52 protein-coding genes and 7 pseudogenes are annotated in these 56,224 nt (G+C 67.9%); 37 read left to right on the top strand and 22 right to left on the bottom strand.

Annotated elements, in window-relative coordinates; translation table 11 throughout:
* The first annotated feature begins 253 nt into the window (after positions 1–253).
* Together OG379_RS39880 and OG379_RS39875 are read left to right on the top strand one after the other, a co-directional pair.
* Positions 254–1,039: a class I SAM-dependent methyltransferase gene (locus tag OG379_RS39880; protein WP_331735664.1), complete on the top strand. Its 786-nt coding sequence runs from the start codon at positions 254–256 to the stop codon at positions 1,037–1,039.
* A 37-nt stretch (positions 1,040–1,076) separates the two neighbouring features.
* Positions 1,077–1,378: pseudogene (locus OG379_RS39875) on the top strand (helix-turn-helix domain-containing protein); the annotation flags it as partial.
* Between the two features lie 114 nt (positions 1,379–1,492).
* On the opposite strand, the gene OG379_RS39870 reads toward OG379_RS39875, so the two are convergent.
* Genes OG379_RS39870 through OG379_RS39850 form a run of 5 tightly spaced genes read right to left on the bottom strand, consistent with a single transcriptional unit; the run spans position 1,493 to position 10,435 of the window.
* Positions 1,493–2,347, bottom strand: a complete 855-nt coding sequence (locus OG379_RS39870) for a 3'-5' exonuclease (RefSeq protein WP_331735004.1) — start codon at positions 2,345–2,347, stop codon at positions 1,493–1,495.
* Positions 2,344–3,474, bottom strand: a complete 1,131-nt coding sequence (locus OG379_RS39865; protein WP_331735002.1) for a hypothetical protein — start codon at positions 3,472–3,474, stop codon at positions 2,344–2,346. Before OG379_RS39865 ends, OG379_RS39870 begins: the two co-directional genes overlap by 4 nt.
* On the bottom strand, positions 3,471–8,045 hold the full coding sequence (locus OG379_RS39860; RefSeq protein ID WP_331734999.1) for a hypothetical protein: 4,575 nt from the start codon (positions 8,043–8,045) through the stop codon (positions 3,471–3,473). Before OG379_RS39860 ends, OG379_RS39865 begins: the two co-directional genes overlap by 4 nt.
* Before the next feature lie 3 nt (positions 8,046–8,048).
* Positions 8,049–8,798, bottom strand: a complete 750-nt coding sequence (locus OG379_RS39855) for a hypothetical protein (RefSeq protein ID WP_331734996.1) — start codon at positions 8,796–8,798, stop codon at positions 8,049–8,051.
* Positions 8,795–10,435, bottom strand: a complete 1,641-nt coding sequence (locus OG379_RS39850) for a hypothetical protein (RefSeq protein WP_331734993.1) — start codon at positions 10,433–10,435, stop codon at positions 8,795–8,797. The genes OG379_RS39855 and OG379_RS39850 overlap by 4 nt, the downstream gene beginning before the upstream one ends.
* Positions 10,436–10,963: 528 nt before the next feature.
* Between OG379_RS39850 and OG379_RS39845 the strand changes: the two genes are divergently transcribed.
* From OG379_RS39845 to OG379_RS39825, 5 genes are all read left to right on the top strand, one after another.
* The gene (locus tag OG379_RS39845) at positions 10,964–12,151 is read left to right on the top strand and encodes a hypothetical protein (protein WP_331734991.1); all 1,188 of its coding nucleotides are present in this window, start codon (positions 10,964–10,966) and stop codon (positions 12,149–12,151) included.
* 132 nt (positions 12,152–12,283) lie between these two features.
* The gene (locus OG379_RS39840) at positions 12,284–12,679 is read left to right on the top strand and encodes a hypothetical protein (protein WP_331734988.1); all 396 of its coding nucleotides are present in this window, start codon (positions 12,284–12,286) and stop codon (positions 12,677–12,679) included.
* Positions 12,680–12,755: 76 nt separating this feature from the next.
* Entirely contained in the window at positions 12,756–13,322 is a 567-nt protein-coding gene (locus tag OG379_RS39835; protein WP_331734985.1) for a hypothetical protein, read from the top strand.
* 87 nt (positions 13,323–13,409) lie between these two features.
* A complete protein-coding gene (locus OG379_RS39830) occupies positions 13,410–13,979 on the top strand; it encodes a hypothetical protein (protein WP_331734982.1) in 570 nt (189 codons plus the stop codon).
* Positions 13,980–14,114: 135 nt separating this feature from the next.
* Complete coding sequence (locus OG379_RS39825; RefSeq protein WP_331734979.1) at positions 14,115–14,321, top strand: helix-turn-helix domain-containing protein; 207 nt, start codon at positions 14,115–14,117, stop codon at positions 14,319–14,321.
* Positions 14,322–14,323: 2 nt separating this feature from the next.
* Here the strand turns inward: OG379_RS39825 and OG379_RS39820 are convergent, their stop codons facing one another.
* On the bottom strand, positions 14,324–15,037 hold the full coding sequence (locus OG379_RS39820; protein ID WP_405668906.1) for a hypothetical protein: 714 nt from the start codon (positions 15,035–15,037) through the stop codon (positions 14,324–14,326).
* On the opposite strand from OG379_RS39820, the pseudogene OG379_RS39815 reads away from it, so the two are divergent.
* Positions 14,998–15,993 (top strand): annotated as a pseudogene (locus OG379_RS39815) (ATP-binding cassette domain-containing protein); the annotation flags it as partial. The gene OG379_RS39820 and the pseudogene OG379_RS39815 sit on opposite strands and share 40 nt — an antisense overlap.
* A 271-nt stretch (positions 15,994–16,264) precedes the next feature.
* Here OG379_RS39815 and OG379_RS39810 read toward each other — a convergent pair.
* Positions 16,265–17,314 carry an aldo/keto reductase gene (locus tag OG379_RS39810; protein WP_331734974.1) on the bottom strand — a complete coding sequence of 350 codons (1,050 nt, stop codon included), beginning with the start codon at positions 17,312–17,314 and terminating at the stop codon, positions 16,265–16,267.
* 110 nt (positions 17,315–17,424) lie between these two features.
* On the opposite strand from OG379_RS39810, the gene OG379_RS39805 reads away from it, so the two are divergent.
* Positions 17,425–17,895, top strand: a complete 471-nt coding sequence (locus OG379_RS39805) for a MerR family transcriptional regulator (protein ID WP_405668903.1) — start codon at positions 17,425–17,427, stop codon at positions 17,893–17,895.
* 798 nt (positions 17,896–18,693) lie between these two features.
* Here the strand turns inward: OG379_RS39805 and OG379_RS39800 are convergent.
* Positions 18,694–18,933 (bottom strand): hypothetical protein, encoded by a 240-nt coding sequence (locus OG379_RS39800; RefSeq protein ID WP_331734971.1) that lies wholly within the window; start codon positions 18,931–18,933, stop codon positions 18,694–18,696.
* A 177-nt stretch (positions 18,934–19,110) separates the two neighbouring features.
* Between OG379_RS39800 and OG379_RS39795 the strand changes: the two genes are divergently transcribed.
* Positions 19,111–19,308 (top strand): hypothetical protein, encoded by a 198-nt coding sequence (locus OG379_RS39795; RefSeq protein WP_331734969.1) that lies wholly within the window; start codon positions 19,111–19,113, stop codon positions 19,306–19,308.
* Positions 19,309–19,885: 577 nt separating this feature from the next.
* Here the strand turns inward: OG379_RS39795 and OG379_RS39790 are convergent.
* Complete coding sequence (locus OG379_RS39790; protein ID WP_331734961.1) at positions 19,886–20,215, bottom strand: helix-turn-helix domain-containing protein; 330 nt, start codon at positions 20,213–20,215, stop codon at positions 19,886–19,888.
* Between the two features lie 100 nt (positions 20,216–20,315).
* Between OG379_RS39790 and OG379_RS39785 the strand changes: the two genes are divergently transcribed.
* The 4 genes from OG379_RS39785 (at position 20,316) to OG379_RS39770 (ending at position 22,807) form a co-directional block, all read left to right on the top strand.
* On the top strand, positions 20,316–20,717 hold the full coding sequence (locus OG379_RS39785) for an STAS domain-containing protein (protein ID WP_331734959.1): 402 nt from the start codon (positions 20,316–20,318) through the stop codon (positions 20,715–20,717).
* A 100-nt stretch (positions 20,718–20,817) separates the two neighbouring features.
* Positions 20,818–21,339 carry a GNAT family N-acetyltransferase gene (locus OG379_RS39780; protein ID WP_331734957.1) on the top strand — a complete coding sequence of 174 codons (522 nt, stop codon included), beginning with the start codon at positions 20,818–20,820 and terminating at the stop codon, positions 21,337–21,339.
* A 23-nt stretch (positions 21,340–21,362) separates the two neighbouring features.
* Positions 21,363–21,764, top strand: coding sequence for an IS5 family transposase (locus OG379_RS39775; RefSeq protein ID WP_405668900.1), 402 nt, complete (start codon positions 21,363–21,365; stop codon positions 21,762–21,764).
* Between the two features lie 128 nt (positions 21,765–21,892).
* On the top strand, positions 21,893–22,807 hold the full coding sequence (locus tag OG379_RS39770) for a DUF6891 domain-containing protein (protein WP_331734955.1): 915 nt from the start codon (positions 21,893–21,895) through the stop codon (positions 22,805–22,807).
* A 16-nt stretch (positions 22,808–22,823) separates the two neighbouring features.
* Here OG379_RS39770 and OG379_RS39765 read toward each other — a convergent pair.
* Positions 22,824–23,656 (bottom strand): annotated as a pseudogene (locus OG379_RS39765) (IS5 family transposase).
* A 184-nt stretch (positions 23,657–23,840) separates the two neighbouring features.
* Between OG379_RS39765 and OG379_RS39760 the strand changes: the two are divergent.
* The 5 genes and pseudogenes from OG379_RS39760 to OG379_RS39740 all read left to right on the top strand — a co-directional run bounded on the left by OG379_RS39760 (position 23,841) and on the right by OG379_RS39740 (position 27,151).
* Complete coding sequence (locus OG379_RS39760; RefSeq protein WP_405668898.1) at positions 23,841–24,059, top strand: hypothetical protein; 219 nt, start codon at positions 23,841–23,843, stop codon at positions 24,057–24,059.
* A gap of 36 nt (positions 24,060–24,095) precedes the next feature.
* Positions 24,096–24,431 (top strand): annotated as a pseudogene (locus OG379_RS39755) (IS5 family transposase); the annotation flags it as partial.
* A gap of 78 nt (positions 24,432–24,509) precedes the next feature.
* A complete protein-coding gene (locus OG379_RS39750) occupies positions 24,510–25,295 on the top strand; it encodes an ATP-binding cassette domain-containing protein (RefSeq protein ID WP_331734952.1) in 786 nt (261 codons plus the stop codon).
* 3 nt (positions 25,296–25,298) lie between these two features.
* Positions 25,299–26,546, top strand: coding sequence for a hypothetical protein (locus tag OG379_RS39745; protein WP_331734950.1), 1,248 nt, complete (start codon positions 25,299–25,301; stop codon positions 26,544–26,546).
* Positions 26,543–27,151 (top strand): hypothetical protein, encoded by a 609-nt coding sequence (locus OG379_RS39740; protein WP_331734948.1) that lies wholly within the window; start codon positions 26,543–26,545, stop codon positions 27,149–27,151. The genes OG379_RS39745 and OG379_RS39740 overlap by 4 nt, the downstream gene beginning before the upstream one ends.
* A gap of 526 nt (positions 27,152–27,677) precedes the next feature.
* Here the strand turns inward: OG379_RS39740 and OG379_RS39735 are convergent.
* The 5 genes and pseudogenes from OG379_RS39735 to OG379_RS39715 form a co-directional block, all read right to left on the bottom strand.
* Positions 27,678–29,012 carry a hypothetical protein gene (locus OG379_RS39735; protein ID WP_405668895.1) on the bottom strand — a complete coding sequence of 445 codons (1,335 nt, stop codon included), beginning with the start codon at positions 29,010–29,012 and terminating at the stop codon, positions 27,678–27,680.
* A 277-nt stretch (positions 29,013–29,289) separates the two neighbouring features.
* On the bottom strand, positions 29,290–29,535 hold the full coding sequence (locus tag OG379_RS39730) for a hypothetical protein (protein ID WP_331734945.1): 246 nt from the start codon (positions 29,533–29,535) through the stop codon (positions 29,290–29,292).
* 457 nt (positions 29,536–29,992) lie between these two features.
* A protein-coding gene (locus tag OG379_RS39725) for an IS5 family transposase (protein ID WP_405669064.1) occupies positions 29,993–30,852 on the bottom strand; the annotation gives its coding sequence in 2 pieces (ribosomal slippage) (positions 29,993–30,486 and positions 30,486–30,852; 861 coding nt in all).
* A 115-nt stretch (positions 30,853–30,967) separates the two neighbouring features.
* Positions 30,968–31,381: a cytidine deaminase gene (locus OG379_RS39720; RefSeq protein WP_331734944.1), complete on the bottom strand. Its 414-nt coding sequence runs from the start codon at positions 31,379–31,381 to the stop codon at positions 30,968–30,970.
* A gap of 20 nt (positions 31,382–31,401) precedes the next feature.
* Positions 31,402–31,997, bottom strand: a pseudogene (locus OG379_RS39715) (transposase).
* 321 nt (positions 31,998–32,318) lie between these two features.
* Between OG379_RS39715 and OG379_RS39710 the strand changes: the two are divergent.
* The 3 genes and pseudogenes from OG379_RS39710 (at position 32,319) to OG379_RS39700 (ending at position 35,698) form a co-directional block, all read left to right on the top strand.
* On the top strand, positions 32,319–33,179 hold the full coding sequence (locus tag OG379_RS39710; protein ID WP_405669062.1) for an alpha/beta fold hydrolase: 861 nt from the start codon (positions 32,319–32,321) through the stop codon (positions 33,177–33,179).
* Between the two features lie 288 nt (positions 33,180–33,467).
* Positions 33,468–34,282, top strand: a protein-coding gene (locus OG379_RS39705) for an IS5 family transposase (RefSeq protein ID WP_331734941.1) whose coding sequence is annotated in 2 segments (ribosomal slippage) — positions 33,468–33,816 and positions 33,816–34,282 — 816 coding nt in all. Because the reading frame shifts where the segments join, the coding sequence is not laid out codon by codon here.
* 21 nt (positions 34,283–34,303) lie between these two features.
* Positions 34,304–35,698 (top strand): annotated as a pseudogene (locus tag OG379_RS39700) (NF041680 family putative transposase).
* A gap of 74 nt (positions 35,699–35,772) precedes the next feature.
* Here the strand turns inward: OG379_RS39700 and OG379_RS39695 are convergent.
* Positions 35,773–36,510 (bottom strand): hypothetical protein, encoded by a 738-nt coding sequence (locus tag OG379_RS39695; protein WP_331734940.1) that lies wholly within the window; start codon positions 36,508–36,510, stop codon positions 35,773–35,775.
* Positions 36,511–36,690: 180 nt separating this feature from the next.
* Between OG379_RS39695 and OG379_RS39690 the strand changes: the two genes are divergently transcribed.
* The 4 genes from OG379_RS39690 (at position 36,691) to OG379_RS39675 (ending at position 39,168) form a co-directional block, all read left to right on the top strand.
* Positions 36,691–36,870, top strand: coding sequence for a DUF6233 domain-containing protein (locus OG379_RS39690; RefSeq protein WP_331734938.1), 180 nt, complete (start codon positions 36,691–36,693; stop codon positions 36,868–36,870).
* Between the two features lie 328 nt (positions 36,871–37,198).
* A complete protein-coding gene (locus OG379_RS39685) occupies positions 37,199–37,384 on the top strand; it encodes a hypothetical protein (protein WP_331734936.1) in 186 nt (61 codons plus the stop codon).
* 35 nt (positions 37,385–37,419) lie between these two features.
* On the top strand, positions 37,420–38,421 hold the full coding sequence (locus tag OG379_RS39680; protein ID WP_331734934.1) for an ATP-dependent DNA ligase: 1,002 nt from the start codon (positions 37,420–37,422) through the stop codon (positions 38,419–38,421).
* Between the two features lie 279 nt (positions 38,422–38,700).
* Positions 38,701–39,168 (top strand): MarR family transcriptional regulator, encoded by a 468-nt coding sequence (locus tag OG379_RS39675; protein ID WP_331734932.1) that lies wholly within the window; start codon positions 38,701–38,703, stop codon positions 39,166–39,168.
* Positions 39,169–39,175: 7 nt separating this feature from the next.
* Here the strand turns inward: OG379_RS39675 and OG379_RS39670 are convergent, their stop codons facing one another.
* The gene (locus OG379_RS39670; protein WP_405668891.1) at positions 39,176–39,436 is read right to left on the bottom strand and encodes a hypothetical protein; all 261 of its coding nucleotides are present in this window, start codon (positions 39,434–39,436) and stop codon (positions 39,176–39,178) included.
* Positions 39,437–39,648: 212 nt separating this feature from the next.
* Here OG379_RS39670 and OG379_RS39665 point away from each other — a divergent pair, with 212 nt between their 5' ends.
* From OG379_RS39665 to OG379_RS39655, 3 genes and pseudogenes are all read left to right on the top strand, one after another.
* Positions 39,649–40,059 (top strand): hypothetical protein, encoded by a 411-nt coding sequence (locus OG379_RS39665; protein WP_331734930.1) that lies wholly within the window; start codon positions 39,649–39,651, stop codon positions 40,057–40,059.
* Between the two features lie 82 nt (positions 40,060–40,141).
* Positions 40,142–41,863 (top strand): ISL3 family transposase, encoded by a 1,722-nt coding sequence (locus tag OG379_RS39660; protein WP_331734929.1) that lies wholly within the window; start codon positions 40,142–40,144, stop codon positions 41,861–41,863.
* A 20-nt stretch (positions 41,864–41,883) separates the two neighbouring features.
* Positions 41,884–42,072, top strand: a pseudogene (locus OG379_RS39655) (glyoxalase/bleomycin resistance/dioxygenase family protein); the annotation flags it as partial.
* Between the two features lie 56 nt (positions 42,073–42,128).
* Here the strand turns inward: OG379_RS39655 and OG379_RS39650 are convergent.
* Complete coding sequence (locus tag OG379_RS39650; protein WP_331734927.1) at positions 42,129–42,914, bottom strand: maleylpyruvate isomerase N-terminal domain-containing protein; 786 nt, start codon at positions 42,912–42,914, stop codon at positions 42,129–42,131.
* A gap of 531 nt (positions 42,915–43,445) precedes the next feature.
* On the opposite strand from OG379_RS39650, the gene OG379_RS39645 reads away from it, so the two are divergent.
* Positions 43,446–44,138 (top strand): DUF1062 domain-containing protein, encoded by a 693-nt coding sequence (locus tag OG379_RS39645; protein WP_331734925.1) that lies wholly within the window; start codon positions 43,446–43,448, stop codon positions 44,136–44,138.
* A 957-nt stretch (positions 44,139–45,095) separates the two neighbouring features.
* Here OG379_RS39645 and OG379_RS39640 read toward each other — a convergent pair.
* Both OG379_RS39640 and OG379_RS39635 read right to left on the bottom strand, forming a co-directional pair.
* On the bottom strand, positions 45,096–45,599 hold the full coding sequence (locus OG379_RS39640) for a lamin tail domain-containing protein (protein ID WP_329212228.1): 504 nt from the start codon (positions 45,597–45,599) through the stop codon (positions 45,096–45,098).
* 430 nt (positions 45,600–46,029) lie between these two features.
* Entirely contained in the window at positions 46,030–47,196 is a 1,167-nt protein-coding gene (locus tag OG379_RS39635; protein ID WP_331734911.1) for a DNA gyrase subunit B, read from the bottom strand.
* A 538-nt stretch (positions 47,197–47,734) separates the two neighbouring features.
* Here OG379_RS39635 and OG379_RS39630 point away from each other — a divergent pair.
* Both OG379_RS39630 and OG379_RS39625 read left to right on the top strand, forming a co-directional pair.
* Positions 47,735–48,400, top strand: coding sequence for a hypothetical protein (locus tag OG379_RS39630; RefSeq protein ID WP_331734910.1), 666 nt, complete (start codon positions 47,735–47,737; stop codon positions 48,398–48,400).
* A 262-nt stretch (positions 48,401–48,662) separates the two neighbouring features.
* The gene (locus tag OG379_RS39625) at positions 48,663–49,676 is read left to right on the top strand and encodes a DUF6292 family protein (RefSeq protein ID WP_405668887.1); all 1,014 of its coding nucleotides are present in this window, start codon (positions 48,663–48,665) and stop codon (positions 49,674–49,676) included.
* 322 nt (positions 49,677–49,998) lie between these two features.
* Here the strand turns inward: OG379_RS39625 and OG379_RS39620 are convergent, their stop codons facing one another.
* Entirely contained in the window at positions 49,999–50,541 is a 543-nt protein-coding gene (locus tag OG379_RS39620; RefSeq protein WP_405668885.1) for an SMI1/KNR4 family protein, read from the bottom strand.
* 441 nt (positions 50,542–50,982) lie between these two features.
* Here OG379_RS39620 and OG379_RS39615 point away from each other — a divergent pair, with 441 nt between their 5' ends.
* Complete coding sequence (locus OG379_RS39615; protein WP_331734907.1) at positions 50,983–51,393, top strand: hypothetical protein; 411 nt, start codon at positions 50,983–50,985, stop codon at positions 51,391–51,393.
* Between the two features lie 147 nt (positions 51,394–51,540).
* On the opposite strand, the gene OG379_RS39610 is transcribed toward OG379_RS39615, so the two are convergent.
* Entirely contained in the window at positions 51,541–51,750 is a 210-nt protein-coding gene (locus OG379_RS39610; RefSeq protein ID WP_331734906.1) for a hypothetical protein, read from the bottom strand.
* Between the two features lie 706 nt (positions 51,751–52,456).
* Here OG379_RS39610 and OG379_RS39605 point away from each other — a divergent pair.
* The 4 genes from OG379_RS39605 to OG379_RS39590 all read left to right on the top strand — a co-directional run bounded on the left by OG379_RS39605 (position 52,457) and on the right by OG379_RS39590 (position 55,703).
* Positions 52,457–53,686 (top strand): DNA polymerase III subunit beta, encoded by a 1,230-nt coding sequence (locus OG379_RS39605; RefSeq protein WP_331734905.1) that lies wholly within the window; start codon positions 52,457–52,459, stop codon positions 53,684–53,686.
* Positions 53,687–53,809: 123 nt separating this feature from the next.
* Positions 53,810–54,232, top strand: a complete 423-nt coding sequence (locus OG379_RS39600; RefSeq protein WP_331734904.1) for a hypothetical protein — start codon at positions 53,810–53,812, stop codon at positions 54,230–54,232.
* Between the two features lie 556 nt (positions 54,233–54,788).
* Positions 54,789–55,196 carry a DUF3846 domain-containing protein gene (locus OG379_RS39595; protein WP_331734903.1) on the top strand — a complete coding sequence of 136 codons (408 nt, stop codon included), beginning with the start codon at positions 54,789–54,791 and terminating at the stop codon, positions 55,194–55,196.
* 75 nt (positions 55,197–55,271) lie between these two features.
* Positions 55,272–55,703 (top strand): hypothetical protein, encoded by a 432-nt coding sequence (locus OG379_RS39590; protein WP_331734902.1) that lies wholly within the window; start codon positions 55,272–55,274, stop codon positions 55,701–55,703.
* The last annotated feature ends 521 nt before the right edge of the window (positions 55,704–56,224 follow it).

Genomic DNA, 56,224 nt, shown 5'->3' with positions numbered 1-56,224 from the left:
CCGCATCAGACAACGCTCGCCCTGTAGCGCCGCTGGAAAACTCGTCGAAATAGTTTCCCCGGCGCGGCCGAGGATTGTCCCTTCCTGCCCCCTGATGGGTGCTTGGGCGAATGTCGGGTCGGGATTTGGAGGGTTCCCTTCCTCGCCTGCTGCGGAGGCCGCAGTAGCCCATTCCACCCATCCCCATATGCCGTCTGACCTGGCCTTTAATCCCCGTCGTTCCTATCATCGACCTCGGTCGAAAGGGGGCCGGATGGACCGGACCGTACGCACCGTCGAGGACGTTCTCGCGCTCCTGGACGGACTCTTCACATCTCAATCCGAGGCTGGCCGCTCGGCAACCGGCGACGGCAAGGACTTCTGGGATCGCTTCTACGCCGACCGGTCAAGGCCCGTCCCGTTCTTCGCGGCGAAGCCGGACGAGAACCTGGCTGCCTACCTCGACCAGGGCCTGATTGCTCCCGGTCGAGCCCTGGACCTGGGGTGCGGGCCGGGCCGCAATGCTCTGTACCTCGCAGCGCGCGGCTTCGAGGTGGACGCCGTCGACCTCTCTCCCATTGCCGTCGCCTGGGGCGAGGACCGGGCTCACGAGGCTGGAGTCGACATCCGCTTCATATGCGGTGACGCTTTCGCGCTCCCCGCCAACGAGTTGAACGGCCCGTACGACCTGGTCGTCGACTCAGGGTGCTTCCACCACCTACCGCCTCACCGCCGCGTCAGCTATCTGGCCCTCCTCGACCGCGTCCTCGCCCCTGGCGGCCACCTCGCACTCACCAGCTTCGCCGCCGGCGATGCGGGAATGGGGTCGGAACTCACCGACGCTGACCTCTACCGTGAACGCGAGCTGCAAGGCGGCCTCGCCTACACACCCGAATCGCTGCGCTGGATCTTCTCTGACCTGGTAGAGGTCGAACTGCGCCGCATGCGCGAGGCATCCCCTGAGTCAGCACTGTTCGGCGTGACGTTCCTGTGGACCGCGTTGTTTCGTCGGGGTGCGGCTGTGTCAGGAGACGTTGGCCCTGTCGACGACGGCGCGTAGGCGCCGCTCGTCAGCGTGCGGCCGTCAAGCTGTGCGGGTGGCTGAACGAGTACGCGTCCGTGAGATCGACGACGATGAAGGCCGGCGGTTGTTGCAAATCGTCCGCCGCGGCACAGGGTCGGTGGTGACCTGGCGCCGGGCCCAGATGGTGCTGCTGTCCGCGCAGAGCAGGCCCGTGGTGAAGATTGCCGAGGTCACGTTCACCAGTGCGGACCGGTCCCGGGACGTGATCCACAATTTCAACACCGACGGGTTCGCATCGCTCTAACCGAAGTACAGGGGCGGCCGGCCAAGACGTTCGCCCTTCCCGAGCGCCGGGAGATCAAGAAGATCGCCAAGCCTGGCTTTGTTCACGAGAACCGGTTCTCGTGAACAAGGCCACCCATGAGATTGCGGAACCTACACAGACGAGTCATGCCGGAACGGGGCCGTCGGTAGGTCCCGGAGCACCGGTCAGCTCTCCCTCTGGTAGGCGAGCTGTTGGAGGCGGTGTAGCAGGAGATGGCAGTTGGCAGCGGCGTCGTAGCGACTGCCGAGCTTGATGCGGCGGTAGGCGTGGTTCCTGGTGGACCACAGGCCGGTCCAAGTGGAGATGGGCGGCATGGCGTCGTGCCAGCGGCTGCTGCTCAGCCATGCCCTGACACGGGCAGGGTCGGCTAGGTGGCGGCCGAGCTCGCGGGCGATAACGGCTTGGTCGAAGGTGTGGTAGGCGACGAGGCGCCGCCCGTGGAAGTGCTCGGTGAGCACGGGCAGTAGGTCTTGAAAGGTGGCTGCGTTACGGGTGCTTTCCTCGGTTAGGCCGTGCAGCGCGCTTGCTTCGGGCTCGAATTCGGCTTGTGGGTCGAGGAGCTCGCTCAGGATGAGTGTCCCGCTGCTATCGATCGCAGCGATCTGGGTGGCGAAGGGGCTGGTGAGTCCGGTGGTCTGGACGTCGATGATGAGCACGGCCGGATCGGCCAGTACGCGGCGGGCCCACCACGTGGCGTGGGCGCGTTCGCGGGGCCAGGTGGGTGGCCGGCGCAAAGTACGAACGGCGTCGGCGAACGAGGCGTGGCGTTCGCCGGTGGCCTGGACGTGCCAGAGGCCGTCGGTGTCGCGGGCGTGGAGGGTGCCGAGGTAGTCATCGGACCGGTAACGGCCTGGGGTGTAGATGCCCCAGATAGGCCGCTCGGTATCGCTCGGTCGGATGCATTCAACGGGGACGGTGTCGACGGTCGTGATGAAGATGTCGCTCCAGGTTTGTGGATCGGAGCGGGACAGGTCAGTGCTGGAGGACGGCAGGCATGGCCGGAGGTGCCAGGGGTTCATGTCCTGAGGCCTCTTGGTTCAGATGCGGACCGAGACGGGAGCAGCGAGATCACTGACCTCGTGGGAGAGGCCATGTCGCGGAGCTGGGGTAGCAGTGGCGCGGTGGGGATGAGCAGGGAGCGGAGCTCGGGGAGCGGGAGGGCTTCGTGTCGCAGGACGAAGCCGTCGGTGAGCAACTGTGCGACGGGAGCGGCGAGGTGTGGTGGCAGCCAGGTGGCCGCGCTATGGGCATCCTCAGCGGCGACGGGTGGGTGGGAGCGCGGTGGGCGAGTGAGGAGGGCCTGGTAGAGGCCGGCGGCGGGCTGGAGCGGCGGAAGACCGGCAGCGTGGGCGCGGTGGCTGGCCTTCTGTGCGCAGCGCAAGCCCTCGAGGTCGAGGTCTGCGTAGAGCAGCAGGGTGTCCACGGGGTGGTCGCGCTCGCGGAAGGACGTCTGGGCGGTGTGCAGGGAGGCGATGAGGTGGTCGCCCTCGCCGAAGCCGAGCCAGCCGACCTGGCTGCGGTCGGGCCAGTTGCCGAGGATGTCGCGCAGACTGGTGAACGCGGCGGTGTTCTCGACGATGAGCATCCAGGGCGCCGGCCCGAGTTCATACATTGCCAGGGGGGCAGGCGTGGGCCGGGCCCTGAGGTGCACGGTGAGGTCCAGCAGTCCCTTGGTGACGAGGTGGTGGCGCTCGATGTTCTTCAGGCGTTTCTCGTCGCCGTACAGCTCGTAGGAACGGTCGGCCAGCGGGATGATCTCGGCGTCCGGCTGGTCGCGGAGCAGCGTGTTGATGGGGCCGAGCAGGGCGTGGTCGCTCGCAGTCAGGCGCAGTTTGGTTGCGAAGCGCAGCTGCTCGACATAGGCGCGAGGTGTATGGCGGCGGGGCGGCCGCGCGGCAGGCGGGCGGTTGACCCAGCGGGGCAGGGGCGGGTGGGCGCTGTAGTCCCAGCCAGCGCTTCCTTTGGGCAATGTGGTCAGCCCGCGGTCGGCCAAGGCGCGGGCGGCGTCGGCGAGGATGCGGCGGCGCCGGGGCGAGGTAGCCAGGCTCGAGTCGCCCGCATCGGCGGCGCCCGCCAGCGCGTCGAAGTCGACGCGCTGGCGGGGCTGTCGGGCGAGGAACGCAGCCATGTGATCGGCGGCGCTCACACGGCATCCTGCGTGGGAGACAGGGTGTCTGGTTCCGCCTCGGTGTGCAGGACGGCGCGGCGCAGGAGATGGGCCGAGGTAATGCCGTCCTCCTGGGCGCGGGCGACACCAGCCGCGACGGCGTCGCCGTACCGATCGAGGATCTGGACGTAGCGCCGTTTTGAGCGCAGGTCCACACCGTTGCGCATGCGGATGATGAGGGGGAAGCGGCCCAGGGCGGGCAAGTCATTGGACCCGGTGGTGTAGACGAGCTGGATGCCGTGGGCCGAGGCGACGCGGCGCTGCAGGTCGACGAAGGGCGTGTAGTTGGCCTTTCCGAAGGGGTTGTCCAGCACCAGTGTGCCCACTCCACCGGGGATGCGTCGGTCACGCTGGGCGGCACGCATTCGGGCAAGCGTGCAGTACAGCAGCACGGAGACCGTCAGCAGTTCGCCGCCGCTGAATTTCCGGATCTCGGTGACGGCCTCGCGTTCGACGGTGTCCAGGCTCTGGGTCGGCTTGATGATTTTCGCAACGATGTTGCCGCGGCCACCGAGGGCTGCCAGGACCATCTGCTTGGCCAGGGGAATTGCCTCGGGCAGGGCGCTGGCCCGTCCGGCGGCGCTGGCCGGCAGGGCGGTGATGAGCCGATCGACCTCGGCGGACAGTCTGCGGGCCAGTTCGTCGCCTGTGGCACGCTGGCGCAGCTCCAGCGACAGGAACCGCTGGCTGGACCAGCTCCCCAGGTTCTTAGGAAGACGGGAGTGACGGGCGACTTCTTCCACGCTGTCCAGGACAGCTTCGACCGTGCTCGTGCATGCATCCACGACGCGGGCCTGGTCCTCGGCTGACTCGGCCAGCACTGCGACGACCTGCCGTTCACGCTCCTCGATGTCCTCCAAGAGCTTGGTCAGCCGGGCGGGGGTGGTGAGGTCTTGCTGCAGTCGTTCGCGCAGCCGTCCGTCGACGATCTGAACGTACTCCGGCTGTTGGGCGAGCCGTTCCACCTTCTGTACGTCCTTGCGCAGGGCGGTTCTGGCTCTCTCCAGGGCGCGATCGGCCTGAGCGACCTGGCCGACGATGGCGTCCTTGATCTGCTCGGCTTTGTCCGGCTGCAGCGACTGGGCGGCCACAGCGGACAGCCCGTGCTGTTCGAGCAGGAGTGCGTCTACGGTCATCTCCGGGGCGGCATCGGCACCCTGGGCTGGGGCTGAATGGTCGCTTGCCGCATTGAGGGCGCTGGCTGATTGCCGAAACCGCGCGGCGTTGCCGACGGCCAGGTCGGCGCGTCGGTGGATCTTCTCGGCGTCCAGATGCCTCACCTGGGCGAGGGCGCGGTCCTGTTCCAGCAGGCACCGGGCCGACTGCAGTTGTTCTTGCGCTTCCTTGGTGCTGTCGAAGACCGGCACCTTGGCACCGGGGAAGTCGCCGAGGGCGGCGGCCGCCTCTTCGTGGTCCTTGGTGACCTGCCGCAGCAGCAGCGCAGCTTCCACCTCCCTACGCTCAGCGTCCTTGAGGGCGCTGCCGGAAACGGCGACGCGGGCAGCAAGGTGCTCGGCGTCCATCGTCTCGGCTTGGTCCAGGAGCTCGGTGGCCTGAGCTCGGGCGGCCGAGCCGACCTCGGCCAGCTTTTGATTGACGCTCTTGATGGCGGTTTCAGCAACGGTGAGCCGCTGTTGCAGGGCAGTGTCGCTGATGCCGGCGCGCCAGTCCCGGCCGGTCTGTACCCAGCGCTCGCGCAGGGCCTGCACGCTGCCCTCGGGTACGGCAGCGGGTCGGGCGGCGAGGACCTCGTCGGACAGTTCCTGCCGGATCTCCTGTGTCCATCCCTTCCAGCGCTCCGCGCGGTCGTGGCACTGTCGCAGAGCTGTTTGGGCCCCTCGCTGTTGTTCCAAGGCCGCCTGCCAGCGGCCTTTGCATGCCTGGGCGGCCAGGCGGTGCTCCCGGATCTCGGCCTGGGCGTGCTGCCGTTTCGATACCCAGTTCTCCACCGCGCGGGCCGTTTCGACCAGCGACTGGACCTGAGGGAGCTGCGCGGCAAGTGCCCGCAGCGCAGTCGTGTACTGGGTGAGCCGACCTTCCGCCCGGCGTCCGGCGTCCTCAGCGTCGGCGGCCTGGCGCACAAGGACGCTCGTGCGCTCAGTGAGCGTGTTCACCTCTTCGTCAAGGTGTCCGAGGAGTTCCTCCAGACCGGCCCGGGCCTGCGCATTGAACGCGTCCAGATGGTTGCGCAGCCGTCCGCAGAGAATGCGATCGGCCTCCCGCCGCTGGACGATCACCGTGCAACGTTCGTCCACGGTGGCCAAGCGGGCACTGACGCGGAGCAGCTCTTCCTCGCCGGCCTCGGCATCCAGCACCGAAGGGCGCAGCGGCATCACTGCGATGTCACCAAGGGGCTTGGACAGCAGGCTTCTGGCCTGATCGTCGGTGGAAACTGCGATCACAGTCGGCAGCGTGACGTCGGCCTGCCGGGCCAGCGCCGCCAGATCGCCACCGGGCACCGATCCGCAGATGACCACGCCACCGATCAGGTGGGGGATGGCCGCGATGACGGCGTCGTGCTGGTGGGCGGGCACGGTCTCGCGCAGGAACTGCGCCCCTGCGACGGCGGGGGCGCCCTGCTCCCGCAGGGCCGTGACAGCCTGCTCGACCTCGCGAGGCGGCGGGCAGAACCCGTCCTGATCCAGGCCGTCACGCAGCCGCTCGTCCTCGAACGCCTGGGCCCGTTCGGCGGCCAGTTGCCGGTCTGCGGACACCAGCTGATCCGTGAGCATCGCGACGAGGTCAACGCCGACACTGTCCAAGTCCAGCTCACACGCCTCCTCCCCAATCCCGGCCAGCTCCCTCAGGCGGAGATCGGCAGCCAGATCGCGGCGATCCTGGGACAGGGCATTCCACTGGTCCCACACCTGGTCATGCCGCTGCCGGGCGGCACTGAGCCGGCCTGCGCAGGAGACCCGCTCCGCTGCGACGGACGTTGCCTGCTCGCGGGCTTCCTCCACTTGGTGCCGCGCCTGTTCAGCCTGCTCAGTGGCTACTTCCTCCTCGTGAACGAGCCGCGCCAGGGCCTCGGTGGGATCTTCCTGCGTACCGAGGAGGCCGGTGCGGCGGGCAACTGTCAGCTTCGCCTGTTCCTCTTTGCGGGCCTTCTCAGCGGAGGTCGCCCGGCTCTTGGCGCAGCCGAACGCAGCCGTTGCTTCCTCGTACTCCCGCTCACCAGCCTCAGCCTGCTCGGTGGCGGCCTCAAGCACGGCACGGCTTTGGTCGGACTCCCCTGCAAGCCGTACGAGGCCGTCTTCGAGCTTGGCGTACAGTTCGGCGCCGGCATGCTCCACGGCCTCGCGCAACGGGGCCTGCTCGCTTCGGGCACAGGCCAAGAGCTGCCTGGCCTCGCGGCACTCGGTCTCCTGGTCTGCCAGGTCCAGGAGCCAGGGGACCGCCTTCCAGGCCGCCGCCTCACCTTCCGCGGCGGCAACCGCCTCGACCTGAGCTGCGTGATCGCGCCGGTGGTCAGCCATCCGCAGCCGTTCGGCCACCTCCCGAACCTCGGCCACGCGTTGCTTCCGCTCCTCGACCCGGCCCTCTGCCGCACGCGCCTCGTGTTCGGCGGTGTCCGCCTCACGGCGCAAGGTGGCTGCCTGCTGCGCCTGGCCCTCGGCCTGGGCCTGGATGTGCTCGCCTGCGCGCAGGGCGATTCGGGTCTGCTGGTGCAGCGTCTGCTCGGCGACAGCGACCTCGGCCGTGGCCTTCTGTACCGGCTTCAGCCTCAGAACAGCTTCGGCGAGGAAGCGCTCCTCCATTTCCCGCGCTGGACGGGCAGCCAGTTTGTCTGCGTGTTTGGACAGTGCCGCGCGCGCCGCAATGGGTGCGGCCGGATCAACGACCATGTCGATGAGGAAGTCGACGAACTCCTCAGCAGTGCGAAACTTAAACAGTTCCGTGATGCCGCCCTCTGCCTGGTTCATGGCCTTCTGGATCTTGAAGACCTGAGGGTCCAGCCCGTGGCTCCCCAGCTGCTCCTCCCACTCGTACTGCTCGTCTGCGACAGCCAGTTGCAGCCGCCGCTCCGTCTTGTGGGCCGCCTCCAGCGCCTTGACGTACATGCTCATGGTGAGCTGCCCGCCCTCGGCACGGACCGGTAGAGAGTCCAGTTCCAGTGCGCCAGGCTGGGGCCGCAGCAGGTACCAGCGGCGCTCCAGACGATCCCAGTTGCTGCTCGGATCCGCGGGACACTGGCGGTCGCGCCACTGGTAGACGCCGCCGGTGATCAGGACAGCGCCGGAGGCGGGGCGGTCGGAGTCACCCCACTCGGCGATCACGTGGGAGACCTGCCCGTCGGGGACGTACTCGGCGAGCGACTTGGCCTCGGCCGCCCCGATGAAGTCCTTCTTGGCCGGCAGCAGCAGGCTGAAGAGCAGCGCGAGCAGGCTCGACTTGCCACCGCCATTGCGCAGCCACAAGATCACGTCGACGGGCTGCATGGGGCGGCCGTCAACCGAGCTGGGTCCGCCGGTCACGTCCAGGACGAGTGACTTGAAGCCGGCCGCGCGGTGGCCGATGTTCTCCAGACGAATGCGTCGAAATTGGAGCATGGGTCAGTTCTCCTCAACGAGATGGGCGCGGCGCAGGTCGCACAGCGCGGTGAATGCTTCCGAGGCGGCTGCTTCGCGTACCTGGACGCGGAAGCGGTGGGCGAGCCGATAGGTGCCGGGTCCGAGTTCGTCCGCGCGGGTGGCCATGCCCTGGCCCACCAGCCAGTCCAGCGCCTCTTTGATCACCCGCTGGGTACTCGACTGCGACAGCTGCCCCTTCTTGCGTGTCAGCTGGGAGGGCGGGAGCTTGGTGTACAGCTGCCAGGCTGCCTGGAGCTCGCGGTGCGGCACGGGCAGACCCTCAGCGTCCACGGCCGCCTCGCGGAGCTTGGCGGTGAGTCGCCGCAGAAAATCGTCGACATCTGTGACCGAGATTCGCTTGACGGCCTCTTCTTCCAGATCCCTGGCCGTGGGGTAGGCGCGGGCGGCGATGGCGACATGGGCGAGCCCGAGGACCAGGCGGTCGTTGACCGTCAGCTTCGGGTGGTCCTTGAGCCGATAGGACAGCCAGGAGCCCTCCCGGGGATGCAGGATCAGCCCTTCGACCATGTGCGCCTCCTTCACCTCCAGGTCCAGGCCGTCCGCATTGGCATCCACCGCGTCGCGGAAGGCTCCGTCCATCCGGTAGCGCTGCAGCAGGTCGCGGTACTGCGGGAACTGCAGAGGCCGAAGGCGCGGCTGGCATCCGAACCGCACCAGCACAGCAGCGTCGGCCAGGTCGGCGGGGGAGTAGGCAGACGTACTGGTGGTCATACCAGGACCTCCAAGTCGTTCTCGGCGTGCGTGGGATCGGGGATCAGCGACTGGGCGGGGACGAGCAGCAGGTCACTGCCCGCCAGTGGGCCAAGGTCGAAGACGGCGCCGTCATCGAGTACCACCACGAGGTCTCCGAGCAGGTCCGCCAGCTCGTCCGCAGCGACGTCCTCCTCGTCCTCCTCGGGATCGGGGGCATAGGCCCGCAGCACCGAGACAGCCAGCAGGTCCGCGGCCTCCACTGTGTGGACCAGAGCCCGTTCGAGAAGCTGGGACAGCCGCACCGGAGTACGCAGAGCCTCCATGAGCACCGTGCGCGCTACGACGGCATCCTCCGGGCTGTACACAGAGAGCTCGCCCGGGTCGTCCGCGATCAGCTCAATGTCCTCGTCTGGCACTGCCTCCTGTACTTCCCGGGCCGGAGCCAGAAGCGAGGCCCACCAATCCTGAAGGCGTGGCAGATGAGAGACCACGGGACCGCCGACCGCATCGGCGAACCGACTCGCGATCACTTCGGCTTCCTCGGCTTCTAGGCGGAGCAAAGGCTCCAGCACGTCCTCCTGCACTCCCACGAGAGCCAGCCGCGGCGGGGGACGGAAGCGCTGGTCGGCCTGGGACCGCAAGAAAGCCGGACGGGCGTCGATGACCTTCTCCAGCAGCTGCGTATGCCGCAAATGGGCCCGACCCAGCAGGCGCAGGACCCGCTCGCAGGTGCGCCGAACCTCGGCGTCCTCCACGGCGTTGCGGACCCCGCGCATGTACTCCATCAGGTCGCTTTCCACCCGGTGGCGTTCACCGAGGTGTTCGCGAGACGCCGTCAGCAGACCGGGCACCTCCCGGCTCCAGTCCACCGCCCGCACATCGCGATCGGTCTCCTCGAGCACCGCTCGCACCCGCTCGCAGTACATCAGGGACAGCTTCAGGCTCTCGGCTGCGCTCTCCTCCGCACGTCCCCACCGGCCGCTCGCCACCTGACGGCGCAGCATCGTGTCCTTTGCTGCCTGCTCGTCCTCCAGGTCATGCTCCAGGCCAGACAGCAGCAGGTTGATTGCCGGCGTCGTGGCCCGCAGCACGGCCTGGCCACGCCTACCGAGGCCCTCCTCCAGCATCCGCAGGGACAGCGTGACCCGGCTGTGCCCCTCGCGGTAGTCGCTGTAGGAGACCTCGATCTCCTCCCCGTGCTGCGCGTCGTTCAGCAGCTCTCGCAGGACGAACCGGGCCACCGCCAGATGTTCGGCGGTCGACCGTTCGGGCGCCGCAGACGCTGCCAGGGACGCGAGAAACTCGACTACCTCCTCCGTCGTCGCCTCCGCTTCCATCTCCTGCCGGCTCACCACTGCCTCGAGCGCGGCCAGGGCGAGGGTGCGGGGGTCGTAGAGACCGCCGGGGAAGCGTTGCCATGCCTGGCGCTGGTTGATCCGATGCAGCGGAGCCCCTCGGGCCAGCACGGAACTGCGCCGGACGAAGCCAACCTCGGTCACGAGCGCCCGCCACTCATCAACGCCGTCGGGAACCGCCGAGGCTGAATTGAGCAGCCGCCGCTCTTCGCGATCCAGAAGGGTCTGGATCATCGGATCGCAGTTGAATTCCTCCGCAGCGCGGTCGAAGTCGCCAAAGATCGCCTTGTGTTCTGTCACGTCGTCAGTGGAGCAGCAGCCACTGACAAACCATGCGATTATCGAGCAAATAGGTAACCCGTTTGGCGCGCAGCCACAATGATGAAAGTCGAAGGTCCATCCTCAGCGATCTCGCGGCCCGCAGCCGTGTAGCGCGGTTGCCGATGACTCTGTTCAGACCATGAGCCAAGGCGCCCCCCACCAGCCCTCCAGCCAGCCGCCCGACCCGGTCACGCCCGGCGGTGAGACAGAACTGCAGGAGGCCTCCCCTCACTGACCTGATGGCACCCGGCCCCGACCGCAGGCCCGCAGGAGAAGCCGAGCATCTTTGCGCATGAGCGGGCCGGCCAGGTGCCACCCGCGTGGCAGCGCCAGACCTCAACATCCTTCGCCGGGGGAGCCACGCAATAGGCCTTCCAGGCGAATTCCGAGCAAGGCAACCCCCCGAGCTGCTTCCAGCGGGTGACGCCATGTCAGTACCCCTCCCTACCGTCAGCTCCGTGTCATCTGCGCCTCCTGGAGGCGCCCGACGAACGGCGGTGATCCGTCTTGTCCCTGGTCGATGGGCTGCGTAGCCCCCACACCCCGCTGCGCCGATTCCTGGACCGCGAACTGTCAGCCGGCCCAAGCCAACTACGACACAGCTACCGCGCCCAACATCGGGCCGACCACCTTCTGCTCCCACCCCCCGGCGTCGGAACCGAGGCCGGCACGGTCGGCACGGCGATCGACCAGAGGCTGCGCCTGGCCTTCACTACGGCCCAGCCCGTCGACCCTGCCTCCCTGCTGGGCATCGAGCGCACCGGCGGATTCGGCAGCCGCGGAGAAGGGCTGCGGATGCGAGCGGTCGGCAACGAACTCGCGGTACGGCTGACCGAGGCAGTTCAGCACCTCGACCTGGACAACCGGAAGAAACCGATCGACCGTGCCCAGGAGGAAGAGGAGGACCTGGCCCGAATGCTTATCGCCGCAGCCTGGTACCAGGTCCTCGCCCGAACGCCGATCGGCTTCGCCTACACACCGCTCGCCAAGGCCGCCCTGCAAGACCCCAGGGCCTTTACCTTCAGACGGCTGCTGGAACTCCCCCACCGCGGCATGGTGGCCGACATCGTCGCCCAGCTTCACAATGCCGCCCACGGCCCGCTGGATGTCCTGCGCACCCACACCCGCCCCGCGGACTGCCATGGGGGCCCGACGTTCGCCGGCGCCCGGATCACCGCTGATGCCGACCTCGTTGTCGACGGCCTGCTGCTCGACTTCCAGAGCACCCGACGCCCATGGGCAGAGATGTCCCAGCTCACCGCCTGGCAGCTGACTAGTTACCTCCTGCTCGATGCTGCCGACCGATACCGGATCGACACCATCGGCCTCTACACGACCCGCTCCGACGTCCTCGCCTTCTGGCCCATCGAAGATTTCCTCGCCCTGCTGGGCGCCTGCCGCCGCGACCTTGCCGAGCTGCGTGCGGTGTTCGCCGAACTCCTAACCGGCTGCAGCGGCCAAGCCGACGCCCGGCACTTCGGCTCGGAGGCAGAGGCCGAACGCATCCGGCAGCTACTGCCGCGCCTCGCACCCGTCGCTGGGCCCGGCTGCTGCCCCGTCTGCACTCAACCTCTATCCCATGTCACCCACCGATCGCGGAGATTCTGCAATGCGTGGTGCCGCGGACGCTCCAAGGTCCTCAACCGCCGCGGACTGCTCCTCGGCGGCTCGGCCTATCCGATCGGGGGCAGCTGACGACCAAGACAGCCCACTGGGCGGCTGCCCACACCAGAGCTGACCACTCCAGGACCGGCTGAACGGCCAGCAGACGGCGGGGCTTCGGGCATAGCGCCCACAACGCGACGGGCAAAGCGGCACACTGTCCCGATGGCATACGACCTCTCGAAGGGTGCGCCTGCACCCAAGCCCGAAGCGCAGGTCTTCAAGGGCTACGTCGCGACCGTGACGCTCTACGCAGACCGCGCCGAGATCAAGCGCAAGCTCATGGGCAAGGTGACCGGCGCCAAGGATTCCGTGATCCCTCTCGGGGCCGTCATCAAGGTGCAGTCCAAGGAGCCCACGCGCCTCGTGAACGGGTACGTACAGCTCGCCACAGAGCAGGATCGGGGGCAGCTCCGAATCGCGACCGCTGAGGCGCAGAAGGCCATCGCGAACAATTCCCGCACCGTCCTCTTCACGTGGAACCAGAGGGAGACCTACGCCGCCTACCTGGCAGCAGCCACCGCCGGAGTCCAGACACAGGGTGGAAATCCCTTCGGCTGAGCCGCGGTGAGCCGGCTCAGAAGGAGTTGACGGGATCAGCCCCACGCGGGCTGGTCCCGTAGGCATGATGATCGGCATGGAACCGGAGACACTGGCCGCTGTATTCGGCCTTGGGGGAACTTTGGTGGGTGCGGGCGTATCAGTGTGGGCAACGATCATCAGCCAGCGTCACCAGGCCAGGACAGCCGTGACGCAGCGCACCGAGGATCGCGGGAGGGCCGCAGGGGAGAAGGCACTCGAAGAGCTCTACAACCTCCGGCGCTTCATGACGGAGTTCACGGCTGTTATGGCCAGAGAAGAGGGGCAGCCCTGGCGGCTGACCGCCAAGAGGCACTTCGACGAAGCCGAGCTGGCGGTGATGCTGATGCCGAACGCCAGGGAGGTGCAGGACCGCATCGAGGAGCTCATGGGCATTGCGGGCGCGACGCTGATGGTGGGCCGAGAGCACGCACAGGCAACGGATGGGATGGAGCTCCTCAGGGAGATCAGACGTTGCCGCCACCTGGCGGTAGAGGCGATTCAGATCCTCTCGGCCTACATGCGAGATGACACTCTGCCCGGACCCTCCCGCCTGGTGATCGAGCGCAGAGAAGCTGAGGCTCACTCCGAGGGGATGTACCAGGGTGAATTACCACCTGTGTGAGCCAGGCACCGCCTGCCAGGGGCACCCCGTGCCCCGTCATGACGCCCGTCAGAAGAGATCCGAGCAAGTCCTGAATGGAGCCAGGTAGTGGAAGCGGAAACGTTGGCGGGGCTCATCGGCTTCGGTGGCGCTGTGGTGGGTGCCGGAGGGGCCCTGCTGGGCGCATGGTTCCAGCAGAGCCACCAGGCCAAGACGGCACGCGTGGAGCGGGAAGAGGCCCGAGCCGGCCTGGTAGAGGAGCGCGGCAGAACCGCAGCCGAGAAGTCTCTTGCCGAGTTGTACGGCCTGCGGAGGCACGTCCTCACCTGGAAGTTGGTGTCCGACGACGAACGAAGCGAGTGGAGCCGGATCGGTTACACCCTCACGGATGAGGCGGAGCTGAACGCTTCCCTCATCCCCGAGGGTGAGGAGCTGCGAGAGCGCCTTAAGGACGCGCTGGGCGCCCTCCGTAACTCCATATCCGTCGACACGTACGAGGCAGTGCACGAGGCGTACGCGAGCACATTCGACACGGAGCATGCGATCTCATTGCTGGCCGCATACATGCGCGGTGATGCCCTGCCCAGGCCCTCCCGTCGGGAAGAGCGCGAGAGCTTGGAACGCCAGATGCGAGAGGGCGCGGCCGAGGACGCCGAGGCGCAGTGGGACCCGTCATGATGCCCGTCAGAACGAGTACTTGCGCTTTGCACTAGTGCAACGCATACTCTCGAACAGCAGGACAATTGCGTCCACGCGCAGGCCCCGACTCCTCTGGGGGTACGGGGCCCTTTGCATGCCCTCGGGAGGGCTTCAGTGGAGGACGAAACCTGGCTGACGGCCCGAGAGGCTGCGGAGCTGACGGGCGTCAGCATCGTGACGGTCTACTCGTGGGTCCGTCGTGGCCACCTGAAAGTCGAGGGCCTCGATCACCGGGGCCAGAAGCTCTTCCGCCACCTGGACGTCGCACGGGCCGAGCTGGGCACGAGAGCTAAGGCCCAGCGCGCGCCGAAGGCCGCCTGATTTCAGAGCACCGTGGGCCCTGTCTGTTGGGGTACTGCTCCGTTGGCAGTCGGTTCTACGAGAGGGGCGGATGGCTTCAGCACGCCGCCCAGCTCTGGCAGTTTCGCCGCCGAGAACTTGAGGATCAACGCCGCTTGGAGATGGGCCTTCAGCGCCGGGTCATCGACTTCTTCCAGAAGCTGGATCGCCTGACCGGCATCCCGTTCGACCTTCATGTCCTGACGGAGCGACTCGGTCTGCGACTCCATGTGCTTGAGCGCCAGGTCCGCACGCCGATGAAACAAGGTCCCGATGACCGCCATCAGGAGACCGGTCACACTGGCCGTGACGGAGGCGTACAGGTCACCAGTGGTCTCAGCCCGGAAGATCGCCATTCCGATACCGAAGATCAGAACGAGGCCACCCACCACGGAGCAGGTCAGGCTGACACTGAAGCTCCGCCGGGCCTGCGTAAGCCCGTACGCGTAGTACTCGATCAGCAGGGCAGCAAAGCGCTGGTCAGCGGTGGACCTCGGACCTCGGGCAGCTTCAAGGCCGTCCGTCGACTCGTCAGAGACACCGGTCTCGCCCAGCACCTCTGTACGCAGGCGCTCCCGTTCCGTATCGACATCGCGCTTGAGCCACTTACCCACTAGAGCGCCGTACGCCTGAGAGCCTCCAGCAGCAGCGATGGCTGATGCTGCTGTTGCTGCGATTGCAAGGAATTCCGGGTCCACGAGTCCACGATTCCAGAATTCCTGTAGCGCCGAGGACGATTCAGAACTATCAGCCGTCAGCCCCTGACCGGTCACCCGTCATCACACGCACGCGAGGGGGTGAGCTGGCGATGGCCCGCACCTTCTCCGCAGAGGACGAAGAGACCCTGCGTCAGCTTCACGCTGACGGCGTCAGCCGGAACGACATCGCCCGTCAGACGGGGTGGGCAGTCGGCACCATCACGAACCACGCCCAGCGCCTCGGGCTCTCCTTCGACAGGGAGGCCGTCAGGGCCGCTACTGACGCCCGTCAAGTCGACCTGAAGGATCAACGCCAGAGGGCCCAGCAGCCGGGCAGGACTCCGTGTCCGCCTATCTCAGCGTCTCCACGGTCACTGTGCGCTACTGACTGGTTCACGACGTTGCGGGGCGTGGTTGCAACCACACACCCCGCAACGTCGTCTGGGCCTGTAGTCATCACTCACCTGGGGTTTTGCGTGCCACTGCACTACACGGACTGTTCGTTTGCCTACCGGGCCGGCACTCCTGTGCTCGACGGCCTGACGATGGACTTCCCGCAAGGGTGCACTGTCCTGCTCGGTCCGAACGGGGCGGGGAAGTCGACACTGCTTTCGCTGGGGGCGTCTTCCCTGACTCCCGTGTCGGGGCGCGTCACGCTGGGGCGCCTGGACAGTGTCCGGCGGCGGGACCGTCGGGCTTTCCGTCAGAAGGTGGGCTGGCTGCCGCAGGAGGTGAAGGCCATCCCGGCCCTGACGGTGCGGGAGCTGGCAGCGTACGTGGGCTGGCTGAAAGGCCTGTCCAAGCGGGAGGCCTGGGACCGTTCGGCCACAGCGCTGGAAAGGGTCCGCCTTACGGAACTGGGCCAGCGCAAGAGCCATCGCCTGTCCGGCGGGCAACTGCGCCGCCTGGGTATCGCGCAGACGCTGGTGCACCAGGCCGAGATCGTTCTCCTGGACGAGCCCACCGCGGGCCTCGACCCTGTCCAGCGCGGTGTCTTCCGGGATCTGCTGGCCGAACTGAGCAGCTCGGTGCACTTCATCGTCTCCACGCACCAGACCGAGGACCTCGCCGACATCTACGAGACCGTCATCGTCTTCGACCGGGGCCGGCCAGTGTCCCGGTCAGGGGCGTTCACGAGTACGCCTGACCTGCGGGATCAGGAGCGTTCGAAGATCGCTTCCCGTCTCCTGTGTGATCGTTGCCCGTCGCGCGGGGCAGCCGTCGGCCTCAGGCTGCGGAGCGCTCGGCGAGCGGGCGCCGCCGCAGGGCAGTCTCGGTCAGGGAGCGCGGGGGGAGCGAGGCGGCGGGGTTGTACAGGTTCGTTCCGGGCGGCACGATTTCGTCGATCCGGTCGAGGGTCGCATCGTCCAGGGTGAGCGCGGCGCCCTTGAGCAGGTCCTCCAGCTGCTGCATGGTCCGCGGTCCGACGATGGCCGAGGTGACGGCGGGGTGGGCCACGGTGAAGGCGACGGCGAGCTGCGGGAGGGTGCAGCCGATGCTGTCCGCGAGTTCGACGAGCTGTTCCACAGCGTCGAACTTGGCGGCGTTCGCAGCGATCGCGGGATCGAAGTTCGCCGGCCGGATCGCGGCACGGCCGGTGGCCAGGTCGGCGGGCCGGTCCTTGCGGTGCTTGCCGGTGAGGAAGCCGAAGGCCAGGGGGCTCCAGACCAGTACGCCCATGCCGTAGCGCTCGCAGACCGGCAGGATCGAGGACTCGATGCCACGGGCCAGGATCGAGTAGGGCGGCTGGTCGGTGCGGAAACGTCCCAGGCCACGGCGTTCGGAGACGTGGTGCGCCTCGACGATCTCATCGGCCTGGTAGTTCGAGCAGCCGAAGGAGCGGATCTTCCCCTGGCGTACGAGGTCGTCGAGGACCGAGAGCGTCTCTTCGATGTCGGTGGTGTGGTCGGGGAAGTGAATCTGGTAGAGGTCGATCCAGTCGGTGTTCAGGCGCCGGAGGCTGTCCTCGACCGCCTTGAGTATCCAACGCCGGGAGTTACCGCCGCGGTTGGGTCCCTCACCCATCGGGAAGTGGACCTTGGTCGCGAGTACGACGTCGTCACGGCGTCCTCGCAGCGCCTTGCCCACGATCTCCTCGGACTCGCCCATTCCGTACATGTCGGCGGTGTCGACGAAGTTGATGCCCTGGTCGAGGGCGTTGTGGATGATGCGGGCACAGTCGTCATGGTCGGAATTGCATCCGTTCTGGAACATCATGGTGCCGAGGCAGTGGACGCTGACTTCGATGCCGGTTCTACCGAGGGCGCGGTAGCGCATGGTGGTCTTCCCTTACTAGCTGATCACGCAGGGCGACAGGAGCGTCGGCCGCACGAGGCACCCTAGGAGCTAGAGTCCTCTCTAGATCAACCCCCGATACCCTGAGCCGCATGATCATCAAGGTCCCCGGAAGTCTGAGCATCGGACAGGTCGCCGAGTCCACCGGTCTGAGCGTTCACGCGCTGCGCTTCTACGAGCAAGAGGGCCTCTTCGTCAACGCCGTGCGGCGCGGGCCCGGCGGGCGCCGCCTCTACACGCAGGACGATGTGGACTGGCTGAACGTCTGCATCATTCTCCGCGCCTCCGGCATGCCCCTGACCGTGTTGCGCCGGTACGCCGAGCTCGTCAGGGAAGGCGCGGGCAACGCACAGGAACGGCTCGCGCTCATGCGTGAGCACCAGGAGCGGGTCACCGCCGAGATCGGCAGGCTCACCGAGTCGTTGGACCTGATCAGCTTCAAGGTCGGGGTGTACGAGGACCTCGTCGACCAGGGCGATGCCGCTGTCCGGCAATGCCACGGTCCCTCCCTTCCTGACGAAGCACGCACACCGGACCTGCGCCACGAAGCGATGGCCGAGTAGCCGGCATCGCGCACGCCTCGCATGTGCTCCGCTCCTGGGGTGCTGGCGACTGCTTTTGACCTGCCGTTTTCCGGAGACTCGGAGGTCGCCTCCTGGGGCACGGGAGGTCGCTGCCAGCGGGTTCGCCGAGGACGTTGTTGTTGCCGCGGAGGTGGATGCCGGCCAGGTGGTTCCGGTACTCGTCGGCGGCGCCTTCGTCGTCGCTGGGATCCGTCGTGGGCAGTGTCAGCGAGTGCTTCGCTTGCTCAACCATTGAGGACTGCTCCAGTCCCCGTAGATCCGCGGTTGTGTGTGCTCGGTCATCCGCTCAGGCTGTCAGCCGGCCTGGGGCGGATGTGCCGGTTTCAGCGGGCCCGTCTACGGGGCGAGGCCGGGGATGCCGGACCGGCGAGGAGTGATCGCCGGTCCAGCCGCGTAATGATCTCAGGCATTTTTCACCCGCAGGGGTCGGGTGGGGCTGGCTCTTTGGCGGCGAGCGCCCGCAGTGCTGCTGGTGCCTGGCGTCGGGGCGGGGGTGCTGTGGCTTCCGGGTTGCGTAGGGGGTGCGGCCCTTGGGCCCGGAAGCCACAGCGCGCTGCCGCTGTGCAGCTGCTGGCTGGAGCTGGGGTGCGGCAGTTGGTGCTGCGGCTCCCCGCGGGCTCGGGGGCTCCCGGGGAGCCGCAGTGGGTCGGCGCTCGGCGGCTGGCTGGCGGGCTGAGCGCGTACTCGCTGTCACTGTGTCGCTTTCGAGGCGGTGTTCCGTGCGGCGACACGCGGGCGTAGGTGTAGGCGGCCGGGCGTGGCCCCGCCGGCGGGTGGTCAGCGTTTGATGGTGACGCAGGGCATCCGCTCTTCGTAGCCGGTGACCTCGGCGCAGATGCGGTGTCCGTGGGGGATGTTCTTGTTGATCTTCCAGGTGGCGATCTCGTACTTGTAGCCCCGGGACTGCTTGGAGCTCATGGCTTTCCAGCCCTGGACCGACCGCACGTATTCGGTGCGGTTCCACTCGCTGGCGCGCGCCCTCGCGCCCGCCTTCCAGCCGTCCAGCGTGATCCGCACTTCACGGACTTTCAGCCCGCTGCCGATACTGCCTGGCAGGGCTACGCTTTTGCTCAGTCCGTGCCGGTATGGAGTGTGCGGGACAGGCCCCGGTCCCCGTGACGGGACGCAGTACGGCCGGGGCCGCCCGGCCCCCTCACAGCGGGGCCGCGAGGACACGCGAGTGGGGGAGCGCCGATGACAGAATCCGCAGCCACGAACGCCGAGCCCGACCGGTCCGGCCGACGCCCTTTCGGCGCGCCCTCTGCGGCGCTGCTGGCCCGCGCAGACCACGGATACGCCCGCTTCCTCGCCCGTGCCACCGAGAACGCCACCAACAGCGAAAGCGGCGCGACGCCCGCCCCGAAGAGCTCCCAAGGGCGGGCGTCGCGTTGATCCGTCAGGCCGCCCACTCCAGCCCGAGGGCGGCAAGCTGGGCGAGTTTGTCGGCGGCGAGCTTGGCCCTGCGGGTCTTGCTGTTCGTGAGAAATACCCCCAGTTTCACGGGGGGGGGGGGGGGGGTTCCTCGCCGTCGACGATCACGGTTTCGATGTGGCCCTTGGGACAGTCACGGTTCCGGTGCGGTTCTTGTACTGCTCCCGTGCGAGGACGCCTCGCTCGAACGCCCCGGCCGCCGGAGCCGCCTTCCTGGCCGGCGCTGCGGGGTGGAAGTGCACCGACTGCAAGGAAGCGCGCGGCACCGGTGCGAATACCCAGGCATGGAAGATCGGCAAGAACTTCCCTCACCGCTCTCAGCTCTGTGTGGAGTTCAGGGCCACGACCGGATGCCGTGGGTCACGGTCAAGCGCTGGCCCGCGGCACGCGCTGGGGCGCCTCACCGCACGCTGCAGCGGTGTCCGTGCGCAGCTGCGGCGGGTGGTGCTGCGCTGGGGGTGAAGTACATTCGAGGAGGTCATAGCTCGTCCGCCGCGATCGCTTCCCCATGGGTCGGGGTCGCCCAGCTTGGGTGCGACTACAGGGGGATGGGTTTCCTGTTGCGGTCGGATTCGTCCTGTACGAGGAGCGAGAGCAGGGCTCCCACGGAGAGGCCGGCTTCCGCGGGATGGCGCAGCAGCTTGTCCGCTCTGACGCGGTAGGTGTTCGTGCGCCCCTCGCGGGTGTGGGAGAGGTATCCGTCCTGCTCGAGGTCCGCAATGATCCGCTGGACGGCCCGCTCGGTGAGCTGGCAGTGGGCTGCGATGTCGCGGATCCGGATGTTCGGGTCATCGGCGATGGCGGCCAGCACGCGTGCGTGGTTGGTGATGAACGTCCAACCGGTATGAGATGTGGAGACTCCGGGCATGCAGCCCAGTCTATAGAGGCAGATGCCCGCAGACCTCCGGATGCATGACATACTTTTCGCGTAATTGCTGACAGGTCAGAGTTGCGGGAGGGCCACGAGAATGTCGTGGAGCGAGGCCGTCACACCGGCAGGTGCTGACGCCGACGAGAACAGCGTGCGTCCGCATCATCAGGCTCCGGAGCCGGCGCAAGGCGTGGTGCGCCAGTACCAGTGTCGCGATGCCTGGGTCATCGTGGCGCACGGCGAGTACGACATGGGCACGATCCCCCCCTTGGCCGAAGCGCTGAACAACGCGACCAGCAAGCATTCGAAGGTGGTCCTGGACACCTCCGGCGTCAGCTTCGCGGATTCGTCGTTCCTGAACGTGATCATCCTTGCCCACCAGGCGGCCACCCTGTACGTGGCCGGCCCGGGGCCCCAACTGCGGCGCCTCTTTGAGATCAGTGGAGTCGATGCTCTCCTGCGAGTTCGGGCAACGGTTGAGGAAGCCGTCGCCTCCTAGGGTGTGTCGTCAATGTCTCTCTGGGCTGGTGTGAGGGAGACACTGGTTTGCACGATACTTCCCGCGCTGGAACATATTGCGTGCATGCGAGAATCGCTGGATGGGCCCGATCATTGACTCTGCGCCAATCACCCTGTGCCTTGCGGGCGGTGAACTGCGGACCGTCGTCGAGCAGTTGGCCCAGTTGTATCGTCACGATATGTCGGAGTTTCTCGGCCACCTCCCGGCGGTCGATGGAAGGTTCGGGTTCAGCAGCCTGCCGCTGTTCTTTGATGAGCCGGGGAGGGAAGCCCTACTCATCCAATACGGCACGGCGCCGAGCGGTTTCGTTCTGACCCGTCCGACACTCGAGGGTGAAACCTCGATCTCTGCGTTTTTCGTCGTACGGGCGCTGCGTAGGCGCGGCGTCGGCCAGCAGGCCGCCCTTCACCTGATGCGCTCCCGGCCCGGTGCCTGGGCCGTCGCTTTCCAGGAGGCCAACGCAGGCGCTGCTCGATTCTGGCGTGGAGTCGCCACGGCTGCCGTGGGCTCCGCCTGGCATGAAGAGGCCCGTCCAGTTCCCCCTCCGGCCCCTGCGAACCTGCCGGACGACCATTGGATCTTCCTGAACACGGGCGCATAGAGTTTGCCATCACATGATCTGGGGTGGTGGATCATGGTCGGGTGATACGTCGTCATGAATTGTCTGATGCCGAGAGGAAGTTCGTCCGACCTCTGCTGCCCAGGTCGGAGCGAGGGCGGAAGCGACTCGATGACCGGACGGTCCTCAACGGGATCGTCTGGAAGTTCCGGACCGGCACGGCCTGGCGGGACGTGCCAGAGCGGTACGGATCCTGGGCCACGCTGCACACCCGCTTCCGTCGATGGGCGAGGAACGGCACCTTCGAGCGGATGCTTCGGGAAGCCCAGGCGCGGGCCGATTCGGCGGGTGAGGTCGATTGGCTGGTGCCGGTCGACTCCACCATCGTCCGAGCCCACCAGCACGCTGCCGGGGCCCGAAAAGGGGGCTCCGAAATCCGGCACTCGGCCGCTCCAGGGGTGGGCTGACCTCCTAGGAACTGTCGTCAAACTTCGGTCAACGACCACCAGGATCGGGACTGGTCGGCTGTCGGAGCAGCAGTTGCGTCGCGGGTCCCGGGAGGTCTGCAGTCAGAGGGGTGTGCCAGAGTCTGGGCATGCTCGAGATCGTGGTGAAGACGGAGAACAGGGAGCGGCACGTCCGTGTGTCCGCCGAGGAGCTGGCTGGGTTGGTCCGGCGAATCGGTGGTGATGGTGACCTGTTCCTGGTGGTCCAGCGGATACCCGACCTGCCTGACGTTTTCGCCCAGGTCTGGCACAGGGCCGGTGGTGACTACACGCTGGAGTACCGCGACGGTGCCGCTGACCGGCACTTCCAGGCGATGGTCGACGGGCCCGAGGTCGTGATTGCGGCGATGACCGGCTGGGCCCGCCAGGAGGCCGGGTGGGACGGTGGTCTGGTTTGGTCGCTGCTGGACATGGGCCCCGCCCGTGAGGTGCCGCCGTTCGACCTCGACGAAGATGAGCGCGTGGAGTTGGAGAAGCGCGTCCGCGAGGTCTTGGTCGGCGGCTACGCTTCCCGCGCCGAACTGGCCGAGCTTGCTGAGGAGTACCTGGTCAAGGACCGTCGGCCCGTGTCGCGCGAGCAGGCGGAGGTGCTGGCCGACCAATTGTGGCTGGAGCGGGTTGCGGAGCAGGCCAAATGGCAGCGCGAGACCGACCCTGAGCGGCTCACCCGCGCGTTCACCGCCCTGCAGGAGGCCGGTATCACCGCCCGCGAGAACTTCACCTGTTGCCGTAGCTGTGGCCAGTCCGAGATCGGCGGTGAAGGCGAGCCCAACGCCCGCGGCTTCGTCTACTTCCACACTCAGTGCACGGACTCCGCCGCAGCTGGACACGGACTGATGCTCCTCTACGGCGGCTTTGACGACTCGTCCGAGACCACTGCAGCCATCGGCCACGAGGTCGTGGCTGCCCTCGAAGCAGTCGGCCTCCACACCGAGTGGGATCATGACCCCGGCCGCGCCATCACCGTTACCCCCTTGGATTGGCGCCGCCGCCTGGTCGGCTAGGAACCGGCGTCGAAGATCACGCCCACATGAGGAGTGAGGCGAGTGTGACGGCTGCCTGGTAGCACTCGGCGGTCTTGTCGTATCGCGTTGCTATGCCGCGCCACTGCTTCAGTCTGTTGAAGCATCGTTCGACGACGTTGCGGCGCTTGTAGAGCTGCTTGTCGAAGGACGGCGGGCGGCCGCCAGAACGGCCGCGCCGGAGTCGGTTGGCGATCTGGTCCGTGCGTTCGGGGATGGTGTGGGCGATGTTGCGCTGCCGCAGCCAGGTGCGGATCGCCTTCGAGCTGTAGCCCTTGTCGCCGATGACGTGCGCCGGTCGGGTTCGGGGACGTCCCGGGCCCAGTCGGGGTACTCGGATCGCGTCGAGCAAGGTGGTGAACTGGGTGCAGTCATTGGTGTTCCGGCCGGTGAGGACCAGGGCGAGCGGGCGGCCGAGTCCGTCGACCGCCAGGTGGAGCTTGCTGGTCAGCCCGCCGCGCGAGTGGCCAAGCGCCCGGTTTCGGATCCCCCTTCTCGGGCGCCGGCGGCGTGCTGATGTGCGCGGACGATGGTGGAGTCGACCGAGGTGAGCCAGTCAATGTCACCGGCCGCGTCCGCCTTGGCCTGTGCGGCCTGCAGCATCTGCTCAAAGGTGCCGTCCTTGGCCCAGCGGCGGAAGTGGGTGTGCAGGGTGGCCCATGACCCGTACTGCTCGGGCACGTCCCGCCAGGCCACCCCGGTGCGGAACTTCCACACGATGCCGTTCAGGACCGTGCGGTCGTCCAACCGGGGACGGCCCGTCGAGGATGTCGGCAGCAAAGGTCGCAGCAGATCCCACTCGGCATCGGACAACTCATGGCGACGTATCACCTGACCATGATCCACTAGTCAAGATCACTTTGACGACAGTCCATAGGCCGTTTCTTACAGATCAGTGAGCGCCCAGTGATGAGATGGGTCCATGCGGCGTGAGAACTGTGCGACCAGGAACCACATAGAGGTGTGGCATCAACGTGCCCTGCCCGGAGCACCAGAACAGATCACGTTCTGGGCAATGTTGCGTGGTTCGTTCCTCCCCCTCTTGGTCTGGGCGGTCGTCGCATACGTCGTGTACTTCGTCTACGGCCCAGTCGTGGCGGTGGTCCTCGGCGGACTCTTCGCGGTGTCGTTCGTCGTGGGGTTCGGGCTCCGCCGTAGGGCCGGACACTCCGTTCGATGCAGCATCTACGGTGCCGTGGGCGGTGTGCTCGACAAGTCCATGGCCGGGTTCTGAGGCGTTGCGGCGAAGGCTGCCCGTCGTTGTACGGGTGTGTTGACTGACACCCAGTGGGCCTGGATCGAGCCATTGTTGCCGGACCGGACTCCTCGTAGAGGTGGAAGATGGCGTGACCATCGGCAGGTCATCAATGCCTTCGCTTGGAAGCACCGGACGGGATCCCCGTGGATGGATCTACCCGCGGAGTTCGGCTCTTGGAAGGGCGCCTACAGCCGACTGCGGAACTGGGCGATCGACGGGACTTGGCAGCGAGTGTTCAACGCCTTGCTGGCTCGGGCAGATGCCGACGAGAACCTGAACTGGGTTGTCTCCGTCGACTCCACGGTCGTCAGAGCACACCAGCACGCGGCCGGAGCCCGCAAAAAGGGCTTCGGCGAACGAGGCATTGTGCGCTACTGACCGGTTCACGTCGTTGCGGGGTGTGTGGTTGCAACCACACACCCCGCAATGCCGTCTGGGCCTGTAGTCATCACTCACCTGGGGTTTTGCGTGCCACTGCACTACACGGACTGTTCCTTTGCGTACCGGGCCGGCACTCCTGTGCTCGACAGCCTGACCATGGACCTCCCGCAAGGGTGCACTGTCCTGCTCGGTCCGAACGGGGCGGGGAAGTCGACACTGCTTTCGCTGGGGGCGTCTTCCCTGACTCCCGTGTCGGGGCGCGTCACGCTGGGGCGCCTGGACAGCGTCCGGCGGCGGGACCGTCGGGCCTTCCGGCAGAAGGTGGGCTGGCTGCCGCAGGAGGTGAAGGCCATCCCGGCCCTGACGGTGCGGGAGCAGGCAGCGTACGTGGGCTGGCTGAAAGGCATGTCCAAGCGGGAGGCCTGGGACCGTTCGGCCACAGCGCTGGAAAGGGTCCGCCTTACGGAACTGGGCCAGCGCAAGAGCCATGAGCTGTCCGGCGGGCAACTTCGCCGCCTGGGTATCGCGCAGACGCTGGTGCATCAGGCCGAGATCGTTCTCCTGGACGAGCCCACCGCGGGCCTCGACCCGGTCCAGCGCGGTGTCTTCCGGGATCTGCTGGCCGAACTGAGCAGCTCGGTGCACTTCATCGTCTCCACGCACCAGACCGAGGACCTCGCCGACATCTACGAGACGGTCATCGTCTTCGACCGGGGCCGGCCAGTGTTCCGGGGGCCGGTGAGTGACTTCTTCTCCACCGCCCCCGCCGGTACCCCGTACGAGCGGCGAGCGGAAAGCGCCTATCGCGGACTGGTCCGAGGGGAGGTCTGAACTGTGCGTATCTCGACACTTCTGCGCTCGGGCCCCGCCGTGTGGGCCGCCCTGGTCCTGGTTCCCGTGCTGGTGTGGTTCAGCGCCCAGAACACCGATTCCACCATCGCCTACTGGCCTTCCATCAGCTCTCAGACCACCATCGTCGTCGGCTTCATCAGCGCCGCGTGCGGGGCGGGAGCGGCCTGGGAAGCAGCCCGGCTCAAACAGGGTGGGATCACGGTGCTGGCCCCGGCCCGCGGGTTGTTCAGCGTGGCGGTCCTGCATCTCGGCCCTGTCGCCGTCCTCGGCCTGATCGCGATGATCGCGCCCTTCGCCGTCATCGTGACATCGGTGGCCTCCACCCCCGGTTTCCCGAACCCGGCGATCCTCGCCGTCTCCTACAGCGTGGTCGTGGCCCATATCGCTCTGGGCTGGTTCGTCGGCGCCCGCCTGCCGAAACTTCTCGGCGCCGCCGCCATGCTGATCTTCGGATACCTCTGGGGATTCTGGCCGGCTGCCCTGGGCGGGCTGCCCTGGCTGCGCCACCTCAACGGACAAGGCGTCACCGAGTGCTGCGGGCTGGACCAGGAACCCTCCATCCGCAGCCTGGCAGCCACCCTCACCTTCTCCCTCGCGATCGTGACGGCCGTCGTCCTCAGCTCAGCGCTCCGCCACCGCCTCTGGCGCCCCCTGCTGTCACTGACCGGGTTCACCGTGGCCACCGCCGTGGCGCTCACCCTGGCCGTTCCCCTCGAATTCCACGGCACCCAGGCCCGCGACACCGAACTGCGCACCTGTACGGGACAGACACCGCAGATCTGCCTGTGGCCCGAGCAGAACGCCCGACGGGCAGATATCAGCCGCTGGGCCGAGGAGACCACCGCTCAACTGGCGACCGTCGGCGTCACCCCGGCCCGGCAGATCGAGTTCGGCGCCCCCCAGCCCGACAAGGCCAATGTCGCCTCGAACATTGCCACCAGCCCACTGCCCAACGAAGCACCTGCGTGCGCACTGCGCCAAGGTGCCGTTTATCCCGGCGACGAAGCCATGATCGCCATATACGCCTGGCTCTCCCTCACCGGCGGCGTCCCCAAGAGCGATCTCGCCCAGCGCTGGCCCCTCGAAGCGATCACCCTCGCCGAACAGATCCGCGCCCTGCCCGCACAAGCCCAACACGCCTGGTACGAACGCAACATGCGCTCCGTCCACGACTGCGCCGTCCTGCCCAACCTGGCCCCCGCCTCCTACACCAAGGCAGCCGCATCGTGAACTGGTGGCACCGCGCACACGCCACACCCCTCACCACAGCAGTGCTCATCGTCACCATGCTGCTGGTACCACTCCTGGGCGGCTCCGCCCTGCCGATCCCCTCCCTGCTTGCAGGGATGAGCGCAGGAATCCCCGTAGCCCTCGTACTCCCCGCCCTCCCCGCGGCCTTCACTCTCTACGCGCTCAACCGGGTTCCACGCCTCTACGACACCACCGCGGTCCGCCCCGTAGCCCGATACCAGGCCGGCATGCTGACAGCAGCTGCCCTGCTGGCCATCACCCTCGGCCTCGGCGCCGCCTACGCGGCGGACTCATCCATGTCCCTCGCCGCGGCAAGGAATCTCCTCGGATACCTGGGCACCGGCCTCATCGCCCAATACCTCGCCGGCCACGTGTACGGCCCCCTGACCGTTGCCCTCGTGCCCGTTGTCTGCGCGCTCATCGGCCTCGGTCCAGGAGGACGCCCCTTCCCCTGGACCTGGCCCCTGCACGAAGCGAGCTCCCCTCTCGCCGCCACCGCCTCCCTTCTCCTGCTCACCGCAGGAATCGCGGCAACGACACTTCTTGCTCCTCGACGCGCTGCGTCGCGACCGGCCGCTGCCTGACCGGCCATGCGGTAACAGAGGCGCGAAGAGCCGGCAAGGACGAGGTGGGTGGGCTCCATGAAGGAAGCTGAATACTCAGCGGATAGAACGTTGTGGAGCGCCTGGCGGGTCAGACGCTCTCACTGATTTGTCCATCCACCCCGCATCGGCTTCCAGATGGGCCAGGGCGTACTCAGCCGCGAGCACAGTGCTGAGATCGGCACCCGGTGCTGTGCGGGCTCGGCCGTATGAGCCGGGGGAGTCGTGGTGAGATCTTGCCGGGCGCCGTGTTTCACTGCAGGCCTGTCTGGGGGTTGCAGATCTGGCAGGCCTCGATGTCGGGCTACGTCGTCAGCTTGGCTGTCACCACCTGCTGACACAGCGCTGCGACACGTTGGCGACATCTCCGTCCACCACGCCCCGCAGGGAATCACCAAGGACTCCTCCGGCAAGCAGCATTTCTCCTGGGCGTCGATGATGCCGCGCCCTTCAGGGGCGGGCCCTCTTTTGTTTGTTCACGCGGTACTGGTGGAGGGAGCCAGGACGGCTACCAGATGCCTTTCGGGGGCTTTCTCAGGTTGGCGGCGAGGGCGTTCTTCAGGTCGGTCTTGGCCGGTTCCGTCAGGGGGCCCAGCACACACACCGGTACCCACGTGTCTCGAGAGGTGTGGGGCTGGCGGTTGCAGGCTTCCGGCGTGTCTTGCTCGAGGGGCCATCCAGCAGGGGGCCCGGATTTCCTGTGGGCGTCCGGGGACCACCAGTGGAGCTGGAGGTGGAGGGCGAGGGGTGCGCGATTATTGATCTTTTCCGAGGTGTGGTGGATGGAGATCTTGTTGATCGAGGTCCGGGCAAAGTGCTGTTTGCCGTAGGTGTCGCTGGCGGTGAGGCCGCTGGTGTCGAGGGTCAGGGTTCTTGCGGGTATGGCACTTTTCTCTTTGTCGGCCGGAATCATGTCGCCGCACAGGACGGCCCCGCTCACCAGGAAGATCAGGCCGGTGACGTAGGCCCAGGCCGGGTCGTCTTTCGCTGAGCCTTCGATCGCCATGTAGAGGACCGCGAACGCGGCTGCGAGAAGCAGGCCTCCGGGGATTGCGAGCCCGTTCTTGGTGAACGTTTTTGGGTCCTCGTCCCCGGTCCACGAGACGGTGTAGGCCGGCGTTTGCGGGGGTGGGGCGTGGTGGGTGGAGGGTGTGTCCCCGTCCTTCTTGCCGTCATGGAAGGTCCCTCCGGGCGGGGGAGACGATCCCCCTCCCGAGGCTGTGTCCTGCGTTGACTCACCGGAAACGGTCGCTTCCGCCTGCGGTTCCGAGCCCGGGGTGGCCGTGCCTTCCTCTTCGATGAGGTGGTTGTTCTGGCGGCGCAGGACCTTGACCTCGTGCTGGATGAGGTCGACTTGTTTCTGCAGCGCGGTGAGCTCGGCTTCGAGCTGGAGGGTGTAGGTCTGGGCGTGCTGGGGGGTGTTGTCCTGGCCGGCGACCCGCTCCTCGAGGGCGCGACGTTCCTTCTCCGAGTGGCGCGCCTGGTGCAAGGCCTGCTTCAGCTGGTTGGCGAGCTGGTCGGCGTGTTCCTGGAGCGCGGCCAGTTCTGCTTCTCCAGCGTTCTTCTCCGCCTGTACCCGTGCGAGCTCTTCCTTGAGGTAGGCCAGCTGCACAGCCGGGGAACGGCTGGCCTGGTGGGCGAGCCCGCACAGCTCATCGAGCCTTGCCCGCACCTCCGCCCCGAGCGGCCGGCCTCTCTGGGCGAGGAACTTGTCCAGGGCCGCGATGAAGCTCCGTGGGGCGATGCGTTCACCGTGGATGTACCGGGACAAGGCGGCTGGGGAGATATGCACCGAATCGGCGATCTCCTTCTGGGTGCCACCCCGCCCGGTGAAGCCGTGCACCGCGGCACACAAAGCGGTCGCGTACGCGGCCGCCTCCGGCCCGATGCCTTTCGCTGTACCCATCCGCGTCTGTCCCCCTGTCGACCACGCCCGCGTCCGCATGCGCGCGGGACGCGGGCTCTTGATTGTCACGTACACCCGCAGCGCTGTGCGGGGCTTCGGCCATCACGGGCCACGGCCCGCGGCAGCGAGCTCAGCGATGCGCGTCGAGGCCACAGCGCGGCTCGCCCGGAGGGACATAGGAGCAGCCCCTGGTCGGTCCTTCCGGGAGGTTGCGTCATGCCGGAGGACCAGGACGCGTGCCACTGCGGTGGGTGCGGCGCAGGAGGCGGTGTGCGCGGTGGTTGGTCCACCAGGTGAGGCGGTCGGGGGAGTCCTGCGGGAAGAGCGTCTGCACGGACGTCGCGGCCAGGGTCAGGACCAGACAGATCACCACGCCCCACCACGGGGCGCCGGCCATCGCGGTCGCGAGACCGCTGACGGCGGTGACCGACGCGGGCACCAGGTTCGGGGACACAGCCATGATCTGACCTCACTCACGTCATCAGCGTCCGCCCAGCGCGTTCGCTGATCACAGAGTTGAGCCAGGGCCGGTGATGCGGGAGAGGGAACAGCCCGTTCCCGGCCGTCGTCAACACCCAAAGAGCAGTTGCCAGGCGCCCGGGGCGGGGTTCCGTCGCCGGTGCCAGACACCAGCCGCCCGCCCCGGGCTTCGACACCCTGGCACACGGGACCAGCACCCGCTGAACGAGCCCGCTGACAGGTACCCGACCAGGTTGTGAAGTGCTGCGATGCTTGCGCCCGCGGCTGCTATCCCCGTGGCGATGGCCGTGGGCGCGGACTTCTCGAAGAGAGGAACACGAGCCCTCCCCTGATCACGCCGATGAAGCCGGCTGCCAGGAGATGACGGTGGCGCGCGTTGACAGGAGCGGCGGTGTTCCGGACGGCAGCCTGACATCTCAGAGGGCTAGGGTCCGTCTTCAAATCGATCTTGCCCAGAGCAGGAGTGATGCGAGTGTGACCGCCGCTTCGTAGGAGGTGGCGGTCTTCTCGTAGCGGGTGGCGATGCCTCGGAAGCCTTTCAGCTGGTTGAAGCAGCGTTCGACCGTGTTGCGGCGGCGGTAGATCTCGCTGTCGAATCCTGTCGGTCGGCCACCTCGCCGGCCTCGGTTCCGGCGGTGCCGTTTCTGGTCATTCTTCTCCGGAATGGTGGATCCGATTCCACGTCGGCGCAGGTAGGCGCGGAACCCGCGTGAGCTGTAGGCCTTGTCGGCGATCACGTGGTCCGGTCGGCAGCGGGGCCGGCCCAGGCCGGTGCGGGGTACTCGGATGCGTTCGAGCAGGGGGCGTGCGCAGATGCCGTCGTGTCGTTGGCCGGGGGTCAGCAGGATGGCCAGGGGCCGGCCTCGGCCGTCGCAGGCGAGGTGGATTTTGGTGGTCAGGCCTCCTCGGGATCGACCGAGGGCGTGATCGTCCGGTTCGTCCGTCTGGTGCTTCCCCCTTTTCGGCCGGTGGCGGCGGCGTGCTGGTGGGCTCGGACGATGGTGGAGTCGATCTGCACCAGCCAGTCGATGTCGCCGGCGGCGTCGGCCCGGGCTTGGACCTGCTGCAGGGCCCGGGTGAATACGCCGTCGATGGCATAGCGGCGGAAGCGGGTGTAGACCGTCTTCCACGGACCGTAGCGTTCCGGCAGGTCACGCCAGGAAACCCCGGTCCGGATCTTGTAGACCATCCCGTTGATGACCCGGCGGTCCTCCGCCCGAGGCCGGCCCCTGACAGCACTGGGTATGAGCGGGGCCAGCAACTCCCACTCTGTATCCGACAGTTCGTGGCGACGTATCACCACACCATGATCCAACACGCAAACGATCTTTTGAAGACGGACCCTAGTGCCGCATCAGGCAACGTTTGCGCTGTTGTCGGTCGGCGGTGCCAGCGCGTGCTGAGTAGCGCAGTTACTCGGCGTCGAGCTGGTGGTCGGCCCAGACGTAGCTTTCGGGCAGCAGGTCGGTGATGGGGACGGCTCGGAGGCGATCGCCTTCGCCGACGATGACCTTGAGGGCGGGGAAGTAGTCGAGGAGGACCTGGCGACACCGGCCGCATGGGGGGACCACCCCTCGGTCGCGGTCGCCCACCGCGACGATCGTGTTCAGCTCGTAGGCGCCCTGGGCGGCTGCCGTGCCGATGAGGACCAGCTCTGCGCAGGGTCCCCCCGTGAAGTGGTAGGCGTTCACGGCGGTGACGATCCGGCCGTCCTGGGCGCGGGCCGCGGCTGCCATGGTGTGGTTGTCGCCCCGGCAGCGAGTGCGAGCAACGTGCGCCGCTGCCTGGATGAGCTCGTGATCGACGGGATGGGGCTGCGTGGTCATTTCTCTGCCTTCGTCAGGTGTCACGCGACGTTGACCCGAGTGACGAGGGAGCGCAAGCGAATATCGGCAGTGTGCCTGTTCCGCCAGATGATGTAGCGGCGGATCATGCTGCCCTGCTCCTTGTGGCCGGCGTGGTCGGTGCCGTCCAGCGTGAAGTAGCGCAGAGCGGTGAACTGGGCCTCGATCCGGTTCAGCCATGAGGAGTTGGTCGGGGTGTAGGCGATCTCGACGTTGTTCGCGGTGGCCCAGGCCTCGACCCGCTGGCACTTCTTCGTGGTCAGGTGCGGGGAGAACTCACCAGAAAGTCCACCAACTTGGTCAGACTCCAAGTCGAAAAAGGCAGGTCGTGCTCGGTCGGCTTTGACTTCGCGATCTTCTTGATCTCGCGGCGCTCGGGCAGCGTGAAGGTCTTGGGCCGGCCGCCCTTGTACTTCGGATACAACGAGTCGAAGCCGTCGGCGTTGAGGTTATGGATCACATCCCGGACCCGGTCCGCGCTGGTGAAGGTGACCTCGGCGATCTTCGCCACCGGCATGCCCTGGGTGGACAGCAGGACCACCTGGGCACGCCGCCAGGTCACCACCGACCCGGTGCCCCGGCGGATGATCCGAAGCAGCCGCACGCCTTCGTCATCGTCTATCTCGCGTACACGTACTCGCTGAGCACGGGGTTGCGCGGCTAACCCCCGCCTCCTCGATCGTGCTGCCACCACCCCGCACCACCCGTTCGTCAAGCGCTCGCGAATCCCCTCCGACGCTCCGTCACCGGCCCCCAGGCCGGGCCCGGAACGGATTCTCGCGAGCTATTGAATGCCCGTCGGCCGGTGTGGACTGTTGACCTCGCGCTCCACCGGAGCTCCCGACAGAGAAGAGTGAGCTTGCTCTTTAACCTTTGGCGGAGCCTCAGTGACACCGGTAAGTTCTCCGCGGTGACCTTGATGGAGACGCAGGGACTCACGTCGATGACCGACGAGGCGCAGATACGTTGGATGGCGCTGGGGGACACGACTCGGCAGCCGGCCGTGATCCTGCTCCATGGCGGTCCGGGGCTGCCGGACTATCTGGGCGATGTCGCCCCCATGATCGCGGACCTCGCGCCCGTGTACCGGTACGACCAGCGTGGCACGGGTAAATCCCCGTGGCTGGGGCGCCATTCCTTCGCCCGGCATGTTGACGATCTCGCCGAGCTGCTCAACGCATGGGACGTGCCCAAGGCCGTTTTGATCGGGCACTCCTACGGCACCAACCTGGCGAGCCGGTTCTGTCTGACGCATCCTGACCGGGTTGCCGCGATGCTGCTGATGTGCGGGCCATTCGTCGGTGATTGGCGTACCGGGGACCGCGCGGAGCGCGGCCGCCGCATGTCCGCAGCACAGCAGGAGCAGCTCCGCGCCTTGGAGGAGTTGCCACACCGCACAGAGGAGCAGGAGGTCGAGCTGCTCACCCTGGCCTGGTTCACCGACCACGCCGATCCCGAACGGGGGTGGCACTGGGCCGCGCAGGGTGCCCGGCGGCGTCGCCCCGTCAACTGGGCTATGAACAGCCAGCTCGGCAAGGAAGGCCGCGCGGACCCGCTCGGTGAGCGTCTTGCCGAGCTGCGCGCATGCTTGCCCGCTCGGGCGGAGCTCCTCGGTGGGGCCGATGACCCCCGTCCTGTGTCGGCGCTTGAAGCACTCGCGCTCAGGCTCGATCTCCCGCTGACCCGTGTCGACGACGCTGGGCACGAGCCCTGGTTGGAGCAGCCCAACACCGTGCGTGCGCACCTTCGACGCTTCGTGCAAGGCGCGGTGGGCTCATAGGGCTTTGACCGGATAGCCGGCCGGCCTCATCCCCGGCTGTCGGCACCGTGGCAGGGCCGGTGTCGAAATGGTCCTCGAACTAGGCCGCTCACCTGGGTGTTCGCCGGACGCTGAGGCGGCCTTCATCTGATCATGTGCTCCGACCAAGGACACACGTGACCACGACGAAGGCCGTTGAAGGTGAGTTTGCTGCTTGATCACGTTCCGGGGGAGGCGTTCGCGAAAGCGTCACGCTTCCGGGAGGACTTAGACCGTGTCCTACATGGTCAGTTGGCAGTTGTGCTGGGTATGGGGAGTGGACGGTGGGGATGGATCGTTCCGGACGGACTCTGGGAGATAGCGGGGCCGTTGCTGCCGCCGGCCCGAGTTCGCCCGCAGGGCGGCGGGGTCGCGAACATCGATGACGAGGCAGTCTTCGCGGCGATCATCTACGTGCTGGTCAGCGGGTGCGCTTGGCGAGCCTTGCCCCCGTGCTTCGGGGCGTCGAAGTCGACGGTGCACCGTCGCTTCGTCATCTGGTCGAGAGCCGGGGTGTGGGGCCGGCTGCATCAGAAAATTCTCCAGCTCCTGGACGAACAGAACCTGATCGACCTGTCCCGGGCGGTCCTGGACTCCGCACATATCCGCGCTAAAAAAGGGGCGAACTTGCAGGTCCGAGCCCCGTGGACCGGGGCAAGCCAGGTTCCAAGATGCACGTCCTGTCCGACGCGGACGGACTGCCCCTACGCGTCGGACTCTCCGCGGCCAACACCCACGACAGCCAGGCCCTGAAGCCGATGCTGTCCCATTTCCACATGGGACACGAATCCCACGCGACGGAATCCAAGCCCCGCCGGCTTCACGCAGACAAGGCGTACGACATCCCCCACCTGCGGCGATGGCTCTGGGGCAAGCACATCGGGGTCCGCATCGCACGCAAAGGCATCGACTCCAGCGAGCGGCTCGGCCGGCGCAGGTGGGTCATCGAACGCACGATGTCCTGGCTGACCGGCTACCGCCGACTCAACCACCGCTACGAACGGAAACCAGGCAACTACCTGGCCTTTCTCGGACTGGCAGCAGCTCTCTGCTGCTACAAACGATTCCTCAAACTGACCATGTAGGACACGGTCTTATTCGACTGCCTGACCGCGCGCGGGGGACGAACTGTTCGACCTCGCCGACGCGTTGCTGTGCGCGGACGGACCGGTGACGGCGCCGGTCGACCTGACGCTGGTGGCTGAGCACCGGCGCGGACACGGCGCGATGTACGACGCGCTCAACAGCGGAAACGTGGACGCACCCCGGCTACGGCAGGTGCTGGCCGGCCTGCCCATGCCGCCGACGGCCGCCTGGTCCTCGCGGTCGACGTCAGCAACTGGCTCCGCCCGGACGCGCCGACCAGCGCGGATCGTCTGTTCTGTCACGTCTACGGCCGCAGCGGACGGTCCTCGGACCAGTTCGTGCCCGGCTGGCCGTACTCGTTCGTCGCGGCCCTGGAATCCGGCCGGACGTCGTGGTGCCAGCTCCTGGACGCCGTGCGTCTCGGGCCGGACGACGACGTCGCCGAGGCCACCGCCGCCCAGGCCCGCCGGGTGGTCGTGGATCTGATAGAGATGGGCCGCTGGCACGCGGGTGACCGCGACATCCTGATCGTCTTCGACGCCGGCTACGACGCCCCGCGCATGGCCCACCTCCTCGACGGCCTCCCGGTCGAGGTCCTGGGACGGATGCGCTCCGACCGCGTCATGCGACGGCCGACGCCCTCACTCAAGGAGTACGCCCTGTCCTATCCCCATGGCGGGCGACCGCCGAAGCACGGCAAGGAGTTCCGCTTCGCCAAGCCGGAGACCTGGGGCGAGCCGGATGCGGCGACGGTCCAGGTCACCGACCGGTACGGCACCGCCCGCGCGATGGCCTGGGACCGCATCCACCCGAGGCTGACCACTCGCTCCGCATGGATCGACCACACCGGTGAACTCCCCATCATCGAAGGCACGTTGATCCGCCTCCAGGTCGACCGCCTGCCCGGTGGTGGAGACCCGCTGCCCCTCTGGCTGTGGTCGTCGGCCACCGGGTGGCTGTGGTCGTCGGCCACCGGGCTGAGCAGCGAGGACGTCGACGTCCGCTGGCAGGCGTTCCTGCGCAGGTTCGACATCGAGCACACCTTCCGGCTGATGAAACAGACCCTCGGCTGGACCCGGCCGAAACTCCGCACCCCGGAGGCCGGAGACCGCTGGACGTGGCTGATCATCGCCGCCCACACCCAGCTCCGGCTCACCCGCGAAGCCGCGGCAGACCTCCGCCGCCCCTGGGAGAAGCCGGCCGAGCCCGCACGGCTTACCCCGGCCCGAGTCCGCCGAGGGTTTCGGAACCTCCGCCCGCACCTGCACTGTCCGGCCAGTGCCCCGAAACCCTCAACACCTGGGCCAGGAAGGCCACTTGGTTCGAAGAACCGCCGCCCCACGACCCACCTTGACGTCGGGAAAACGACCAAGCGCCCTGAGAGCATCATCGAGCGCAACAGCCTCAGAGGTTAAAAGACAAGCTAGGGCCTGTTGCGAAAGCCTCGGGCGACAAGAGCCGCGTGCTGGGGCTCTCACGGTGTGCGCTTCTACTGCGGTCGCATCAGGTGCAGATCGTCACCCCATGCGTCCAGCACCGCGCCGTGTCCGGCCCGCCGGGTCACTGCCTCGACCTGGGCGAAGAGACGACGCTGCGTGGACACGTCCCCCGTGCCTGAGATGTGGTCCGCAGCGTCGAGTAGCGACCCGGTGTCCCAGCCGGGCAGCGGAAATCGGGCAAGCTCCCATTCCAGATACTTGTTGTAAGGGCGGGGACGACGGTCTAGAGCGAAGAGCAACTCCAGCAGGAATCGGACGCTCTCGGCGGCGTCGAGACGGGCCGCGAGGGCGGCTCCGTCGCGGTCGTTCTTGACCGCGCGATAGAGGGAGTTGGCGTAGGCATCGAGCCATTCGCCCGCCTCCCGAAAGGCTTCACCGGCAGCAAGCCGTGCCTTGCTGGCCAGGATCCGAGCGATGATTCCGTCGAGCCGGTCGAGCACAATCCGGGCGCGGGCGAGGGCGTACCGCTCGAAGCCGGGCATTCCGACTGCGCGGAATTCACTGAGGGAGAGGATGACGAGGTCGAGTTCTGGGGTGCGGTGCCCCGTGAACCGGGTGAGATCCGTCGTCGCACCATCGGCAAGGACGACGTATAGGTCGTGGTCGGAGTGCTCGGTGGTCATGCCCTCGTGGGCCCGGGAACCCTTGAGGACAAGGCCGACGACAGCTGAGTCAGCGGATGCGAGCTCGACAAACGCGTCATAGGCGAGGGGCTTCTGAGCAGTCACGGGTGATCTCCGGTGTTGTGGTGACGGGTATGCCATCCGACGGCCCCGACTCATCGGGGTCGCCCGCACCGTCTGCGGCGGCGCTTGGCCGCCGCCCGGAAGATCAACGCACGTGCTGACTCTATAGCCCGGCCCGCTGAGCGGTCTCGCATTCGGTCGGGAGCGCGGGCGCGAGCGGAGATGTCGTGGAAGATTCAGCCGCAGCGCTCCTCCTCGGTGGCCTTGCTGCACCGTGGCGGCTGCGCTACCTACCCCGACCAGGTGGGGCTGATCTCCTGGGAAGACGCGATGGTCGCCCTGGCCGAGCCGGACATCGAGCCGTGCGAGGTCTGCCGGCCGGACACGGGAGTGCGGGGCTGAACCGACCCGCCGCCCGCGCCCTGCCATGGTCTACGCCGCCACGTACGTATGCGCGCGCCCACCTCGCCACTGAACCCACTCGGGCCGGTCCAGCAGCTGCTCGGCGTCCGGGAGCCCGGCCCGCCGCAGGAACTCGATGACGTCGTGGTCGTCGTAGGCGAGTCCGGCGATCTACCCGCGGATGGTGACTCGCCGGCCGCCGGTGGGGGAGAGGCGGTGAATGACTATCGGCGCGCTCATCTCTCCAGGGTGCGACTGCCCGCCGGTCGCAGCATGCCGGGCAGCTCCCGGAGTCGCGCCCCGTCCCGGGGCGTCGTACACCGGATACATGAGCGAGGAAAAGACGTCGTGGCATCCGGGCGAGGTTGTGCCGGAGAGCGGGATCTACGAGTGTGACTGCGGTGCGCGCCACCACTGGAGTACCGACGTGAAGGGGCACCGTTTCCCGCCCCTCCCGGAGGGCTGCTCGGGGGCCGCGTGGACGCTTCGGACGGATGCGCACCCCGACTCCTGACACCAGGCACCTGACCAACCGGGAGGGAGCCTTTCGTGGTTCTGAGGCCGCCGGTGGAGCCGATGCTCGCGCAGGCCCGCGAGACCCTCCCACCCCTCGCCGGCGTCCCCGGCGGGATGGCGGTGCAGCCCAAGTTCGACGGCTTCCGGGCACTGCTCTACACCCCGCTCCGCGCGGGTGACCCGGTGTTGTTGCAGACCCGGCGCGGGGCCCTGGTCCAGGACCGCTTCCCCGACCTTGCCGCCGCCGCGCGCACCCTTCCGGCCGGTCTCGTCCTCGACGGCGAGCTCGCCGTCCTCGACCCCCACGGGCAGCTCAGCTTCACCGCCTTGCAGCGCCGCGCGACCGCCGGCCGCAATGCTCGAGTCCTGGCGGCCGAGATGCCCGCCCACTTCATCGCGTTCGACGTGCTGCAGAGCGACGGCCAGGAGCTCCTGGACGAGCCGTTCGCACGCCGCCGCGAGGTCCTGGAGGACCTGTTCACCTCGTACCGGCTGGCGCCCCCGTGGACGCTGTGCCCGTCGACCACGGATCCGGCGATCGCGGATGAGTGGCTGTACGAGTGGACCGACGTCCCCGGCGTGGAAGGTGTGGTGGTCAAGAGCCTGACTGGCCGCTACCGGCCGGGCGTGCGCGGCTGGACCAAGGTCCGCCGCAGGAACACCACCGAAGCACTCATCGGGGGCGTCACCGGCACTCTGCGCCGCCCCCAGGTCTTGCTGCTGGGCCGCTACGACACCACCGGCCGCCTACGACTGGTCGGCAAGACCGTCCCGCTGAAGCCCGGCCCGGCCCGGGACCTCGCCGGCCACCTCACCGCGGCCGGCCCCGACCACCCGTGGACCGGTGTCCGCTTCACCGCGTCCTGGAACAGCCGCACCCCACTGGAGCCGGCCCTGGTGGCCCCCGTGCTCGTTGCGGAGTTCAGCGCCGACGTGTCACAGGATGACGGCGTGTGGCGCCACCCGCTGCGCTACGAACGGCTCCGCCTAGACGCCACCGAAGCCGATGTCCCGCCGGTCGGCGACAGGCAGTAGGGAGCGCACCGGTTACGGCGTCTAGTGGCTCGTCACGCAACCTTGGCTGGGTAATCGACCCGTTGCTCGGCGGCCAGCAGACTGTCCCCAAGTTCTGATCTGGAAGAAGTCGTGGAACGTCGACCGAGTGTGTTCGTCCGGCCAGTGAGTGTGAAGGAGAGCATTCCGCTGCAACGGATCAGCGTCCACCCGGCTGGCCCGGACTTACCACCTTGACCTCAACCTGACTTGAGTTTCTACGGTGTCCTCACCAGCGATCTTCCGTAGGGGGCACCACACATGACGTCCCAGCACATCTCCGATGCCGAGCTCGCCGCACAGCCAGCCGCGTACTGGACCGGAGTGGCCTACGAGGCCCTCATCGCGTTTACCCGAGCCCAGCAGGCCGGACTCAGCTTCACTCAGCCCCAGTTCTGGCTGTTGCGCAACCTGTCGAAGAACGACATCTCCCCTGATGGCCACGGCGTGGCCATTCCCGAACTCCAGCAGGCCATGAACACTTACCTCAGGCCCGAGGACGACCTGGCGGCCGAAGCGGAGGTCCTACTGGGACGCGGCTGGCTCACCCGCGACGCTGAGGGACGGCTGTGGATCACCGCGGCCGGCGATGAGGCTCGTGCCAATCTCAAGCAACACGCCCCGGCCATCCGTGACCGCATCCACCAGGGGATCAACGACGCCGACTATGTCACTGCCTTGAAGGTCCTACGGCAGATGATCCGGAACACCGGCAGCCCCCTGGCCTAAGGGCTCGTCACGGAGCCTTGGCCGGGTAGTCGGTCCAGGAACGGATCGATGAGTCCGGCGCGAAGGTCGTCTTCGGTTCGGCATGGCCGTTGCGCCAGCTGACGTAGGCGCCGATCGCCGCGTTCTGCTCTTCGTGGCTTCGGTGGTCGGTACCGTTCAGGGCGAAGTAGCGCAGGGCAGCGAACTCGGACTCGATCCAGTTCAGCCAGGACCCGTAGGTCCGCAGGAAGACCAGCTCGACGTCGTTGTCAGCGGTCCAGGCCCGCACCACCCGAGGGGGTCGGGCCGCCGGTCCGTCATCTGGCTCTGTTCACGCGTTTCGACAGCGGTTGTTCACCATCTCGGGAGGCAGCCAGATCAGCTCTTGCGCGATGTTCACGAGAACGGGAGGCACTCTCATGAACCTTCCCGTCGGCATGGTCGTGATACGCGCCCGCTGGCCGCGCGCCGGAGTCAGCGCGGGCCCCCTAGGCTGGTCTGATGTTCGATCGCTTGGAGATCAGGGTGTTGCCGTCGGGACCTCGGTTCCCTGCCCAGTTGCGGTTCTGGGTCAACGGCGAGGACGTGGTTGAAGAGACGGTCGGTGAAGGTGGCCGCGGACCGTACGCGGCTGATGCACTGCCAGCCGGCCACCCCAGCCCTCTCCGGGCGACCGGCGAGGCTCGTCTCCTGGAGGTGGGGGGACCGGACTGCACGGGTGGCTGCTGCGGCTTCCTGACCGTGGTCGTGCAGCGGTGCGGGGAGATCGTGCAGTGGTCGGACTGGGAGGTTCCGTGGGGGGCGCACACCGAGATGCCCTCTCCCCCGCCGGAACTCCACTTCGATGCGAGTCAGTACGACGCCGAAGTGACTCGTGCTGAGGCCGACCGTTGGTGGCAGGCGTACTCGTAGCTCAGCACAGCGCGACCCCGCCCGGCTGGGGCTCTACCGGCCTCGCTTCCTTGGTTAACGGGTAACGCCCCAGCAGGCTCAGGTGCTGTCGAGACTCGGGTTCTGGCTCACTTTCCGTGGAGCATGCACGCTGAGTAACGGTTGTCGGACAAGGGGGCCTTGGGGAAGTTGCCCGGAATTGGCCCGTCCCGGGTGCAGTGTGGCTGACAGTTCGGCTCGTGGAAGAAATGGTGCTCCGGCTGGAGGAGTTACTGTTCCCGTCGATCGCCGACGTGACGGTCCTGTCCGTCGCGTGAACGACGAGGCGGTACACATAGAGGCCCGAAGCACGGTGCCCGGGGCCATCTGCCCCGGGTGCGGGATCTGGTCACGGCGGATTCACAGCTCTTACCTGCGATTTCCCGCTGATGTGCCCAGTGGAGGCCGGCGGGTCGCTCTCTGTTTGCGCGTCCGCAGGTTCCTCTGCCCGGTCATCTCGTGCGGACGGCGGACCTTCGCCGAACAGCTGCCAGGCTTGACCCGCCGGTACGGTCGGCGGACCGAGCGGCTGCGGTCGACGCTGGCCGCGGTCGGCCTCGCGCTCGCCGGTCGGGCCGGCGCCCGCCTGGCGCGCGTCTTCGGCGTGTCAGTGAGCCGCAGCACGGTGCTGCGGCTGGTCGAAGCGTTACCTGACCCCGAAGTTCCAGCCCCGCGGGTGGTCGGCGTCGATGAGTACGCGACCCGCAAAGGGCGTCACTACGGGACTGTCCTGGTCGACGTCGAAAGTCGGCGTCCCGTGGACCTGCTGCCCGACCGGGAAGCATCCAGCCTGGCAGCTTGGCTCGCGAAGCGGCCGGGGGTGGAGGTGGTCTGCCGTGATCGGGCACCATTCTTCGCCGAAGGTGCCACGGCCGGGGCACCGCAGGCGGTGCAGGTCGCGGACAGGTGGCATCTTTGGCACAACCTGAGCGAGGCCGCCGAGCGGTGCGTCGCAGACCACCGCGGCTGCCTGCAGGTCCTGGCGCCAGATTCAGCCCAGCCTGCCCCTGAGCCGGAGAAGTTCGAAGACCTCTCCGGCTCGCCCTGGCCGAGGGGACACCGCTTCGCTGACCGCACCCGTGTCAACCAAGCGACCGTCCACGAATTGCTGGCAACCGGGCTCAGTCGGAGGGCGATTGACCGCCAACTCCGTATGACCTACCGCACTGTCAAGCTCTTCGCCGACGCAGCCACCCCGGAAGAATTGTTCCAAGGGCCATGGCAGGGCCGGCCGTCCAAAATCGATGCCTTCAAGCCCTACCTGGATGACCGCTGGAACCAGGGCTGCACGAACGCCTGGAGAGTGTGGGAGGAGATCGTGCCGCTCGGCTATCAGGGCAGCTACCAGCGGGTTCGCGCCTATTTCCGAGAGAAGCGGCTCTCGCCAAGCCCCGTCACGGCTCGGCCACCCTCACCCCGGGTCGTCGCCGGATGGATCCTTCGTCGGCCGGAGAGCCTCACCGAGAGCGAGCACCTTCGGCTCGGACCGATTGTGGTCGTCTGGGACAATCTCAACACCCACCTGGCCGCGGGGCTGAAGCGGTACGAGGCCGAACACGACTGGCTCACCACCGTCCGGCTTCCGCCGTACGCACCCGACCTGAATCCCGTCGAGGCTGTCTGGTCACTCGTGCGCAGAGCAATGGCCAACACCGCTTTCACCACACCCGACGACCTCGACCGCAAGCTCCGCAGCGAGTTACGCAGGATCCAACTCCGACCCCGCCTCATCGACGGCTGTCTCACCGCCACAAGACTGGCCATCAACCCACCGACCCCGCCTTGAAAACCTCAGTAACCGGATCCGCGCTCCAGGACAAGGTCTGGGCGCATGGCCCGGGCAATGAGCCCTGGGAGGTGTACGTCGTCAAGGCCGACGCCGGCACCTTCGGCGAGAGCGCGGAGGCGCCCCGGACGCCTGCTGCACCACCGACGAGTAGGCCATCGAGTCCGGCCGAGGCGAAGGCCGCCGCCGGCTGCGCGTGCGGCAGCTGAGGAAGTGGTGGAGATGAGCCGACGACGCGACCGGGCGCCGCGTCGTCGACCACGCCTTACGCGTTCGGGTCCCAGGCGAAGAGCCGCTCGAAGATGGCCCGGTCGCCGTCAATCTTCACCGAGTCCAGCGGGGCGCGTCCATAGAACCACAGGGCCAGCTCAGCGGCCGTGCCCTGGGCGGAGGCGTCGGCCTGGGCCTCGCCCTCGCCAGCAGCCGGGAGGCGGACGGCGCGGGCGCCGTCCGCCTCGACGGTGAAGCGCCAGGAGCGGCCCTCGGTGGCGTGGTAGTCGACGACGGCCGGCTCGTGCGGCCAGACGCCCGACCACGCGCAGCAGGTGAACAGGAACTCCTCGACGCCGTCCAGCGCCACCTCCGCCCGCAGCGGCTGCGCGGCGCCCACGGTGAGCTGGGCGTCATAGGTGTGCATCGCGATCTCCTGAAGCTGGTGCCGGGCGACGGCACCGCTGGTCCGCGGCGACTGCGAGGCGCCCCACCACGTCCAGCACTCGGCGTCCGGGCCGACCTCCCGCAGGGTGTCCAGCAGCTCCTGCGTCGACGCGGCCAGCCAGGCCACCAACGCCCCGCGCTCCCGGGGCGCCTGCGCCTCGGCGCGCGCCGCCACGGCCTCGGCCGGCGGGCCGTCGGCCGGACCGGCCTCGACGACGGCGGCCCAGAACGGGCGGCCCGAGCCCAGGTGCCGCGCCAGGTCGAACAGCGTCCACTCTGGACAGGTCGGCACCTGCGCGTCCAGGCTGGGAGCGGCGGCGATCGCGGCCCGAAAGGCCGTCGCCCGCTCGTCGATGAGCCGCAGCAAGTCAGGGAAGCCCAGAGTGTTTTGCACGCTGGATGTCTATCACTGCGCCCCGTGCGACCGCACGCGGATTTTCACAGCCGACGCGGCGGGCGCGCGGCACGGGCCGCGCACCCTCGTATGGCGCGGTGCCCTGCTCTCATGCACAGCATCGGTCGAAGTCGCCCGACTGGGGATTTCCGTTCGACCAACACCCTCGGCATCGGAACAACAACAAAGCCACTGATCTCTGAGACAACCCCTAGGCACGACACAGGCCAGTTCGCGGCGAGCCGAGCGATCCAGCCCTTGCCTGCAACGAGGCCGAGGCGCTGCCACGGCCTGCCGGCGGGCGGCCCGCGGAAAACGGGTTGCTCGCGGGCCGTGGCCTCGATCATGATCGCCTGCATGGACCTGTAACGGCTGCCACGTAGCAAAGCCAATCTGTCGCGCGGTTGACCCCGGAGCCTGACGACTCGGCCCTGAGGCGATGACTCGCGCCCTCGTGTGCATCCGTCATATTCCAGGAGCCGCAGCCTCGCCTGCGAGAGCTCCTGGTCAGTCCTGAAAGCAACCACATCCATGAATACTGACCGCAAGGCCCTGTGGGCCGTGCGTGAGTCCGCGCTGCCCACCGTCGTACGCCCCTGCCCGGACTGCTCCGGCAGCCGGCACCGTCCCTCGGGCAAGGTCCGTGTCAACGCGAGCGGCAAACTCCTCGACGTCTGGCTTCTCCTGAGCTGTGCGGGGTGCGACCGGACCTCGAAGGTGCCCGTCCACGAGCGCGTCCACGTCTCGTCGCTGGAGCCCGCTCGCCTGGTGGCGTACGAGAACAATGACCCAGCCCTCGTGCGGGAGCTGACAATAAGTCAGTCGCTGTCCGCGAAGAACGGATACCGTCTTGACTGGACCGGAACGTGGGAGGTGGAGACCCGCACGCCCCTCTACGCCATCGACGACCCGGCTCCGCTCAAGGTCCTGGTCAGCTTCGAGCTGCCCGCGCCGGTCCGGGTCGAACGACTGCTCATGCTCGGGCTCGGTCTCAGCCGCAGTGGGGTACGACGCATGGTCGGGGACGGGCGTATCCACCTGCCGCTGGCCCTGGACGCCAAGGCGCATCGTGACTTCGAGTTCACCATCCACGATCTCGGTTCCGTCGATGCTGCGAAGCACTCGAAGCTCCTTGGCGCTGAGACCGACGTGCGCACTGACCTGAGCCGCGTCGGGTTGCGCGACACTCCGCAGCACGTGTCGCGATCGGCGGCGGGAGCGTAGGAGCGGGGCAGCAGGGCCTCCTGGGCAGCCGGTTGGCGTAGACAACCTTCGAGCTGCCAGGAGGCCCTGCTCAGTGCGGCACCAGCCACAGTCGCCCGATCGAGACTCCCGTTCGACCAACACCCCACAGGATCGGAACGGCAACAGCCGCTCAAGATCCGCCGTCGCAGGTCACCTGTGCAACGCCGCGGGGCCGAGTGTGCCTTATGTGGCAGAATGCTGATTTCTCTCTGGCCAGCGAATTCTGCCCGGCCTGAAGCTGGATCTCCCCACGAAACGTCCGACGCGCAGCGGTCAGGCCCCCACCCACCGGCATACCGCAGGGATCACGAACCGTCACCGCCCGACGACAACACGAAAACCTCAGTAACAGCAGCGCGACGCCCCACAGGCCCCGGGACCTCCCCGGGGCCCTGTCCGGTGTCTGGGCACAGCGAGGCCGGACAGGGCGTAGCCGGGGCGAGCAAGGCGCAGCGAGGGGCAGGGCGCAACAGGGGCGAGCAAGGCGCAGCGAGGGGCAGGGCGCAGGGGAGGGCAAGGCGCAGCGAGGGACGGGGCGCAGCAGGGGAGAGAGGGCGGGAGTCTGACGACTCATGCGCAGCGGCCTGGCGGCCGCCGCCGGGCCTGACGGCCCGATCACTATCTGGAGTCACCGGGCCGGGGCGTTGACGTCCCGCCGCCTGTGGGGATGATCCGCTGCGCTCCTCACCCCCACAGGGCCCACCGGTCCGCTCCGCTCCCCGGCCGCGCGCTCGGCGCTCTTGGCCCCACTACCCCCTCTCACCGGGGCCGCTCCGCGCCCCCGGCGGGCTGTCCGGCCAAGCGGCCCAGCGCTCCGCGCTCGCTCGAGCGCTCCGCGCTGCCGGACAACAGCTCTCCCGCTACGCAGCAGAGCTCAACGAGGCTGACTGCTGCGGTTATTGGCCTAGCAAGGCCAGTGCCGTCAGCTGGCGGGAATTACCCGTGGTAGGTGATGTAGCCGTTGCCGTCGCGGTCGTTGGCCTTCTTGGTGTAGGAGTGGACGTCGGCGCGGGCGGCGGAGGGCTTGTACAGGTAGATGGTGTCCTTGTCGTTGTTCCAGATGAAGTTGCAGTTCTGGCGGTAGACGACGTTTTTGGCGTCGGAGTCGGTGCCGCGGTTGCCGCGGAGCTTGATGTAGTCGCCGGGCTGCAGGTTGTGGGTCGCCTTGAAGGTGAACTTGTTGCCGGCGGCGTCCTTGACTACGTAACCCTTGAGATTGACGGTCGCGGTGCGCGAGTAGTTCTTGATCGTCAGGTACTCGTTCGCGGTGTTCCCGCCGGAGCACTTGTTGGAGTCGCTGCCGGGGGCGTCGTATTGGACACCCTTGATCTTCAGGGCCGAGGAGTACTCGGCTGCCTGGGCCGGGGCGCCGGCCACGAGGCCGAGCGAGATGACCGAAGCGGCAGTTGCGGCGGCGGCCAGGGCATGACGGATACGCATGAGGAGTCCCCCTCTGTGGTGCGAATGAAGCGTCCCGGAGCATACCGAGGTTTGTGACCATCACGTGAAGAAAGATGGAGAAATTGTGTGCGGTAGCCGTTGTCGTGTTCGACCTTGCCAGGGAGTCTTCGCGCGGCGCCGCCACCACTACCGCGACCGGTCGAAGACGTCGGTGACAGAGGTCGACGGGTTCTTCGCCTCGGCGCGGATACGCAACCCCAGCGCGGGGAAAGTGCGTGTTCGCGGCAGCCGTGTGCCCTGGGGGTCTTTCTGGTCCTCGGGAGCATGGGGCGCTGCCGTCCGGTCAGCCCTCCAGTAGACAGCGCCGAGCAACCCCTGCCGCCCGACGGCGAGCGATCTGGTCGAGAACTCGTGTACCAGGAGCTTCGCCGTTCCGCAGACCCGGCCCTGGCGGGATTTCCCTCGCCGGTCAGTCCTGATGGGTGTTCCGGAGGATTGGGTCGAGGACCTGCGTGGCGTGTTCCGACTGCTCTTCGAGCCAGTTGCCGAGGTGTTCTCGTACAGCCTGTCTGACGCAGCCGCGTACGTCGGTGTTGCCCAGCAGTTCGTGCGTGGCGCCGAGGTATTCGGGGCGGTCGAGTTTCACCGATACGACTGCCGTGAGGCCTTTGGTGATCCGGTCGGCGCAGGGATCGTCGTCCGCCGCCAGCAGCCCTCGTTCACGCGCGTACGCGGTAACCGCCGCCCTCACCCCGTCCCGGAAGCCGTCCACGTGCGTGCCGCCCTGGCGAGTGGCCCGGCTGTTGGCGAAGCTGCGGATCTGCTCCTGGCCCGAACCGCTCCACAGCATGGCCACCTCCATGGTCCCCGCCATCCGTGGATCCTCGCGCTCGAAGCCGATGATGTCCGGATGGAGGACAGCCCCCGTCTCGGCGTCGAGGGCGGCCACGAAGTCCCGCACTCCGTCCGGAAACCGGAAGCTCACCGCCCGGGCCCCGCCCGCCGGGCGTTCATCGGTCAACGAGATCCCCAGGCCCCGGTTGAGGAAGGCCACTTGCCGGAAACGCTCCGCCAGCATGGCGAATGAGCACCGCGTCGTCTCGAAGATCTCGGTGTCGGGCCAGAAGGCAATGATTGTCTTGCCTCCGGTCATCGACTCCGTGGCGGCGGGCAGGGTGGCCGCGACACCCCGCGCGTACTCCTGGACCCGGCAGGTCCCCCCGCGATGCTCCTCAGCCGTCAGCCTGCTCGACAGGGCGTTGGCTACGAAGAGACCCGCATGGCCGCCATGGCTCACGTGCGCGATGTGCCGACCACCACGCTCATCGGCGGACATGCGGGTCAGCAGGGCCTCAAGACCGCGGCCGCTGGTGTCCCCGTCGGCCGCGAAGGGATCACCAGGCCCATTGTCGACGACCCGCACGCCGCCGTCGTGGGTCAGCGTGACATCGACGGAGCCCTCTCCGCGGCCGGCCAGGACACGGTTCACGGACCAGCCCACGACCTGAAGCACCACTTCGTGCAGCCCGCGTTCGCCGGTCGATCCGACCCACATACCGGGCCGTTTCCGAACGGCTTCCCGCCCCTCCAGCTCCTCGGTCCTGACAGCGTCGTACCCCATTCTTTTCCCACTCATGAAGACCCCTCCCATAGTGCCCGGCAGACCCCCGCAGCCTATGCGAGATCAAGGAAAACACCAGGTCAGAGCTATTCTGACGGAGCTGCAGGCGGGTGCGTGAGAACGTGCCGGGAAGCAACTGGCCCAGGTGCCGCACATCACGCCCAGAACATGTCCGCGGGCCCGGCGAAGCCGCGCACGACTCCCTCCCGGGCGCCCCTGAGGCCCCCAATTCCATCAAGCGACGGGTAGACGAGCGCGTGCAGCGCCTGGGCGAGAACTCGTCCGCCAGGAACTTCGTCGTTCCGTATGCGTGTCCACTCGTGGTCAGTGCCGCGAGATGGGCAAGAGCTCCTTCATGAGGGTTGCCGCGTCGGGAATCTGGGATCCCTCGACCCGATGGTTGCGGGTCAGGCCGCCCAGTCCAGTCCGAGGGTGGCGAGCTGGGCGAGCAGGAATCAGCGAGTGCCTACCATGGTTGACACTAACTGATCGAGTGTCTACCTTGGTACGCACAGGTCGGCGAAGTCGACCATCAACGCGCCGTGGAGGCACCGTGCAGACCGTCACCGCAGAAGAGGTCACCGGCATCACGCGGGAGGACGTCGTCATCGCTGAGGAGCGAACCTGGATCGACGAGTCCTACAGCCGTGGGACCACCGGCGCCGGCCAGGAAATCGTCATCATCGAGTCGGTCAACGGCGGCACCGAGTTCTTCACTGTCGACACCGAGACGGATGCCCAGCGCTGGATGCTGCACCAGATGGCAGAGAGCATGCGTGGCACGGAAGAGCCCACGACCGACATCACGTTCTCCTGGCCGGCCAACCGCCTGGACGTGGACTTCGCAGCAACACGGGCCGACTCGCGGACCGGCGCCTACTACAGCGTTGTTCGCGTCGGTGACCGCATCGAGATCGAGGAGCACGACGATGCGGAGAGCGCCCTCGTCTCTGCCACCCAGGGCGCCATCGATCTGGCCCACGCGCTCAACGAGGGCGGCGACGACGTGAAGCAGCTCGGAGCCCCGCACATCCTGGCCCGCGCCTACGAAGCGCGGGCCAGGATGTGGCGCACGATCGCAGGTGGTCGCATGCGAGCTGCCAAGCACGAAGGCATCATCGGGCGCGCCGGGCAGATCACGGCAACTGATCTCGCGGTGAACCTCGGGGGATCCCGCGCCCTCGTGAACAAGATTCTCGCCGGTGAAGACTGGATGTGAGATCACCGCAGGAAACCGGAATTGCCGGGGCGGAACGGTCCGCAGCCCGCCCCGCTGGCCGCGCGGTCGTGGGCAGCGCGGGGCACCGCCGGGACGTAAAAGGCCGGCACCCTCAGTCCGCCCACGGGGGTGAGACGGGTGGCACGGGTACCGGCCGCAAGGCAACCACCCCGAAAGGGGGCCCACCCGCAGCGTACCGCCCACCGGCCCAGGTTCAGGGCCGCTACCGTCGTTCGACACAGAGTTCTGGAGGAGCACCCCCGTGATCAGAGCAGGCCGTCACCACCTCGTGCGCACCCTGGCGGACCTCGCCGCGCAACAAGGGGTCGGCATCGACCACTACACCCGCCTCAAGCCCTACGCGGCCGGGGGTTTCCCGAAGCCGATCAGCTCGAAGGGCTCCCGTACGCGGCTGTACGACGGCGAGCAGGTCGACGCCTACCTCCTCGGCAAGCCGGTCCCCCCGCTCCCGGAGGAAGACGACGACAACGACCTCCTGGACCGCCGCGAGTGCGCGGCCCTGATCGGGGTGGCCCCGGACTCCTGGAAGACGTACAAGAACGACCCCGCCCTCACCAAGGCCCGGGTCGAGGCAGGCGGGGTCGAGCACTGGCCCCGCCGCGCGGTCCGCGCCTTCCAGGAAAGCCGCCCCGGCGACGCCGCGCCCCGGACCGGCCGGCCCCGGCACACCGGGGACCAGGTCCCGCGCGACCAGGTCCCCGCACGCGTCGCCGAGCTGCTCGACGCCGACCCCACCATCAGCGCCGCCACCGTCACCGCCCGCCTCGGTGTCCACCGCAACACCGGGCAGGACGCCCTGACCCGGCTGCGCGCCGACCGCATCGCCGACCGCATCGAGGCCGACCCGGACCTGACGCCCGCCGCGGCCGCCGCCCAACTCGGCTACCCCGCCGGACAGGCCCGCCGCGCCACCGCACGCGCCGGAACCGTCCTGCGCGCCCGCCGCGCCGCCCCGTACCTGGCCGACGTCGCCGCCGCCCTGCACCGCGCCGGCTGGACCACCACCGAGGCCGCGCCCGATGTCCAGCACCCTGGCGACGATCACGTGGTGGCCGTGCTCGTGCTCGACGCCGACCAGGCCCCGGCGGTCGCGCTCGTGTGGGACGAGCGGCACGGGTGGCGCACCGCGATCTCCCGCCGGCACCCGCTCGCCCGGGGCGCGACCGTACCGTCGGAGGGCGACGGCGTGCGCTACCTCGCCACGGGCACCACACCCTCACCCGACGCCCTGGTCGCTGCTCTCAGCGCCTCGTAACCCCGCCACACCCCGAAGGGCCCCGCCGAGCGCTCCGCGCTCACACCCGAGGGGGCCGGGCCGCCGGTCCGTCATCTGGCTCTGTTCACGCGTTTCGGTTCTGGCTCAACTTCTGTGAAACCACCCCGGCCGGGCTCGTGCCCACTCCTCAGCAAGCCTCCGGCCTGCCGGTTCCTTTCGGTCGCCGATCTCGGACGCCGAGGACCGGCTCGACTTCACAGAAGTTGTGCCAGAACCCGAGTATGGACAGCGAATGTTCACCACTGTGGGAGGCACCCGACATTCGAACAGCCTGTGACCTGGGACCCGTCAGCACGGGCGTTCAGTCCCACCAGTCGTGGCCGCTGTGCCAGCGCTGCACCCATTCCTCGAAGCCCCATGCCTGGTCGCCGGGCACCGGGATGGCGCCCACGTCCGCGATCATCCACACCTCGCCGCGGCGGGGGCCTGTGGTCAGCAGGAGCCAGAACGACGGTCCGTCCTCGGCCCCGAGAACGATGGACCCCTTGATGAATGCGGCGTTGATCCGGGGGTCCTCGGGGTCGACACCCTCGTCGTCCTCCCAGGGCCAGGCCGCTTCCAGAGGGAACGGTTCGCCCGGCTGCCGCGGGCCGAGGCCGGGCCACGTGTCGGGCAGCCAGCCGAGCGGCTGGAGACCGCCATCGCCGGCGGGACCAAGGCTGGAGCCGTTGCTGATCTCCGCGATGAACGTCCTGTACGGCTCCGGGAGAACCACCTGGTTCTCCTGCTCCCACTCCGCGACGGCTTCATGCCCGAGCGCCGGCTCACGCCACTCCGGCGGAAACGCGGAGCGCAGGAAGTCGAGAGTGGCTTCGGCGGGACGCTGATCACGTGTGTCTGTCACGACAGCATGCTGGCACAAGGGGCTGACAGCCCATCGCGGCTGCCCCACTCGCTGTGCTGCCCAGGCCATGAAAATCGAACAGAGCTGAAAGGAGGTGGCTCCCGAAGTGGTGAACATTCGCTGTCCGTACTTGGGTTCTGGCACAACTTCTGTGAAGTCGAGCCGATCCTCGGCGTCCGAGATCGGCGACTGAAAGGAACCGGCAGGCCGGAGGCTTGCTGAGGAGTGGGCACGAGCCCGGCCGGGGTGGTTTCACAGAAGTTGAGCCAGAACCCGCGTTTCGACAGCGGTTGTTCACCATCTCGGGAGGCAGCCAGATCAGCTCTGGCGCGATGTTCACGAGAACGGGAGGCACTCTCATGAACCTTCCCGTCGGCATGGTCGTGATAGGCGCCCGCTGGCCGCGCGCGCGAGTCAGCGCGGGCCCCCTAGGCTGGTCTGATGTTCGATCGCTTGGAGATCAGGGTGTTGCCGCCGGGACCTCGGTTCCCTGCCCAGTTGCGGTTCTGGGTCAACGGCGAGGACGTGGTTGAAGAGACGGTCGGTGAAGGTGGCCGCGGACCGTACGCGGCTGATGCACTGCCAGCCGGCCACCCCAGCCCTCTCCGGGCGACCGGCGAGGCTCGTCTCCTGGAACTGGGGGGACCGGACTGCACGGGTGGCTGCTGCGGCTTCCTGACCGTGGTCGTGCAGCGGTGCGGGGAGATCGTGCAGTGGTCGGACTGGGAGGTTCCGTGGGGGGCGCACACCGAGATGCCCTATCCCCCGCCGGAACTCCACTTCGATGCGAGTCAGTACGACGCCGAAGTGACTCGTGCTGAGGCCGACCGTTGGTGGCAGGCGTACTCGTAGCTCAGCACAGCGCGACCCCGCCCGGCTGGGGCTCTACCGGCCTCGCTTCCTTGGTCAACGGGTAACGCCCCAGCAGGCTCAGGTGCTGTCGAGACTTCGTGGACAGAGCCAGCCAGCCATCGAACTCGACGCCAGCCTCCCAGCGGTCTACGCCGCCGCGTATTGGTGCGCACGTCCGCCCCGCCACTCCACCCACTCCGGCTGGTCCAGCAACTGCTCCGCGTCCGGGAGCCCGGCCCGGCGCAGGAACTCGACGACGTCCTGGTCGTCGTAGGCGAGCCCGGCGATCTGTCCTCGGATGGTGACCCGCCGGCCACCAGTGGGGGAGAGGCGGTGGATGACTATCGGCGTGCTCATCTCTCCAGGGTGCGACTCGTCGTCAGCCGCGGCATGCCGGGCGCGGCACGCAGGCGTCCGGATGCTCCTCAGAACACTCCTGCGCCCACTCCGGAGGAACGGGGCGCAGCAGGGTACGGAGGGCGCGGCGACACCGTGGCTGAGCGGGCGCAGCAAGGCACGAAGGGCGGTGGGAGCCTGACGGCTCGGGCGCACCGGGCCTAACGGCACGTTCACTCTTTGAGTGGGGCGGGGGCGGGGGGTTGACGCGCCGCCGCGCGCAGGGGTGATCCGCTGCGCTCCTCACCCCTGCGCGGCGTGCCCGGTCCGCTCCGCTCCCCGGACCGAGCGCTCCGCGCTCTCACGCCCGAGGATGCCGGGGCCGCCGGTCCGCTCCGCTCCCCGGCCGCGCGCTCCGCGCGCTCGACCCCACCACCCTCCCCGCCGGGTCCGCTCCGCTCCCCACGGCGGGACCGTCCGGCCGAGCGGGGTGGCGCTCCGCGCCACCCCGAGCGCTCCGCGCTGCCGGACGGTACCCATGCCGCTACGCGGCACGGGCGCGGCACCCCGACAACCCCCCGCCCCCGCCCCACTCGTATGGGTTGACCTGCGGAAACGCCCCGAAAAACACCCCGGATGTCGGCATAGCGGGATACACTTTTCTTGTTGGTCGGCAGTGGCAGCCGACCACGCAAGGCAACCCCCTACCCACACCCAAGGGAGACCCATGTCCGAGCAGCCCACCCCCACCGCGACCGCGCACGTCACCGCGCCCTACGGCCCGCTCGCCGACGCCCTCACGATCGCCGAGTTCGGCACCGTGTGCGCCCCGACCCCGGCCCAGTCCTGCGTGCTCATCGAGGCCGACGACACCGGCCTGACCCTGCGCACCCACGACTGGGAGACCGCCGTCTCCGTCACCGTGCCCGACGCGACCGTCACCCGGGCCGGGGCCTCACTGCTCCCGCTCGCCCAGCTCAAGAAGACGCTGACCGCGATGGTCGCCGGAGAGACCAAGGCGACCGCAGCCCGCACCACGGTCACCCTGACCGGAGACCTCCTGACCACCGACCACCTCACCGTCCCGGTCACCGCGCCCCCCGTGGGCGAGTTCGCCCCAGCGAAGAAGCCCGCGCCCACCGCCGCCCACCTCGACGCCCAGGAGCTCTACCGCCAGCTCCAGCGCGTCCTCCCGGCCGCCGGAAAAGACGACACCCTCCCCATGCTGACGGGCGTACAGATGACCCTGACGGGCCAGACGCTCAACCTCTCGGCCACCGACCGCTACCGCTTCGCCGTCGCCGACGTCCCCGCCACCCCGCACCCCGACCACCCGGCGACCGCCGCCGACCACACCCTGACAACGCTCATTCCCGCCAGCGTCCTGACCCGCCTCTCCAAGTACCTCAAGACCTGCACCGGCCCCGTCGCCATCGCGTTCGGAACCCCCGAACTCACCCTGACCGTGGGCGACACCACCCTCACCATCCAGCCACTCCACGGGAACCTGCCCCGCTACGGTGCCCTGTTCCCCACCACGGTGGACACCTCCCTCACCCTGGACCGGGCCACCGCTCAGCGGGCCCTGAAGAAGTGCGCCGCCCTGATCGCTGCGTCGGGCGAGCGGGGCAGCCCGGTCACCCTCCGGTGGAACGACGACGGCATCCTCACCCTGGCCCCGCGCATCGGGGAGCCGGACGACCTGGCCCGCATCAAGGGCATGACCCTGGCGTTCACCACGCTCGCCGGAACCACCCCCAAGGCGCGCGAGGTCCACTCCAACCCCGCACTCCTCAAGGACGCCCTGGAGGCGTTCGCCGGAACAGACACCGTCACGCTCCACCTCCGCGACCTGAAGGAAGGCAGCACCAACGTCCCGCCGCTCCTGCTCACCACGGGCACCCACCCCACCGGCGAGGACTACCGCCACCTCCTGATGCCCGTACGCGTCTCCTGACGCCCCCCACACGGCCCTAGCAGCCGACCCGGGCGGCGCAGCCCGACCACCACGGCCGCGCCGCCCCCACAACCCCTCACCGGGCCGGACAGCCACGGCCCGCCCACAACCCGAGGAATCCTGATGCCCGAGCACAACGACCACCAGACCGTCGCCATCACCGAGCCGCCCCAGAACCCGCCCGCGCTCCGCATGGGCTTCCCCGCGCCCGGCGTCGAATACCCCTTCAGCGTCGGGGACATCGCCTACGCCACCGCCCGACGTCTCGGCCCCGGCTGGAATGCCGACGCGGGCTACTGGGGCACCACCGGCTCCCTCTGGGGCCCCTACACCGCGTGCTTCACGCTCCTGATCGACGTCGAAGGCGATCTGTGCATGGCCTACGACGTCGCCGCATCAGACGAGTGGCCCGACACCCCTCAGCTCCCGCGCGGCGTCCAGGAGTTCCCCGCCGGCCTTTTCCTCCCCGAGGCATGCGTCACCGACGGACTCGACCGCATCGCCGACCAGCTCGCCGCCGCCGTACGCGCCATTACCGGCACCTGACCACCGGGCGCAGCGCCGCACAAAGGGCGCAGCGGGGTCGTGGTGGCTGAGCGGGGCGCAGCAAAGCACGACGGGCCCGGCGGACCAGGGCGCAGCAAGGCGCGGCCGAGCCGGAAGACCTGACGCACACCCATATGCGCGATCCCCGGCGGCGGGCGCTCGACGCGCCGCCGCGTGCGGGGTGATCCGCTGCGCTCCTCACCCCGCAGGGCGTGCCCGGCCGCTCCGCGCCCGGACCGAGCGCTCCGCGCTCTCACGCCCGAGAAACCCGGCCCGCCGGACCGCTCCGCGCTCCGGCCGCGCGCTCCGCGCACTCGAACCGGCCCCCTCGACGTTCGGCAGCGCTCCGCACTCCCGAACGTTCCCCAGCCGCTGCGCGGCAGGGGAGCGGCGACCCGCCAAGCGCCCGCCGCCGGGCACCACCCATATGGGTTGACCTGCGGAAACGCCCCGAAAACAACCCTGTGTATCGGCATAGCGCGATACACTTTTCTTGTTGGTCGGCAGTGGCAGCCGACCGCGCAAGGCAACCCACCCATCCCGCGAAAGGGACCCAATGATCACCGAACAGAAGAACAATCATGCCCTCATTCTCCGTACCACCGGAGAATTCGAAATCATCGACTGGCCCGCAACCGGCGCACGCGGACACCTCGAAACCCTTTACCGCGCGATTGACTGCCACGCCGTTGATGCCGTCGACATCTCGCCGACGCTCACCATGTGGCTCAACGACGAGGGACTGATTACCGGAGCCCCGGTCAACCGCTCCGCAACAATTCTCTACGCCCTCCACAACGAGCCTATCCAGCACTACGTAGGAAACGTCGTCATCACCGGAGGAACCGACCGGCACGGCGAAACTCTCGGACTCAACAAAGACGAAATCGCGGCACTCGTCGAACTCCACCTGACGTTTATCCCCGTCACGGTCCCCGGAATGCGCGACCGGCGCAGCAGCTAGGTACCCAGCCGGGCGGCGGGAAATTCCCGCCGCCCCACCCGCCCAAAGCCAACAGACAGAAAAGGGGAAACAACAATGGGTACTCTGCTTCAGGTTCCGAGCGACCGCGACCGCAACCGGGCACTGGACATCTTCGACCGAGTAACCGACAAGGCAGGAATCGGCAGCCACGCCCTTACACTTGGCGTAACCGGCATTGGCGGAACCGCCATTGCGCTGTTTCCCTTCGTGCAGGACGACGAAGGAATGGCAGCCAATGGCAGCGACCTGTACGTGTTCTGTGACCTGCTCGCCATCGCCCTATCAGGCGCACACCCCAGCGGCCTCCTCCTCCGCACCATGGGACAGCCCCAGACCGTATGCGGCTGGCGCTTCACCGACGGCGACCCGCTGCCCCTCACCCGCGCCGAGGCATTCGACGCCTACACCATCCACCCGGACACTGACGGGCCCCTCATCCCTCTCCCGGGCACGGAATACGCCGACGCCCCCGTAATCCACATCTAACCCCCACAGGGGCGGGGGAAAGCCCCCTGCCCCCTCCTGTGGTGTTCTTGCTTGACGTGCCTGCGCAGGTTGGTTGAGTACTGCGCAGGTTCACTGATTCACGACAGGAATCCCCGGTGGGGATGGCGCAGAAACCCAGACCCTACCCAGGTACCCAAGTGATGCAGCGTGGGCGTAGCCTGAGTCCAGTTCTTAGCTACCACCGAAAATGATGCACGCGCATCCCGCCCGACCCGGGCACCCTCCCCTCTTGCTGCCGTCTTTGTCTGTGACAGCCATCAGTGGACCTAAGGGGTGAGGCAGGTGGAGCCCCCGAAACTCCTCCACGCGCCATGGACACATGGCCGGAGCCTGACCGTAGGTCAGGTGACGGATCACCACCCGGGCGGCACCCGCTGATCCGGCGTCAGCCGCAAGGCAAGACGGGGCGTGAATTCCGGAGGAATTCATAAACAATTCCGGAGGAATTGTTTAAAAGCCCGTAGGGCTTTATCATCTTTACGACCCGTAGGGTCGTGCGT

The sequence above is a fragment of the Streptomyces sp. NBC_01166 genome (assembly GCF_045039765.1).
Lineage (GTDB): Bacteria > Actinomycetota > Actinomycetes > Streptomycetales > Streptomycetaceae > Streptomyces.
This window is presented reverse-complemented; position numbering and strand designations above follow the sequence as displayed.

What these genes read in the sequence shown, in the direction of transcription:
- OG379_RS39880 (WP_331735664.1), top strand. Translation starts at nt 254, where the DNA reads ATGGACCGGACCGTACGCACCGTCGAGGACGTTCTCGCGCTCCTGGAC.
- OG379_RS39870 (WP_331735004.1), bottom strand. Translation starts at nt 2,347, where the DNA reads ATGAACCCCTGGCACCTCCGGCCATGCCTGCCGTCCTCCAGCACTGAC.
- OG379_RS39860 (WP_331734999.1), bottom strand. Translation starts at nt 8,045, where the DNA reads ATGCTCCAATTTCGACGCATTCGTCTGGAGAACATCGGCCACCGCGCG.
- OG379_RS39855 (WP_331734996.1), bottom strand. Translation starts at nt 8,798, where the DNA reads ATGACCACCAGTACGTCTGCCTACTCCCCCGCCGACCTGGCCGACGCT.
- OG379_RS39840 (WP_331734988.1), top strand. Translation starts at nt 12,284, where the DNA reads ATGGCATACGACCTCTCGAAGGGTGCGCCTGCACCCAAGCCCGAAGCG.
- OG379_RS39835 (WP_331734985.1), top strand. Translation starts at nt 12,756, where the DNA reads ATGGAACCGGAGACACTGGCCGCTGTATTCGGCCTTGGGGGAACTTTG.
- OG379_RS39810 (WP_331734974.1), bottom strand. Translation starts at nt 17,314, where the DNA reads ATGCGCTACCGCGCCCTCGGTAGAACCGGCATCGAAGTCAGCGTCCAC.
- OG379_RS39805 (WP_405668903.1), top strand. Translation starts at nt 17,425, where the DNA reads ATGATCATCAAGGTCCCCGGAAGTCTGAGCATCGGACAGGTCGCCGAG.
- OG379_RS39795 (WP_331734969.1), top strand. Translation starts at nt 19,111, where the DNA reads ATGACAGAATCCGCAGCCACGAACGCCGAGCCCGACCGGTCCGGCCGA.
- OG379_RS39790 (WP_331734961.1), bottom strand. Translation starts at nt 20,215, where the DNA reads ATGCCCGGAGTCTCCACATCTCATACCGGTTGGACGTTCATCACCAAC.
- OG379_RS39785 (WP_331734959.1), top strand. Translation starts at nt 20,316, where the DNA reads ATGTCGTGGAGCGAGGCCGTCACACCGGCAGGTGCTGACGCCGACGAG.
- OG379_RS39780 (WP_331734957.1), top strand. Translation starts at nt 20,818, where the DNA reads ATGGGCCCGATCATTGACTCTGCGCCAATCACCCTGTGCCTTGCGGGC.
- OG379_RS39770 (WP_331734955.1), top strand. Translation starts at nt 21,893, where the DNA reads ATGCTCGAGATCGTGGTGAAGACGGAGAACAGGGAGCGGCACGTCCGT.
- OG379_RS39760 (WP_405668898.1), top strand. Translation starts at nt 23,841, where the DNA reads ATGTTGCGTGGTTCGTTCCTCCCCCTCTTGGTCTGGGCGGTCGTCGCA.
- OG379_RS39750 (WP_331734952.1), top strand. Translation starts at nt 24,510, where the DNA reads ATGCCGTCTGGGCCTGTAGTCATCACTCACCTGGGGTTTTGCGTGCCA.
- OG379_RS39730 (WP_331734945.1), bottom strand. Translation starts at nt 29,535, where the DNA reads ATGGCTGTGTCCCCGAACCTGGTGCCCGCGTCGGTCACCGCCGTCAGC.
- OG379_RS39720 (WP_331734944.1), bottom strand. Translation starts at nt 31,381, where the DNA reads ATGACCACGCAGCCCCATCCCGTCGATCACGAGCTCATCCAGGCAGCG.
- OG379_RS39710 (WP_405669062.1), top strand. Translation starts at nt 32,319, where the DNA reads ATGGAGACGCAGGGACTCACGTCGATGACCGACGAGGCGCAGATACGT.
- OG379_RS39690 (WP_331734938.1), top strand. Translation starts at nt 36,691, where the DNA reads ATGTCGTGGAAGATTCAGCCGCAGCGCTCCTCCTCGGTGGCCTTGCTG.
- OG379_RS39685 (WP_331734936.1), top strand. Translation starts at nt 37,199, where the DNA reads ATGAGCGAGGAAAAGACGTCGTGGCATCCGGGCGAGGTTGTGCCGGAG.
- OG379_RS39675 (WP_331734932.1), top strand. Translation starts at nt 38,701, where the DNA reads ATGACGTCCCAGCACATCTCCGATGCCGAGCTCGCCGCACAGCCAGCC.
- OG379_RS39665 (WP_331734930.1), top strand. Translation starts at nt 39,649, where the DNA reads ATGTTCGATCGCTTGGAGATCAGGGTGTTGCCGTCGGGACCTCGGTTC.
- OG379_RS39645 (WP_331734925.1), top strand. Translation starts at nt 43,446, where the DNA reads ATGAATACTGACCGCAAGGCCCTGTGGGCCGTGCGTGAGTCCGCGCTG.
- OG379_RS39640 (WP_329212228.1), bottom strand. Translation starts at nt 45,599, where the DNA reads ATGCGTATCCGTCATGCCCTGGCCGCCGCCGCAACTGCCGCTTCGGTC.
- OG379_RS39635 (WP_331734911.1), bottom strand. Translation starts at nt 47,196, where the DNA reads ATGAGTGGGAAAAGAATGGGGTACGACGCTGTCAGGACCGAGGAGCTG.
- OG379_RS39615 (WP_331734907.1), top strand. Translation starts at nt 50,983, where the DNA reads ATGTTCGATCGCTTGGAGATCAGGGTGTTGCCGCCGGGACCTCGGTTC.
- OG379_RS39610 (WP_331734906.1), bottom strand. Translation starts at nt 51,750, where the DNA reads ATGAGCACGCCGATAGTCATCCACCGCCTCTCCCCCACTGGTGGCCGG.
- OG379_RS39605 (WP_331734905.1), top strand. Translation starts at nt 52,457, where the DNA reads ATGTCCGAGCAGCCCACCCCCACCGCGACCGCGCACGTCACCGCGCCC.
- OG379_RS39600 (WP_331734904.1), top strand. Translation starts at nt 53,810, where the DNA reads ATGCCCGAGCACAACGACCACCAGACCGTCGCCATCACCGAGCCGCCC.
- OG379_RS39595 (WP_331734903.1), top strand. Translation starts at nt 54,789, where the DNA reads ATGATCACCGAACAGAAGAACAATCATGCCCTCATTCTCCGTACCACC.
- OG379_RS39590 (WP_331734902.1), top strand. Translation starts at nt 55,272, where the DNA reads ATGGGTACTCTGCTTCAGGTTCCGAGCGACCGCGACCGCAACCGGGCA.